Raw genomic sequence first — 57,671 nt, forward strand, 5'->3', positions numbered from 1 at the left:
CGTGAGCCGTATCCGCTCCACGCTGGGCGTGGAAGCAAGCATCCGGGCTCTCTTCGAGGCACCCACGGTCGCCGGACTGACCCACCAACTCGACGAGGGCGGCGTCGCGGACCCGTTCGATGTCGTCTTCCCGCTGCGCGGACACGGCACGGACGATCCCCTTTTCTGCGTGCACCCTGTGGCGGGCCTGAGCTGGTGCTATTCGGGTCTGATCAAGGAGTTGCCGGACGACGTGCCGATCTACGGTCTCCAGTCCCGGGGCCCGAGCGGCGGGGAACTCGTGTCCACGGTGGGGGAGATGGCGGCGGAGTACGCGGAGCTGATCCGGTCCCTCCAGCCGCAGGGGCCCTACCGCATCCTCGGCTGGTCCTTCGGGGGACTCGTCGCGCACGCCGTGACGGAAGAGCTTCAGCGCCAAGGGCACCAGGTGAGCCTTCTGGCGGTGATCGACGCCTACCCGTCCTCCAGGCTGCCGCAGACGCGGGAGCAGGACCGTCCGAGCCTCATCCGGGCCCTCGCCGAGGGCGCCGGCCTCAGCCTGCCCGAAGACAGCGCCGATGATGACGTCTCCGGTCTGATCGAGGCCTACGCCGCTGACCAGAACGGTGTGGTCGCGGAGAGTCTCCAGGTCGACGTCGACCAGGCTCAGGGTCTGATCGCCGTCGTCGAGAACAACCGCGCACTCGCTCGTTCCGTGTCCTTGGGGAGGGTGGAGGGCGACCTTCTCTTCTTCCGCGCCGGCATCAACAACCCGATGCCGATGTCCGGCCCGGAAGCGTGGAGCGCGCACGTGGCAGGCGACGTGGACGAGCGCGTGATCCAGAGCGATCACGTCAGCATGATGCGGCCCGAACCGCTCGCCGACATCGGCCGTGCCCTCCGGGAGCGACTGCTGCCCGGACGGCCCGCAAGGCCCGCAGGGCCCGTGAACCGGCCCGGAAGCCGGGCCGACAAACCGTAAGGAAACCGAATAGGGCGCCGCACGGCGCGCTGCCCCGTTCCGCTGTTCCTTGGCTCTCTCAAGTGTTGTCTCACGCAAGAGAATTGGAGTTCCCCATGACGTCCGTTACGGCAGACAGGGTCATCGACGACTTCGAGTTGGACTACGTGGAGATGTATGTCCACGATCTCGATGCCCAGACCACACACTGGCGTGATCGCTTCGGGTTCGCCGAGGTCGCTGTGGGCGGTTCGCCCGAGGAGGGGTTCCGGGCCGCCGTACTGAGCCAGGGCAGGACGCGGCTGGTGCTGACGGAGGCGACAGCCGAATCGCACCCGGCGTCCGACTACGTGCTCGCGCACGGCGACGGCATCGCGAACATCGCTCTGCGGACGGCCGATGTGCGAGCGGCGTTCAGCCAGGCGGTCGGGGGCGGGGCGCGGGCGCTCGCCGAGCCGGTGGAGCACATGGGGGACGACGTCCTCCTCAGCGCCACCGTCTCCGGCTTCGGTGACGTCGTACACACCTTTGTGCAGCGGCGGACCAGCACCGGAGCCGGCCTGCCGCCCGGATTCCGGGCTCACCCGGCTGGACCGGCGGAGCACACCGGACGAGCGGCCCACGACGGCCTCCGCCTCCTGGAGATCGACCACTTCGCGGTCTGTATGAACGTCGGTGACCTGGAACCGATGGTCGCGCTGTACGAGAAGGCGTTCGGGTTCCGTGACATCTTCGAGGAGCGGATCGTCGTCGGCACGCAGGCCATGCTGTCCAAGGTCGTTCAGAGCCGGTCCGGTGAGGTGACCTTCACGATCCTCCAGCCAGACCCCGCGGCCGACCCCGGTCAGATAGACGAGTTCCTCAAGAACCACGTCGGCTCCGGAGTTCAGCACGTCGCGTTCGCCGCTGACGACGTCGTACGGTCGGTTCGGGCGCTGTCGGAACGCGGGGTCGACTTTCTGACGACCCCGGACGCCTACTACGGTCTCCTGGAGCAGCGCATCGCCCCCACCAGGCACCCCCTGGAGAGTTTGCGAGCGCTGAACATCCTGGCGGACGAGGACCACGCAGGGCAGTTGTTCCAGATCTTCACGCGGTCGGCGCACCCCCGGCGCACACTGTTCTTCGAGGTGATCGAGCGGTGCGGTGCGAAGACCTTCGGCAGCTCGAACATCAAGGCCCTGTACGAGGCGGTGGAGCTGGAGCGCCTCGCGAAACAGGGTGAACTGTGAGCGGCGCCGGGCGCGAGATGCTGTGCCTGGACGACGTGGAGCGGATCGCCAGGGAGTCGCTTCCCGCCGACGTGTGGGACTTCGTCTCGGGTGGCAGCGGTGCGGAGGCGACACTGTCCGCGAACCGTGCAGCGCTGCGGCGGATCGAGCTGATCCCGCGTGTCCTGCGGGACGTGGAGCACTGCACGACCGAGACCACGCTGTTCGGTGATTCGCTCGCCATGCCCGTGGCGACGGCGGCCTTCGCCTATCAGAGGCTTGTGCACCCGGAGGGCGAGGTCGCGGCCGCGCGCGCGGCGAAGGCCGCGGGAGTGCCCTTCACCGTCGGCACCCTGAGTAGCTGCCCGGTCGAGGCGATCACCGAGATCGGTGGCACCGTCTGGTTCCAGCTCTACTGGCTCCGCGACCGGGAGAAGACGTTCGAACTGGTCAGGAGAGCGGAGGACGCGGGATGCCGGGCGCTGATGCTCACGGTGGACGTGCCCTGGATGGGGCGCCGCCTGAGGGACGTACGCAACCGGTTCGTCCTGCCCGCCGGTGTGGAGGCGGCCAACCTCACCTGGGGGTCGTCGTCCGAGGCACACCGGTCACCGGCTTCGGGATCCGCGGTGGCGTCACACACCCAGGCCGCACTCGCGCCGTCACTGACCTGGACGGACGTGGAGGAGCTGCGGTCGAGGACCACACTGCCGCTGATCCTCAAGGGGGTACTCGCCGCGGAGGACGCGAGGCGCGCGGCGGACATGGGTGTCGACGCCGTCGTGGTGTCGAATCACGGAGGCCGGCAGTTGGACGGCGCCGTCGCCAGCATCGACGCGCTCGCCCCGGTGGTCGCCGCCGTCGACGGTGACTGCCGGGTCCTGTTCGACAGCGGTGTCCGCCATGGGACCGATGTGCTGAAGGCCCTCGCACTGGGAGCGGACGGGGTTCTCCTGGGGCGTCCGGTGCTCTGGGGGCTCGCTGCCGCCGGGGAGCAAGGGGTGCGCCGCGTCCTGGAGTTGGTGGCTGAGGAACTCCTGGACGCCCTGGGGCTCGCGGGGTGCGGGAGCGTCGCTGAGGCCCGTGCGATCAACACCGTCACCGGCTGACCACCGCCGGGCGGGGGAGCGGTGGCCGGCGCGTCGTACGGACGCGTCGGCCGTGCCCTCCCACGGGTCATCGATGTGTATTCGTGTGGATCCTTGAGAGGGGAACGTGGGGAATGGAAGAACGGGCGACACGCCACTACACGTTGTTGTGTCCGGCCTGCGGGCACCGCAGGCCGGACGACGGGGTGACCCTGTCATGCGAGCACGACCACGAACCCGCGCTCCTGCAGACCGAGTACGCGGCGAAGACGTTCACCCCGGACCCCCGCGCCGAGGGTCTGTTCCGTTACCGGGACTGGCTTCCGGTCGCCCGGACCTGCGCGACCTCGGCACGCACGGTGGTGTTCCGGAGCGAGGAACTCTCCGCTCGTCTCGCCCTGCCGAACCTCTGGCTGGCGTTCAACGGCTACTGGCCGGAACGCGGAGCCTTCCTGGAGACCGGCACGTTCAAGGAACTCGAAGCGTACGCGGTGCTCGGGAGGCTGCCCGACGATCCTCAGGTCCTGGTCGTCGCGTCCGCCGGAAACACGGCAGCGGCTTTCGCCGCGGTCTGTTCCCGCTATCGGCAGCCGTGTCTTCTCGTGGTTCCCCGGCGCGGACTGAGCCGGATGAACTTCCGTACGCCGCTCGACCCGAGCGTGAAACTGGTGGTGCTCGACCACGCGGACTACTCCGACGCGATCGCCCTCGCCGACGCGGTGGCCGAGCTGCCGGGCTTCCAGGCGGAGGGAGGCGTGCGGAACGTCGGCCGGCGGGACGGACTCGCGACGGTTCTCTACGCGGCTGTGGAAGCCATGGGAAAGCTGCCCGAGTACTACGTCCAGGCGGTGGGAAGCGGAGCCGGGGCCATCGCCGTGCACGAGGCGGCGAGAAGACTGCGGGCCACGGGCTCCTTCGGTACGACTCCGCCACGGCTCATGCTCTGTCAGAACGCGTCCTTCGCACCGCTGGCGGCTTCCTGGAGCACCGGGACCAGACGCCTGGCCACCGGGTTCGTCGAAGACGAACGGACTGCCGTGGCACAGGTGTTCGCGGACGAGCTCACGAACCGGTTCCCGCCGTACTCCGTTCGTTCCGGGGTCTACGACGTCCTCACCGAAAGCGCGGGCGACATGCTGACCGTGGCGAGCGAAGCGGCGGAGTACGAAAGGGAGGTCTTCGCCAAAACGGAGGGCGTCGATGTCGAACCGGCGGCGGCGGTCGCGCTCGCGGGACTTCGGCTCGCTGTTCTCGACGGACGGATCCCGGGCGAGGCGTCGGTCCTGCTGAACATCACCGGCGGGGGGCGGGCCCGGCTCGCCGGCGACCATCGGCTGCACGGTGCGCAGGTCAGCCTGGTGCTCGACATGCGGGAGCGGGGCACGGACAGCCAGGCGGCACGCGTCGCCGAGCTGTTCCGGAGCGGCGCGTGCTGAACTCCGCGCCCGCGAGCCGGGCCCGGGGCGGCGAGCTTGTCCATGCCCACGGCGCCGACGTGACGGGCGACGCGGGGACGAGCGTCCGGTGGGCGTCCCCGCGGTGCGGTGCGGCTGCCCCGTGTCCCTGAAGGTCTTCAGCCCTCGCTGAACTCCGTTTCCTGAGGGGCTCCCGCGTTGCGCACCGACAACCGCCACCCGGAGGGCTCTTCGCTCAGGACGTGCCAGTGGCAGTTGGACAGGCCGGCCAGCGATATCCAGTCCTCCGGGGCCAGCCCGAGGAGCCGGCCGGCGCAGGCCCTGATGGTCCCGCCGTGGCTCGCCACGACCAGCGTCCCGCCGTCGGGAAGCTTCCCGGCATGGCGTTCCACGGTGGGCACCGCCCGCGCGGCGAGCTCGGTGTCCAGCTCGCCGCCGCCACGCCGTACGGGCTCGCCCCGCTTCCAGGCGGCGTACTCGTCCCCGTACCGGGCCACGATCTGATCCTGGGTGAGCCCCTGCCAGCGGCCCGTGAAGGCCTCGCGGAGACTCTCCTCGGCTGTGACGGGGAGCCCCGTCACCGAGGACAGTTGCTCGGCGGTCGCGGCGGCACGCTTCAGATCGGAGGTGATGATCGCGTCCGGTGCCAGGACGGCCAGCCGCCGGGCTGCCCGCCGCGCCTCCTCGACCCCCACGGCGCTCAGTTCCACGTCGGTGGTCCCCTGAAACCGCTGCTCGCGATTCCACGCGGTCTGACCGTGCCGCCACAGGACGATCATGCGGTTCCGGGAGCTTGCTGCGCGCATGTGCGGTGGACATCCCTTACGGCCGGGCCCCTGACCGGGGCGTGTGTCACGGAGGGGCGGTGGTCGGTGCTGAGCCCGCCGGGCGGATCCTCCGAGGTCGGAGGACCCACCCGTACGGAAGTCGTCAGCGGCCCCGCCACTGCGGCTCGCGCTTCTCGGCGAAGGCCCGGGGGCCCTCCACCGCGTCGGTGCTGTGCCTGCGGCGCTGTTCCCACGCGAAGGGCGTGGTGAACGCCTCCTCCAGGGGCATGTCCACGGACCGCAGTACCGCCTCCTTGATGGCGCGTACGGCCAGCGGAGCGCTACGCAGGAGGGCCCGCGTCCAACCGGCCACGGCCGCGTCGAGTCCCCGCCCGGAACGACCTCGTTGACCAGCCCCGACCGCAGCGCCTCCGCCGCGGTCATGCGCCGGCCGGTCAGCAGATAGCCCATCGCGATCTTCAGGGGAAGCTGCCGGGCCAGCCGGAAGGCCCCTCCAGCGCCGGGGACCAGCCCCAGTGTGGCCTCGGGCAGGGCGAAGACAGCCCGGTCGGAGGCGATGATCAGATCGCAGGCCAGCGCGAGCTCGAAGCCGCCCCCCAACGCGTACCCGTCGACCCGTGCGACGACCGGCTTGGAGAGGTTGAAACGCTCGGTCAGCCGGGGCCAGCCGGGCTGCCCCCGGCTGCCGAACGTCGACGGGGGCACCACCCCTTGCCGGTCGAGCTCGGCCCGCTCCCGCAGATCCTGCCCCACGGAGAAGGCACGGTCGCCGGCGCCGGTCAGGACCGCGACCCGGACGTCGTCATCGGCCTCGACGTCGTCCCAGACCGCGGCCAGTTCCTCGTGCATGCGCAGGTTCATCGCGTTGAGCACGGCCGGCCGGTCGAGGGTGACGTAGGCGATGTGGTCCCTCTTCTCGTACCGCACCCCGGGCTCGTCGGTGTCCGTCATGGGGCGTGGGACCCCCTCGCGGAGGAGGACAGGGAGAACCGGCCGACCTTGTCGAGCACGTCCGAGTCGTACATCCGCAGGGCTTGCTGCAACGCGAACTCGGCCATGTAGGCACGGAACTGGTCGAGCGGCTCCTCGGCCAGATTCAGCATGCGCCGGTTGGCGAGGACGGCCGAGCCGCGGAGGCGTTCGACGCTGCGTTCGACAGCCGCGTCCAACTCCGGCGGTTCGTGGACCTCGTCGACGAACAGGCGGGCCGCCGGCTCACTCGCGTGGACGCGCCGCCCCTCCAGGATGACCTGCCGGGCCAGCCTCGGTCCGGCGAACCGGGTCAGCCGGAAATTGGCGACACCCGGGATGATGCCCTCCTGCGCGGCGGGAAGGCTGACATAGGCGTCCGACGCGGCGATGACATGGTCGAAGAGCAGCAGCAACTGGGCGCCGCCGCCGATGGCGAAGCCGTCCACGACCGCGACCCAGGGCTTGTCGAAGGTGGTGCGGCGCCAGTCGGCCCCGCCCTCCACCAGGATTCCCCGGATCAGCTTGTGCAGGTATCCCAGCTCGCGCCGGAGCAGGAAGTCGACCAGCGAGATGTCCCCGCCGTGCAGCGCCTTGAGGTTGATGCCCGCGCTGAAGACCCGTCGGCCGCGGTGGCGGGGATGCGTCATGACGCCTCCCCGCAGGAGCCCGACCTCCGTGGCCGGATCGAGCAGGACCAGGTCGACAGCCGTCTCCATGTCGTCGACCTGCTGATCGTCCTCGGCGTTCAGCGAGTCCTCGCGGCACATCGTCAGATGGGTCACGGCCCCGACGCGCTCCAGGCGTACGGAGCGGAGCTCCAGCTTGCCGCCGGCCGCGAATTCCGGGAGCAGTTCCAGGGCCCGGGACGTCGGCAGGAGCATGCTGTCGAGCAGGTGGGCGCCGGCCGACGGGGAGCGCAGCACGCGGCTGAAGAAGATGCCCTGGTCGATCTCGTGGCCCTCTTTGTGCGCCTGGGTACGCGCACGGTCGCTCGCCACCTGCTCCGCGGTCGGGACGAGTCCGGGGAAGGCGGGAGCGGCGGACCGGGCCAGCTCCGCGAGCCGGAGACGCAGCGTCCCGCCCTCGGTGAGTTCGCCGTAGACCGCTTCGGCGTGCGTGTCCAGGAAGGCGGCGCGCAGCGCCCGGGTGGCATCGACGGCGGCCGCCCCCGCGGTGCGCTGCTCCGGTGAGCGCCGCGCGGGTTCGCCCAGCCCCGTCAGCACGGCTTCGGTGTCCTTCGCCGCCCGCGCCAGCGCCGCGCGGGCCGCGGTGAGATCGGGCGACCGTACGGCGTCCCGGCCGGCGCTCACGCGGCGGCCTCCGGTGACGCCGCCTGGCGCAGGGCGCGGTCACAGGCCGCCAGATGGGCGCCGACCGCCTCCTCGAAACTGGTGGTGGGGGCGTCGAACAGCAATTGACGCCGGATGGCCAGCTCGCTACCCCGTACGGATCCGGTGCGCTCGACGGCCGTGGCGAGGGCGCCCGGCAGGTCGTCGGTGAGTGCGTCGACCAGTTGCAGCGCCAGCGCGTCCGGCGCGCTGACGGGAACCCCGAACAGTACGGCCCGGCGGACCGCGGCGGCGCCGGCGTGCGACCGGGCGAGCCGGTACAGCGCCATGCCCGGCCAGGCCACCCCGTTGTCGACCGTCACCACCAGGCTCGTGGAGCCGGTCGCGATGCGGTAGTCGGTGCTCAGCAGCGCGTCCAGGGCGAGACCGCCGCAGGCGCCCTCGGCCACCGCGATGGTCGGCACGGGCAAGCGCTCCAGGCGGCGCAGCGCGCGCTCCCACTTGCTCACCGTGGAGACCGTCAGATCCTTCGCGAGCGCCCCCTCGGGGAAACCCGACACCTGGACGATCACCCGGGCCCGCGTGCCGTCCTCGACGCTGTCGCAGACGGCGTTGACCCTGTCGATCGAGGAGACGGACAGGGGGTGGCGCCCGTCGATACGGAGGACCGGAGCCTCGGTCCCGAACTGTGCGGCGGCCGTGGCGATCGCGCCCGGGATGTCCTTCACCTGCTCCTCCTTCACCATTGGACCAGCGCGGTTTCGATGGTTGAGCCGGGTCCCATGGTCATCAGGACGCCGTACTCGCCTGCCGTGGCGATGTCCTCCCGGAGCAGCCGTTCGTAGGAGAACAGGAACGAACCGCTGGAGAGATTTCCGTAGTCACGCAGGACGCCGGTGGTGTGCCGTACGTCGTGACGGGTGAGACCCAGGTTGATCCGGACCGAGTCGATGACCTTCTTGCCACCGGAATGGACGAGCCAGTGGCTGATGTCGGTCCGGCGCAGTCCCTCGCGCGCCAGCAGCCGGTCGACGACCTGTTCCGCGTGGGCGCCTACCACGTACGGCACGTGCGGGTCGAGGTAGAAGCTGAACTTCCCCTGCGCGTCGTCCCAGTCGTAGCGCATCGCGTCGATGGCGTCGGTGATGAGGTGGCTGGCGAATCCCAGGATCCGCGGACCGCCGAACCCGGTGGGCGGGGCGGCCGGGGCGGACGGCGAAGGTGTGTCCGGCGGGCCGGCGATCAGGGCGACGGCTGCGGCTCCGTCCCCGAAGAGGCTGTTGACGACGGCGGTCCGCATGGAGGAGTCGATGACATAGGCGGCGGAGCAGACCTCCACGCACAGCATGACCACCACCTGACCGGGATGCGCCACGGCCCAGCCGGCCGTCGCCTGGAGGGCGTTGAGCCCGGCGTTGCAGCCCATACCGACGATGTCGACCCGGCTCGTCTGCGGGCGCAGTCCCATGGAGCGGATCAACAGGGCGCTGAGCCCTGGAGTCAGGAAGCCCGTGGTGGTCGTCACGCACAGGTAGTCGACGTCGCCCGGGTCGATCCCGGCGTTCGCGAGGCACCGCTCGATGGCGCGCGCCCCCATGTCGAGGGCGAGATCCTTGTGTTTGTCGAGCAGTTCGCTCTGCTTCTCGGGGAGGCAGATGCCGTCAGCGTCACGCCGGGGCAGGGAGAGGAAGCGCTTCTCGATCGCGCTGTTGAGAAAGACGGACCTGACCTTGGGGTCGGTGATCCTGAATATGTCGAGTAATTCACTCTGCGTGTAGGCCGTGTCGGTAACGGCCGTGGCGACACCGGTGATGCGTGCCGCGCTCAGTGACCCGGGTCGGTGGGCCGTCGACGGTTCGAGCGGATCGGTACGCGGGGGGTTCATCACGATGGTCATCGGAAGACCCACCCCCACATGCGGGGTTTGCTGCGAATCAGGATATGTGCGGTCAACAATGGATCGGCTTTCTCCAGAGTGGTCACTCGGACCGGGCGGCTGTTTCTTCCTTGATGAAACGGGCCAGTCGTTTGATGCCGTCCGAGATCTCGGACTGTGTCAGATAACTGATCGACAGGCGGAGCGTGTTGTCTCCGCCGCCCTGCGGATAGAAGTAGGACATGGGTGTCCAGATGACGCCGAATTCCTCCGCCGAGCGCTCCAGTGCGGAATTGTCCGCACGGAACGGAACGTCCACGGTGAGGAAGAAACCTCCGGTGGGCTGGTTCCAGCGCACTCCGAGCGCGGTGCGCTCCGGTTCGGGGAAGACACCGGCCAGTTCCCGCAGGACGGCCCGCATCGCGTCGCCGTAGTAGCGGGAGGTCTCCACGTTGAGGTCCGCGGTGCGGCCGTCGGCGGCCAGCAGCATTCCGCCGACCACGGCCTGGCCGAGGGTGGAGGTGTTCACCGTCACCATGCTTTTGATCTTGGTCATCTCGTCCACCAGCAGCCCGGTGCGGCCGTCCCGGTCGACGACGATCTGGTCGGCGACGGCGAACCCGATGCGTGCGCCGGGGAACAGGGTCTTGGAGTACGAGCCGAGGTGGACGACCCGGCGCTCGCGGTCCAGCGACTTCAGGGCGGGCACCTGCGGTCCGGGGCTGACCATGCGGTACGGGCTGTCCTCCAGCAGGAGGATGTCCTCCCGGGCGGCGAGTTCGAGGAGTTCGTGACGGGCCGCCAACGACAGGGTGACACCTGACGGATTGGAGTGGTCAGGAACCAGATACAAGGCGCGCGGGCGTTTGCCTCTGGCTCGCTCCGCCTTGATCGCCGCTTCGACGTCCGCGTACCGCAGGCCGTCGGCTTGTTCCTCCACGGCGGTGACCTCGATGTCGAGCAGCCGGGCCGCGCCCGTGATCCCCACATAGCAGGGACTGGCCACCAGCAGCACGTCGTCGCGGGTCGCGATGAGGGCGCGCAGAGCGAGGAGCATGGCCTCCTGGCAGCCCACGGTGACGACGATGGCCTCGGGCGGTACGTCGATGCCCTCGTCCTTGCGGAGCGAGTCGGCTATCAGCTCGCGGATCTGGCCGTTCGTCGGGCCGTACTGGAAGAGCGCGTCGCGTATCTCGCCGGCGGACAGGCCGCTCTCGGCCAGGTGGTCCAGATAGCGGCGGATATGCTCGAATATCTGCTGGACGTCGAAGAAGCCGTCGTACGGGCGGCCTGGTGCGAAAGAGATCGCTTCCGGATAACGGTGAGTGATCCCGTTGAGGAAATTCATCGTGTCGAGCACCGGGTCGGAGACGCTGGCGTGCAGCTCCTCCTTCAAGAGACGGCTGGCTGCCACGAGGGCACCTCCCGCAAGGCGGCAGCCGGTTCGGCCGTCCGCTCCTGAGATCGTAGGAATGAAGATCTTTTGGAGGCTATCACCGAGGAACCCGCCAACACAGTGATTTCTGATCATACTTCAGTGCTGGAACTGCTGAGAGTCGGCCTTCCTATACGTGCGTGCCGTTTTGTGCGCGGGCGGATAGAACTGGACGCCGATAATCCGGTTTTCGCGACCCCAGCCTGTTCGCGTTTGCCCTTCCCGGTCGGTCATGTCCACTTCGTGCGCCTGCGGGTCGGCTACGCCCTGATCGACACCGCCGTGCCAGGGTCCGCCCCCGCGATCCCGGAGTGGCGGACGCTCCGGTCGTACGCGGCGCGGCCCCCGGACCCCGGCCGGTGTTCACCGTCGCGGAACGCGCGCTCCACGAGCAGATCATGGCGGGCCTCTCCGAAGGCGGCGTTCCGTCCCCGCGGCATGTGCCGGTGGATGTGGAACTGCGTGACGGGGCCCGCGTCGTGTCGCTCCACCTCGCTCCGGTCTCGTGTGAAATGCACTTTTTCGCAAGGGGCTGGGCCGCGGGTGGGATTTGTGGCAGGCGTCGGCAAATGTCGATGACAAAATCACTCAAACATGAAGATCGCGCTCTACGGCTGGATTACTGAAGGCAAATGTGGCGGAATATTCGCCTCCGCCGAACGGCGGCCACCAGGGAATGAACTGCTTTATCCGATTGGGTGGACGTCGACTGGTGCAAACGTGACGATGGCCACACTCTGCGTCTTCGAACCCGGTTGCCGAACATTGCGGTTACATGAAGACTGAGAACTCGCCCGGGGGATTCGTTAAGACAGAGGACCTTTCCGTGTCCAAACCCGGGAAATGACGGACTCGGTTCTTGGTCGATGGACTGGTGGCGAATGGTTTATGAACACGTCTCCGACGCTTTGGCGCAGGCGGATCTTATCCACCTCGACGGGCGGATTCATGTCCTCCGATTCGAGGCCATGAAGGTTGCTTCTGCGCTCGGTGCGGTTCGCCAGCTCATGTCCGAGGGGAGTATCACTCCGGGCGATACGCTGGTCGACAGCTCAAGCGGAATCTACGCCTACTCGCTCGCCCTCGCCTGCCACAAGTACGGCTTCAAGTGTCACATCGTCGCCTCTCCGAGCGTCGATCTGACCTTGAAGACCCAGCTCCACCTGCTGGGCGCCACCGTCGATCAACCGCGTTCGACGAAGGACGCCAGTCTCGATCAGGCGGCCCGGGTCAAAAGGGTGGTCCGTTACGTCAAGGACCATGAGCGGGCGCACTGGATGAGCCAGTACCACGACCGGGTCCACTACGCCGGCTACGGTCCGATAGCCGAGCAGGTGGCTGCGGCTCTCGACTCGCCTCGGGTCGCCCTGGTCTCGGCCGTCGGCACCGGAGCCTCTTCGGGCAGCCTGACCAGCACCCTGGAGAAGCTGGGCGTACAGACCGACCTGATCGGCGTGCAGCCCTTCGGGAGCGCCTCCTTCGGCAGCCATCACATCGAGGACCCGCGTTTCCTGATCTCCGGAACCGGCAGCGGTATCTACTTCGACAACATCGACTACTCGCTCTTCCGGGCGATTCACTGGATCAACTTCGACTACGCACGCTCCGGAAGCATCGAGCTGATGCGTCGGCACGGAGTGTTCGCCGGACTGTCCAGCGGCGCGGCCTACTTGGTGGCGCAATGGGTTCTCGATTACTGGCGTCAGGACATCGATCATCCCGTCGTCTTCGTTGCTCCGGACACCGGGCACCGGTACGTCGAAGATGTATTCGCCTCATCTGATCCTGTCGTCGAGCGAGACCCCTCCCATCCGCTTCCCATCGCACGGCAGTCGGAACTCGGACTTCCCTGGTGCTGGACCGACTGGGCCGAGAACGCCGGAGATTTCTCCACGCCGGAACGGATTCTGTGACGTGGCTACCATTGTTATGCTCGAAGCGCTGGGATTCGGCGTGGACGAGCTCTCGCGCTCGGCCGAGCGGCGCGATGCGGAACTGGTCCTCTTCACATTCGACCGCCCTTACTACGAATACGGCCTCGCTCGGCACGATCACGTCCGGGTCGTGGACGTGGACACCTTCGACATCGACGCCGTGCGAGCAGCCCTGGATTCCCTCGGCCCGGTGGACGGCCTCATCTCGAATACGGACACCTGGTCCGGTCACGCCGAAACCCTGGCCATCGAACGTGGCTTCCCCCACGTGGCCCGTAACATCGCGCTGCTCCGTGACAAGGTCCGGGTGCGAAACACCCTGTTCGAGGCCGGCCTGAGCGGCCATCGGGCCGTCAGGGCCTCCGAATGGGCCGACCCGCCCGCCGGCGAGGACCGGTCCTTCATCGTCAAGGACGCCTCCGGGACCGGCAGTCGGCACGTCCTGTTCGCCGAGTCCGCGCAGGACGTCGGCAAGCGGATGACGGAGCTGATCGGCAACGGCCTGGAGCCCGAGGGCATCACCGTCGAGCCGTACTTCAAGGGCCCGCTCTACAGCGCGGAGACCTACACCACCGCGACCGGTACCACGCTGTTCGGCGTCACCAGCCGGACGGTCTCGGAACTCCCGGACTTCCGCGAACTCGACCTGAGCTACCCCGTCGGGCGCGGGACGCCCTGGGAGTCGAGCGTCCGGCACTGGGTGTCGGACGTGCTCTCGGCGATCGGACGCGGAATCGGCCCGTCCCACGTTGAGTTCGTCGACACCGGCTCGGGCTTCGAGGTCGTCGAGGTGAACTGCCGGCTCGGCGGCTTTCTGGTCGGGCACGGAATCGAGCTGGTGAACGGCCTGAGCCCGTACGACCTCCTCATCGGCCAGGCGCTCGCCGAGGATCTCGACGGCGTCATGGGCCGGGCGACCACGCCCCCGGTGGCGCGGGCCTACGCGCAGGTGGCGAAGTACGCCGGCCGCACAGGCCGGTTGGGAACGGTGCTCGGGACCGAGGGGCTGCGCTCCTTCCCCGGAGAGGTGGCCTGGCATCCCATTCTGCGACCGGAGGCGACCGTCCTCGCCACGGACGACCAGCGATCGGCCTACGGCCTGGTGACGGCGACGGGCCCGGCTCCTGACGAGGCGCTGCGCCGGGCCCACGCCGCGGCGCGCCATGTCCGAATCGCCGGACGGTAGGTGAGGGAATTGAAACCGAAACTCATTCTGCTCGGTGTCACACGCCACACGGTCGAAGAGGCCCTGCGTCTCGGTGCCGACGTGATCGTCTTCGACACCCCTTCGTTCATCTCCATCCTCGACCTGCCGACGGGAAGTTGCGCGCTCACCGACGCGGAGTATCTGCGGCGGTCGCCCGAGTCCATCGTCGCCATCGCCCGGGCGGCGATCGGCGGGGCGGACGCCTGCCTGACACTCACCGAGGTCGCGATGGCTCTTTCCGCCGAGGTGAACGCGTTCCTCGGCGCTCCGGACAACTCGCCCGAGGCGGTGCGGAACACGATCGACAAGTCACGGATGCGGGCGAGGCTCGACGGCGTGCCGCACCTGCGTGTCGACTGGGCACGGGTCGAGGACCCGCCGGCGTTCCAGCGGTACCTCGACGGCGCGGACGGATCCTGTGTCGCCAAGCCGGTGGCGGGCTCCGCGTCGAACGGGGTGGCGAGGTACGACCGCGGCACCCCGCCACCGGAGGACGGCTATCCCTACCTCGTCGAGTCCGAACTGGTGGGCGTGGAGTTCTCGGTCGAGGCGTTCAGCCAGGACGGACGGCACACCGTTATCGGCTGCACCAGCAGCGTCCTCGGACCGAAGGGGGAGGCGACGGAGTTCTACGCGTACGGCCACACCTTTCCCCTGGCGCTCGCCGAGGACGACGACCTGTCGGTGTGCCGGGCCGTCACCGGGATGCTGGACGCCCTCGGTGTGCGTCACGGTGTGACGCACACCGAGGTGATGCTCACCGCGTCCGGGCCGAGGATCATCGAGACGCATGTCCGGCACGGGGGCGGCAAGATCCTCGACCTGGTGCACGCCGCGCTCGGCGTCGACATGGTCCGGCTCGCCGTCGCCCACCAACTCGGACTCGACCCCGCCCCCCACCTGAAGGCGACCCGTCAGCGCGTCGCCGCGGTGCGGTTCCTCCGGATCCCGCCCGGAAGGCTGGTCCACCACGCCGGTCTGGCGAGGGCGTCCCGGATTCCGGACGTCATCCGCTTCGAGTTCCCCTGGCACCTCGGTGACCGTGTCTCGTACGAGGACGCGCACCTCAACCGCCCGGCCTTCGTGATGGTGGCGGCGGACAGCCATGCCGCGGCAGAACGCGCCCTCGACGCCGTCGAGGCGGAGATCGAGTGGGAGGTGGCGCCATGAGCGTCTCAGTGGTGGGGATCGGATACGGCGCGGACGTGACGGGCGAGGTCAGAGACGTCCTGGCCCGGGCGGACGTGGTCATCGGCCACGAGTCCTTCATCGCGGCCGTCCGCCATCTCGTCCGGGCCGGAGCCGAGTGCTTCGACGTACAGGCGATGGCGACAGCGACGGAGGACATCTTCGCCGTCCGCGCCAGAGCCGCGGTCGAACGGGACCTCAAGGGCGCCCATGTGGTGATCGTCTCCGGAGGCGACCCGGGACTGCTGGGCATGGCGGGCCCGTTCCTGCGCGGCCTGTACGCGCGGGCGCGCGAGGACCGGCCGGTCGAGGACGTGCGGATCCTTCCGGGACTGTCCGCGTGGCAGTACGCCTCGGCGCGGTTGGGCGCCCCCTTCAACGGCGGCGTGTGCGTGCTCTCGCTGTGCCTCTACAGCCACACGGAGACGAAGATCCTGCGGCAGATCAAGGGCGTCGCGGCGTCGGGGCTGGGCCTCGTCGCCTACATGCTCCGGCACAACGGCGAGATGAAGCCGGAACGGTATCCGACGCCCGAGCCCGCGGTGGATCTGGCCCGGCGCCGATTCGTGACACTGCGCGACGAACTGCTGAGGCACCGGGATCCGCGGACGCCCGCCTTCCTGGTCCGCGGGCTCGGCGAGGAGCGGGACGGGAAACCTGAGCGTGCCCCGCTCGCCGAGTGCCTGGGGCTTTGGGAGCGGTCCGACGCGGTCTCCGTGTTCTGCGTCCCCGGGGACGACTACGAAGAGGGTGGCGACTTCATCTGGAACGTGACGTGAGGAGTGAACCGGCGGTACCGGCGGCGGAGTTGTCGGTCGAGAGCCTGGAGTGCATCAGGTGCGCCCGGCGCGTGCCGGTGGCGGAGCATCCGTTCGGCTGCCCGAGCTGCGCGGCCCAGGGGCAGAACTCCAACCTCTTCTGCCGTTATGCCCCGGGGACGGATCAGGAGCCGCGCCGGCGGCTGCCGTACGCGTCCGTTCCCGACCTCGGGCAGGGAGCCACGCGCATGCTGCGACTGCCGTGGCTCGAGGACGTCCTGGTCAAGAACGAGGCGGCGAACCCCACCGGGTCGCACAAGGACCGCTTCGCCGCGATGACAGCGGCGCACGCGCGAGCCGCAGGCTACGCGTCCGTCGTGGTGGCCTCCTCGGGGAACGCCGGCATCGCGATGGCGGCCTTCGCCGCGTCGGCCGGCCTGGGGGCTCTGGTGGCCGGGTTCTCCTGGCTGCCCGGGACCGTACGCGACCAGCTCCGGCAACTGGGCGCGGAGGTGCGGACGTTCGACACGGACGCCGAGCGGACCGCCTGGGTCCGGCGGATGGCGGAGCGGGAGGACGTGCTGGCGGTGTCCAACATCGCCGATGTCGTCGTCGGGAGCAACTGCCTCGGCATCGAGGGGTACAAGGAGATCGCCTGGGAGATGGCGGAGCAGGCGGGGGGCGCGATCGACCATGTGGTGCTGCCTTCGAGCCGGGGGGACCTGGCCTGGGGCGTCCACCTGGGATTCAGCGAGCTGAATCAGATGCACGGCGTCCCCGTTCCCCGGCTCCACCTCGTCGAGCCGTTCCCCAGACTGGCCGCGGTCCTGTCCGGCACCGCGATCACCTCGCGTTTCACCGCGGACCACGGGGAGCTTCACTCGATCGCCGGGGACAGCACCACCGTGCAGGCCCACGCCGCGGTGACACGCAGCGCGGGCAGCGCCGTCGTGGTGCCGTCCGCCACGGCGAGAGCGTGGTTCGAGCGGGCGGGCCGCCACGGGCACACCTGGGAGATCAGCAGTTGCGCCGCTCTGGCCGCGTACGCCGATCTCCGCGGGAGGAAAGTGATCACGGTCGACGAACGCACCGTACTGGTCGCGACCTCGCATCTGTTCAAGAACCTGTGACTTCCACGGATCGACCAACTCGGCAGAGAAGGAGAGCTCGATGAAGACCGCCAGCCTCTGGGGGGCTCCGCCCACCCGCTTCTACACGTTCCTGCAGCGTCTGGAGCAGAGGACCACCGGCACACCCACACTGGCCGTGCTGGGGTGCGCCGACGGGAAGTTCGTTCTGCCCGCGGCCCGGCGGGGCATCAAGGTCTGGGCCATCGACATCGACGAGGTGACACTCTTCGGCGGCTACAAGGACAACGACGGGGAGCAGACCCGTGTCCCGGGCCTCGTGTCCCGCCTCAAGACCGAGGGACTTGAGGACCTCGTCGAGGTCAGGCACGGATCCTTCGTCGACATCCACCCCGAGCGGCGGTTCGACGGTGTCTTCACCAGCGGCGCGCTCCAGTACTCGAACAACACGGGGAACGACCTCGGCGACATGGTCACCCGCCTCGGCGGCCTCGTACGCGAGGGCGGGTTGTTGTACATCGACTACATGCTCCCCCACGAGGAGAAGTACAAGGGACGCCCCAACTGCCCCGAGGCCGGTTGGTGGAAGGACTACTTCCGGGCCCGGTCCGAATGGAACGTCGTCTACAACAGGGCCATGCGGCCGACCCTCGACAAGGCGCACCTGGACTACCCGGTCGACCACTACCACCAGTGGGGCCACCTGCTTGCCGAGCGCCACACCTCCTGAGCATCCCGTACGACCCCTTCGACGGAGCGAGCAGGTCAACCGGAGCACCAAGCCAACGGAGCGAGCAAGATGACAACGGGGAGCGGTCTGCCAACATGGTCATCAAGTCAGTTACGTCCACACCGGGCCCATGTACCACCGAGACGGCTGACGCCGCCGCGCTGCACGCCGTTCGCGAGGTGGTCCTGCGGAGCAACTGCCCGTTCGCGATCAGCGCCCACACGGTCGCGGCCCGTCCCAGACGGGAGGGGGAACCGCTGCGCGACTACTTCGCGCGCTCGATGGATGATGTGATCGCCTTCTCCGAACGAGCCGGTAAGGACAGCCTCGACGTTCTTGTCTACCGGATGCCGGCGGCGGAGTTCGGCCAAGACCTGACGGCCCTCGGCCGGCTCGCTCGCACCATGGTCCACACGCTCATGAGCGCGGATCCACGCGCCCCGCGCCCCCTGGACCGACCGGCGGTACTGCGACCGGACTGGCGGCTCTCCTTCGCCGGGGTCGACTACTTCATGCCGGTGTTCGCGCCCCTGTACCCCGCTGAGCACAGCCGGCACACCTTCGGAGTGCGGGACCAGGTCTTCCTGTTCCTCCAACCGAACGAGTCGTTCCACCGCAGACTCGGTCGCCGACCCCGCCAGGTGCGGCAGGCCATCCGGCACCGATTCGAGGCCGCCGGCCAGCCGTACGACAGCGGCGTGCTGGAGGCGCACAAGTTCGTCCTCCCGATGAATTCCGGGGAGCCTCCCATTCCGTGGTACGACATGGCTGAACAGTCCACGCCCGCAAGGAAATAGCCACTCATGGTCAAGGTGTATGTCGCCAGTCGAAACCCCATCAAACTTGAGGAGTGCCTCCAAGTCTTTCCGGACGCCGTGCCGTTCGACATCGAGTTGACCGAGATCCAGTCGCCGGACCCGGAAGTGGTGGTGCGGCACAAGCTGGATCAGGTGGTCGGCGCGGGGCTTGACGCCCCTGTCCTCGTGGAGGACACCGGGCTGGCCGTGCTCCATTGGGAGCGCCTGCCCGGAGCGCTGATCAAGTGGTTCGTGGAGGAGTTCAGCCTCGACCGTCTCTCGGAGGTACTGCGCGCCGAGGGGCCCGACTCGGCGGTCGCCACCAGCGCGGTCGGCGTCGCCTTCCGCGGCGAGACGCGGGTCTGGTGCGGCCGGACCGAAGGACGTATCGTCCCCGCGCGCGGGGACCTCGGTGGCTGGACACCCATCTTCGAAGTCGCGGGCACCGGCAGGACGCTCGGCGAGATGAGCTTCGAGGAGCGTATGCGGCACACCATGCGGGCCGAGCCGCTCCGTCTCGCCCAGGCGTGGCTCGACACGGTGGGCCACTGACCGAGAACCCGCCCCTGTCCCGAGCACCGCACCGTTCGCACCGCACCGTTCGCACCGCACAGTTCGCCATGAGTATCGAAAGGTAGCCCTCAGCGATGAAGATCTGCGTCTTCCTTTCCGCGACCAACACGGAAGAGTTCTACGCGGCACCCGTCCGGGAACTGGCCAGACTCATCGTCGAGGGCGGACACAGCCTCGTGTGGGGAGGGTCCGAAGCGGGGCTCATGAAGGTGCTCGCGGACACGGTCCAGGACGCCGGCGGCAGCCTGATCGGCGTCTCCGTCGAGTCACTGCGCTGGATCCTCAGGGACAAGCTCCGCGAGGGTGACGAAATGAACGTCACGGAAGACCTGGCGGCACGCAAGGCACTGCTGCTCGAACGGTCGGATGCCTTCATCATCATGCCGGGCGGCACCGGGACCCTCGACGAGTGGACCGATGTCCTGGAACTCCGGCGCCATCGGACGCACGACAAACCGATAGTCGTGGTCAACTTCGACGGGTTCTACGACGGCCTCCATCTTCTGCTGGGCAGGATGGAGCGATCCGGGTTCCTCGACCATCCCTCCTCCACGGTCGTCGAGTTCGCCCCTGACCCGGCGACGGCCATGGGGATCGTCGAGGCCGCCCGGGGGACGGCGCCGGACGGCCAGGGGGACAAGCAGGGGGCTCTGGGGTGAGACTCCTCAGACGGCGGCCGGACAGCGGCTCGGCGGCCGTCCGCATCCTCATCCTGAACGCCCTCGTCGGCAACTTCGGGACCGGGCTGTTCCTGGCCGGGTACGTCATCTACTTCACCCGGGTCGTCGGACTGACGGCCTGGGAGGTGACCGGCGGGATGTCCGCCGCCGGTGTGGCCGGGCTGGTCGCTTCCGTACCGATCGCCGCACTCGCCGACCGGTACGGGCACCGCCGGTCCCTCATCGCGCTGCACCTGCTGCGCGCCGGCGCCTACATCGCCTACGCGTGGGTCGGGAACTTTCCGGAGTTCGTGGCCGTCGCGTGCCTCATCACCCTTTGCGACAAGGCCAGTCAGTCCCTGAGCCAGGCCCTCACGGGGACCCTCACAGGCGAGAAGGAACGCACAAGGGCGCTGGCCAAGGTGCGCGTGACGCAGAACATCGGCATGTCACTCGGATCCTTCACGGCGGCGGCCGTCCTCGAAATCGACCTCACCGCGGGCTTCCGCGTCCTGACCGTCCTCAACGGGCTCTCGTTCGTCTTCACCGCCACTCAGCTGTGGAGGCTCCGGCGGCTCACCGGACCGGCGCCCGAGCCCGTACGGCACACCGCCCCGCCCGAGTCGTCCTTCCATGTCGGCAAGTGGCGCCAGCTCGGACTCAGCGGTGTGAACGGTGTGCTCTCGATGCACAGCACCCTTCTCTTCACGGCCATACCCCTGTGGATCTCCGCACAGAAGGACGTGTCACCGTCCCTGGTCAGCCTCGTCATCGCGATCAACACCATCCTCACCGCCGCGGGCCAGGTGTGGTGGACCCGGTTCTCCCGCACTCCCAGAGCCGCCGCCACGGCGGCGATGGCGGCCGGGCTCGCCCTGGCGGCCTGCAGTGTGGCCATGTCGCTCACCGGCGCCCTCGGCCCGCTCGGTTTCGCCTCGCTGACGTGCGCGGCAGCCGTACTGCTGACCGTGGCCGAGAACCTGCACGTCGCGGCCGCCTGGGAGATATCGTTCGCGCTGTCCCCGGAGAACGCCCGAGGCGCCTATCTGGCGGTCTTCGGGCTCGGTCAGTCGGCGCGTGACATAGGGGGCCCGCCTCTTGCCGCCGCCGCCCTCACCGGGCTCGGCGCCCCAGGCTGGGTGCTCCTGGGCGCGGTCTTCACGCTGGGTGGCGGCGGGTTCCGGCACCTCGCGCTGCGGCTGCTGAACCTCACCGCCGGCCCTGAGCAGGCCCGGAGCCCGGGCCCCACCGTAACCCCGAGATCCACGGAGTAGAACCGTGCACATGCTCATCCTCGGCGGCGGGGGAGAACTCCACCCGCGCGCCCGCGCGATCCGGCCGGATCTGCGGACGAGTGTCGTCTGCCAGCAGCAGACGGTTCCTTACCTCCAGCAGCCCGACAGGATTCAGCGCCTCGTCGTCCTCCCGGCGGGCGCCTCCACCGCCGAATGGCTCGCAGCCGCGCGGTACATCGATCAGATCGACCCGGTGGACCGGATGGTGAACTACACGGAGTACGACACCGACAAGACCGCCGCCATCTCCGAGGACCTCGGTCTGCCGGCGCCTTCCCGGGACACCTACCGGTATGTGTCGGACAAGTGCGCGATGCGGGCCCGTCTCGCCGCGGCCGGAATCGACGACACCCCGGCGGCACTGGTCTCCACGGAGTCCGAGGTCCGCCGTTTCGCGGAATCCGCCGGCTACCCGCTGATCTGCAAGCCCGTCAGCGGTGTCGGCAGTCGAGGCGTCTCCCTCATCCGCTCGTGCGATGACATACCCACCGCCCTGCGAGGCGGAGCGGAAGCCGCCCACACGCTCGACGTCACGGCACTGATGGTCGAACGCTTCCACGAAGGACAGGAGTTCAGCGTGGAGGCGTTCAGCGACCGCGGTCGGCACCTTGTCGCCTGTGTCACGGAAAAACACATCGAACCGACCCGCTTCGTCGAACTCGGCCACGTTCTGCCCGCCCCCTTGCCCACGGGCTCTCAGGACCTCGTCGAAAAGACCGTCACCGACATGCTGTCCGCGCTCGGCGTCGAGAACGGTGTCACCCACACCGAAGTCATCCTGACCGACGGCGTGGTCAGGATCGTCGAAACCCATCTGCGGCCGGCCGGGGACAAAATACCGAAGATGCTGGCCCACGTGTCGCGGATCGACCTCGTGGACGCCCTCGCCCGGCAGAGTCTCGGCCTTGAGGCGTTCGAGGACGTACTCGCGGCGCGACGCCGATTCGGGAGCGGACCCGCCACGTACGCGGCGATCTGGTACGCGTCGTCCGACGCCGGCGGACGCGTGGACGCGGTGGACGGTGTCGAAGAGGCGCGCGGCATGGACGGTGTGGTCGAGGTCTCCGTGGACGTACGGGCCGGCGACCGGCTGTCGCCGCTGACGATGTCGAGGGACCGGCCCGCCCATGCCTGGGCTGTCGGTGACGCCCCCGAAGAGGCGCTCCAGCGGGCTCGAGCGGCCGTCGGCGTCCTGCGCTTCCACGTGTCCGCGTGAGCGGCGCGGTCGGCCACGCGAGCGGCACTTGACCTGGAGCGCGCTCCAGGAGCGATGCTGGAACCCACGAACGAGCTGATCGTCCCGGAGGCCCCGGGGCGAGGTACCGGACGAGGGGCTGGACATCGGAGAGGCCGCTGCGGCCTGCGGGCTGAGCATCGACACGCTGCGCTACTACGAGCGAGAAGGGCTGACGCTGTCCCGGACGCCGCGCAACGCGTCCGGACAGCGCCGCTACGGCATGAGTGACATCCGCTGGCTGGCCGCTCTGGTCATGCTGCGCGGCACGGGCATACAGATCGGCCAGATCAAGCGCTACACCGAGCTGGCCCGTCATCCCGGCACCGAGGGCGAGCGCATGCGGATGCTGGAGCAGCACCGCGAGCGCGTGATCGCGCGTATGGAGCAGACCCGTGTCCACCTGACGGCTATCGATCGCAAGATCGCCGCCTACCGGGAGAAACGAGAAGCTCATCGCCAGCGCGCTCGGGCACAGCCGTGACGAGGTCGTCCTCGCCACCAAGTTCGCCACCGAGTTCGACGACGACGGCACTCCGCACGGGGTGAACGGCGGCTCCGCCTACGTGCGAAGGGCCGCCACCCCAAGGCGTTGCGATCCTCGGTCGTCCCGGAGGACGACCGCCCGTGGTCATCTCGGAGTCCTGGGCCAGAGTGGCGGTCGTCCATCGAGTGGTATGCGAACAAGCACGGAACCGCGAAGGGCTACCTTCTCAGGCATCCGGCGGATCCCGCGAAGACGTTCCCCTACTACTACCTCTCGAACCAGTGGCAGAGGATCAAGAGGGCCGGGGAGGTAGACGTACCTGACGGGATGGTCATGTACGGGTTCCGCCATTTCCTCGCCTCGAACTGCCTGGCCAACCGCATCCCGATCACCGACGTGGCTGAGTGGATGGGGCACAGGAGTATCGACGCGTGACGTTCAAGATCTACTGTCACCTCATGCCCGGCTCGACAGGCGCGGCGGCAAACTCCTGGACGGCGGTTTGACGGCCTGAGACATGGAGGAGCGCTGCCGGGCTCAGCCTCCGGAACCATCCTGTCAGGATGCTGACCTTTTGCTGACCTTTTGCTGACCCCTTGCGGACTCAGACGCCTTTGACCTGCGGAAACGCCGAAACTGTGTGAGATGTGGTGGAACTTCGTGGGCCGCTCGCACGAGGAGATCGAGGCGGCGCGAAGGGACTGGATGGAGAGCACTCGCTTCGGCGAGGTGCAGGGTTACGACGGTGACCGGCTGGCCGCTCCCGAACTGCCGCCTGTCGCGTTGAAACCACGGGGCCGAGTGCGCTGACCTGGGGTGATGTGTCTGCCGAGTGTCGTCTCCGAGAGTCCTCGCTGTGTCCCCTCGCCTACGGGGTCAGGGTGCGCGGCGACGCTCGGTGGGGGCCTGTTCCTCGGATGCCAGGTACCTGCAAGTGTCGGCACCTGTGACCAGGCCTGATCAGACACTTGCTGACCCTGCTGACTCGTAATCAGATCCCCGTAGCCACTGGCTGTGACGCCCGCCCCACCGATCTGCTGGACCTCTGCGGCTGGCGGTGCGCTGTTGAAGAAAAGCGGGGTTGCGCGCGTAGGTGAACCTTTAGGCCGTGTGAGGCCGCAGGCGGGAGTGCGCGTATGTGACTTCTCGGGCCGCCCTGCGCATGCCCCGAAGGTCCTCGTGGAAAAAGTCTGACCGGTACCGGCGTTCCGCACCTCGACGGGGTGGCCCATTTTGCTGACCGGCGTTGAAGCAGCAACGTATCCGGCATGTCGGACGGTGAGGGCTGGAGGCTCCGCGCAGACGTTTTTGACCTGTTCCCGATGACGCACCACGTGGAGTGCGTCGCGATCCTTGAGCCTGCCGCAAAGGGCCGTTGACCTGCGACTTTAGCAGGTGCGCATGATGTGCACTATGTGCGTTACGGGCGATATCTTGACGCTGAAATGACGCTCTCAGGGGTATCTTGACGCTCATTTGACGCTCGTTCTGATGAGGTGTCAGGCGCGTCCGGGTGCTGGTCAGGATGCCTGGCGATGCATCCAATCGAGCAAGATCGCTTGGGATTTTGCAGGACCAAGCAGTCCTGTCGAGCCCGCACCGGGATCCTCAGAGGGGCAGTGGGCACTTCGTCTGCGACGCTTGGACCGCTGGAAGACGGTCGTAGTTCCTCACCTCAAGCTGTCGGAGCCCAAGGACGCTATCCGTGTAGCACGGCGTTGGCTCTGGCGACGAAAGCGTCGCAGGCTTCTTGAGCTGTGCGGCCACGCTGGAGCATGTCTGTTCTATCGTCAGTCCGGATGATCGCGCTGGTGAGCTCCAACACCGTGGTGCCCTGATCGGCAAGCTGTTGCACGTCAGCCTGGCTGCTTATGAGCTTGAGGCGGGAGGCACTGCTGCGTGTCTCCACGTAGAGCCGGTAGGACTCGGCTCGTGCGGTCGCAGCCTCTTCACCCGTGGGGTCGGTGTCCCAGCGTGACCATCGGTCGTACTGCGCGCGGCGGTAGTCCTCGACGAGGGCAATGAAGCCCGCGCAGTTATCAAACAGGCGCTGTTGTTGTAGGTGAGTATGCGCGCGGGCCTCGGCTCGGCTGGCGGACCTCTCCTGGTAGTGGTGCGCTATGACGGAGCCCAGCAAGGTGCCTATCACGGCTAATGCGCCGGCAACGATCCCCTCCACGGTGGTAGCGAATCACGCCGGAGGCTGGCCGCGCGAGCCGCCTTTCGGTCGCTTTTGCCGGTGGCTACTGAGATTGAAATCGTGTTGTCGTCATGCGGGGCGGATGGCAGGCCGGCCTCGGTGGGGCAGCACCGGGGTGCGGCCACGGGGCGACCGTGTCCCGGCGCGGGGTCGTCAGGCAGTTCCGGGGTGTACCGGCGAAAACCTCTGTGCGACGACTTCCTCAGGGCGCCAGGGCCGGGTAGGAAGGTCAGGCCCGCCGCTCATGCTGCTCAGCTTGCTCAACCAGCCAGCCGTGCGTTCGTCCGACTGTACGTGAGACAGCTCCAGCCACAGGCGCAGGAAGAACATGACGGTGAACGTGATGGTGTCAATGATCGAGCGGTCGTCGTCGGCGATGGCGCGTTCCACCCACCCGTCGTCGGCCTCACGGAACAGGTCAGCTATCAAGGCACCAGGCGCGGCATGAGACTGCTCCGACCACACCCGGTACAAGAGGTTGTACTGATAGGGCCGCATCGGGTCTGCAGAAGCATCGGCCAGCGCGGACGTCGTCCTCCTGCACCAGGTCGTCACCCACCCCGTCGAGCCGTTCCTCGTGTTGGAGCGGAAGTCCATAAAGTCGTTGTCCAGGTGCTCCATCATGGCAGCCAGATGGGCATCGACCGGACGCCCCTTCTCCCGCTCGTAAGCTGCCTTGCGCTGCTGAGCGCGCAGCATCTGGAGCATCCCGAACCGCGCAAACTGCAGAGTCCCCTCTCGCCGGTCCTCCATCGCGCCCAGGTGCTCCATGTTCATCAACAGCGCGAACAGTTGGCGGGTCACACCGACCGCGTGCTCCCAATGACTCTGTTCCAGGAGGACCCGGACCGCCTTCACGCTGTTCGCGCCTCGCATCAAGATCTCTATGTCGAAGCGGACAAGACGATCGTCGGGATCCGGCGTCGACAGGACGGCGTGCTCTGCTGCTGCCGCGATCTCCCCCCATCAGCTTGAAGAACGAGTTCAGTCGGGACTTCGGGCCTGCGGTGCGCTGTATCTGAGGGTTCCCCGCCTCTTGGGCGCCGGGACGCTTTCGCTGGTCCTTCTTCTGCTTCCTGCTCGTCGCCATCCGCGAACCCTAGCCGCGATGTTCTGGAGATCCCCTCCCATCGCTGGGGTCCATCTTCGGCGCGTCACTTGACATGGTGCCTAACGCGCGAGTCGAGCAGCTTCTCGACGTCGGCTGCCTCCCCATACTCGAAGTACCTTACGACCTGATGCACGACTGAGGATGGGGTCTGCTGGCCTGGCGGGTGGGGATACCATCCCCGCCGTGGCCGCGCTTGAACTCTGCGCCTGCCACGGTCGAATGCCGGGGTACGGGCCCAAGGCGGGACGTGCCTCTCTGCTCACAGACTGAGGTGCCTACGGTGCTTGAGATGCAGTAGGTGCTTAGAAGGCACCTGCTCTGTTCTGTCAGATTTAGGCATCTAGGTCGTGCTCTTGGTGGTGGAGGGAAGTGAGCGTTCGCTCCACTGGCCGGGCTTGTTGATGGTTCGCCGACAGCAGACACAACGAGTCCGGTACGGACTGGAATGCAGGGGCGAACCAAGTGATCCTAGAACGGACTTGGGGGGCCGTGCGCTGCTGGCTCATGCTCTTCACGATTTGGGCGTGATGTTGTGAGCGAGGTGTCGGGCGCAATGTAGCCGACGATCGCCGGTTAGCGAAACCGGTGTTTCTTCGGACCATTGAATCACCAGGAGCCGCTAGGGCGTCCCGGGTTCTTGTTTGAGGAGTCACAGCGTGTCACAGCCCGAAATAGCCGAAGCGTCCTTGCTCTCCGCAGAGCGTGTCCGTTCCCTCTTGGAATGGGTTGAGAAACACCCTGGGAGGTCAGAAGCTGTGTTCCCTTTGATGGCCGCCATCGCGTGCGCGGCCTTGCTGCCTGGTGAGGCTGTCCGGCTCCGAGTGGACGATGTGACCTTCTCGGAAGGGGGCGGCAGCGAGGTGCTGGTCCGCTCAGGTGAGGGGCGGAAGGTTCCTGCTCCCTCGGCACTCGTGGGAGTGCTGCGGTGGTGGATCGACAGGGCGAACTTGAAGCCGGGCGATCTGCTGTTCCCCGATGAGCATGGTGGGCCGTTGTCGCCTTCCGTCTATCGGAAGGCGTGGAAGCAGGCTCGTGAGGGGGTGTTGACCCCGGACGAACTGGAGGCGGGTCAAAGAGGGGGTGTTACGAGGCTTCGTGATTCCTGTCTGGACCTCTGGCTCAAGGCCGGTGTCCCGGCGTGGCTGGTAGCCGAGTGGGCTGGCGTGAAACCGAGTTGGCTCGCGTTGCGCTACCCGCATCGTTTCCGCCCGGGCCAGTTCGAGATCGACTGGGATCACCTGGCCGCAGTGATGGAGCTCCCGAAGTCGCCCAATCCGTGATCCGGGGCCGGCGCTCGGCAGGCCGGAGTGCGGCGTTCAGCCACTGCATCTTTTGAACGTCGCCAGGCGCACGCCTGGCCACCTGTCAGGCGATGAAGCCGCCAGTGTAGTTCCACCGCCGTAACCAGGCTAATTCGCCTTTGTCCGGGTCCGCCCGGCAGTGAGGTAGAGCCGGTACGCCGATTTCCCCTTCCAACCCGCTCTCAAGGACTCGCCCATGCCTGCTTGTTTGCTGTCCATCCCTGCTGTCGCCGCCGCGTTGGACGTCGACCGGCGCACCGTCTACCGCTTTATCGCTGCCGGGGAGCTCCCGGTCGTCGACCTGCGCACAGGATCGGGACGCTCCCGTGTCCGTGTCCCTGCTGCCGGACTGGAGGAGTTCATCACTGGCAGATCGGTCGCGTCCCCGCGGTCCCGCCGCTGACCTCGCACCGTTGCTGAGGCCCTCGCCGACCCCGAATGAAGGAGCAGTGCCGCGTACCTGCGTAAATTGAAGTCCGGCAAGTGGCAGACGACCGTCCGCAACCGTGCGGGGGACCGGTTCAGTGAGTCATTCCCCCTCAAGGCCCAGGCGCGTGCCTGGGGTATCGAGCTGGAGACCCAGTTCGCCCGCGGAGGCATGCGAGATCCGCGGGCCGGCGAAGTTACTTTCGGCGAGTGGCATGGCCGGTGGTGGAACGCCCGTATCGTCGAGCCGCACACCCTGCGAGGCGACGCCTCCAGCATCAAGAACCATGTTCTGCCTTACTGGGCTGACTGGGAGATGCGGGCGATCACCCGCATGGACGTCCAGAGCTGGATCCGTTCCCTGGCCGAGAAGGGTGTGGGCGCGTCCGCGATCAAGCGGGCGTACAACCTCACGTCGTCCATCATGCGTGCAGCCGTGGACGACGATGTGATCGCTGTGAGCCCGTGCCGCAGCATCGACCTGCCGCAGATCGCGGTCAAACCGCCACAGTGGTTCACACCGGACCAGGCTCAGAGCGTCCTGGACGAACTCCCTGGCGTCTGGCGGACAATGTGCCTGCTCGGCTTCTACACCGGCCTGCGCTGGGGCGAGCTCTCCGGCCTGCACCGTCATCGCATCGACCAGCGCCGATCACGCCTGTTCGTGGTGGAGGTCAACACCAAGAACGGCATCAAGGAGTACCCGAAGAGTTCCAGGAGCCGACGGGAGGTCCCGCTCCCACCCCACGTCCTGGAAGTCCTCGAACGTCACATCCACCGGCTCGACCGGGACACCGTGATATTCACCACCGTCACCCAGGGCCGGGCCGGACGCCTCCTCGACGACGGCAACTGGCGCCGCCAGACCTGGTGGCCGGCTCTCGCCGGCGCCCACTACTTCGACGACGACGGCGAGCAGCAGCTCGTCCCGCACTACCCGCCGCACTCCATGCGCCACACCTGCGCGTCATGGCTGGTGCAAAGGGGAGTCTCGCTCTACGAGGTCCAGCACCTCCTCGGCCACGAGAGCTTCCAGACCACCCAGCGTTACGCACACCTGCAGCCGGACGCGCACAAGGCCGTCCTCGGAGCCTGGGAGAGTATGGAAGCCCCGCTCACTATCGCCGCATGAACGTTCCTTCGCCCCTGTCCCGCATGGACAGGGGCGAAGCCGATTGCGAGCGGAACGAGGTCGCGACCACGTGTTCGAGTCGGTCGGCAGGTTCTGGGGGAGTGCCCAGCGGCCGTCAGCGTCGAACGGCCATGGATAGGCGTAGGCATCGACCTTCGCAAGCTCTTGAAGCACCTCTCGCTCGGCCGGGGGGTCCGGCGGAGCAGCCAGCGGGTGGTGCAGCGGGTCGAGGCGCGCGGCATACGCCTCTGCCCACTTCAGCCATACTGCCTCGTCAGCCGGAATCGGAGCGTCGTCGGTTCGAGCGCGGGCTGCCTGGCAGAAGGCGCGGATCTCGGCGGCCTGCGGGCAGGCCCGCGTCTGCCCGGTCAGAACTCTCGCCCGGTGCCGCGACTCCAGCGTCCACCGCGCCAATGGGTGACGGATCAAACGCTTTCGGTGATGTCACCAGGTCGGCGGGTGTTGTCCGGCTCGGGCGGACTGGGCAACGAACAACCGGTTACGCAGCCTGCCCCGGCTGCCGGAGTATCAGAGCACAGGCCGAACGGAGGGCGACCTGCTTGGACTCAGCCTTGCCGCGTCGCCGGGAGCCTTCCCTGCGAGGGTTCCCGGACCGGGCGCCGGTCCTGTGTATGGCGGACGCCGCCGACGTCCGTGGCAGCGACCCGACCGGCCACCTCCCGGGCAATGAACATCTTGCGAGTCCCCGCCATCGTGGCCATGCCCTCACGTGCAAGCGACCTCATCACCGCGAGGACGTCGCACACCGGTACCGGATGTCATGCGGGCCGGGAGTCCCAGAATCGGTTGAGTACCTCTGCGCCCCGGTCAGGGTCCTGGAGCATCCAGTAGTGGGTGAGGTGGTCCAGTTCCACTGCCTGTGCTCCGGTTCGCGCGGCCATGTCCAGGTCCATCGCGGGCTGCGCCATCGGATCGCCGGTCGGGATCAGGACGAGCCCCGGCGCGGGAGCGGGGCGGTCGAAGTCCTTGCCCCAGTCGTTGTGGAAGTTGGGCCAGGCCGAGCGGTAGAGCGTCAGGATGGCCTTGCTCATCTCCTCGTCGTGGGTGGTGTCGACTTCTGCCGCCAGTTCGGCGCTCATCCCCCGGGGGCGGAGGAAGTCGCCGAAGCTGGGGCTGCCGGGGGTCTGGGTGCGCAGCGAAGCGAGCAACTCCTCGCCCTCCGGGGTCTTCTGGAAGAGGGCGGCCGCCTCGTGCCACTGATAGTCGGGGTGCCAGCCGTGTGCGACGTCGGACACCCAGCTGCGTACCGGAACGTCGTAGGCGGAGACGATCCGCATCACCAGATGCGCGCCCCAGTCGTGGCCCACGAGATCGACGGGCTCACCGACGGCGCGCAGCTCGTTCGCGAGCCAGACGGCGTACGCCTCCTTGCCGTCCAGGTGAGCCGGGCGAGGGATGCCGAATCCGGGCAGCCGCAGGGTCGTGGCGGGGCGGTCGATCCGCCCCCGGAGGTCGTTCCAGACGGAGGGCGTCTCCGGTACTCCATGGATGAACACAACGGTCATGGCTGCTCCTGACACAGTGAAGTGGATTGGTTATCCACTTCACCGTAGCACCCACCTGATAGGTTATCCACATAGGTGTGACGAAGGAGGGATCATGAGGTCGGATGCCGCACGCAACAGGCAGAGGATCTTCGATGAGGCTCGCGGCGCCGTCATCGGCGGGGAGACTGCGCTCACCCTCAACGAGCTCGCGCGCAGGGCGGGCGTGGGGGTCGGGACGGTCTATCGGGTCTTCCCCACGCAGCGGGCCATGCGGGAGTCCGTCCTGGAAGAGGCGGTCCGAGAGCTCATCGATGCCGCGACCGTAGCCGACGGGTACCCCGATCCCGCCAAGGCACTCATTGACTTCCTCCGCACGGCACTCCTGACCGCCCTGGCGCGACCAGGCCTCACCGACGTTCTGATCACCGGGTCCGACGAGACGGACTCTCTGCACCGGGCCAAGGGAGAGCTGGTCGAAGTCACCTCCCACCTGCTCGCACGCATCCGCCCTGCCCCTGCCCTCACCGGCGAAAACCTGCTCAAGCTCCTGTGCGGCCTGATCCACGCCGTCAGCGAGCACCCGGCGGAGCGGCAGGAGGTCGCGATCGACAACTACCTCGACATCCTCCGGGCCGGCCTCGCACCCACCCTCTGACGACCGGGGCTCTGGGTGCGGGCTGGGCCCGAAGTCGGACGTTGGGCCGGAGGCTGCATCGTGCCGCTCGTCGTGCAGCCCCCCTTGATGTGGACGCGAAGGCGCTTCGGAACACGGCGGGCTTGTCGGCTGCCCGCCAGTCGCCGGTTGCCGCTCGGGCGCCGTTGGTACGCGCGCCCGAGCGTCGAAGATGGCGACTGTTCGTGAACATTGGCCAGCGCGACCGTCAGATGTGAGAACCCGCTGCCGTGTCGCGTCCGTCCGGAACCGTGCCGCGGTCAGGCGTCTTCGCCGATCACTTCGATCAGCTCGATGGCCGGCCCATGGGCCAGACCGTCCAGGTACAGGAAGCGTGTCCGCCCTGCGATCGATGCCTTGAAGGTGACAGGAGCCCCTTCTCCCGTCGCTCGCAGCGATTCGAGGTGCTGGTCGATGCTTCCCACCACGTAGGCGAGGTGGTGGACGCCTTCGCCGTGGAGGTCGAGGAACTCCGTGTACGGCGAGCGGCCACCGAGCGGCTGGATCAGTCGATCTCCGAAGATCCCGTCCTTATGCAGCCGTAGCGGGCAGAGGGGCCGACCTTCCCGGTGAAGTTTGGCCGTGGGGAATTCCAGATCCGTTATCTGCTCTGTGCTGACCCCCCACCGTTTCTCGTAGTCGGCGACGACACGGTCGAAGTCTTCCACGATGATGCCGACGTGAAAGAGAGGCGGAAGGCTGATGGGCGCGGGGGTCTTCCTTGGTTTGTTGAACTGAGCTGTTTCCGGCCTGTCGTTTGCGCTGGTCGGTGGGCTTTCGGTGGCGGGACGGCGGGGCTGGGCTGTGCCGCCTGGCACCTGTGGTGACGCTGGGCTCGCGGGGCCCCGCCCACCGGCCTGGCCGGGGCCCCGCGGCATGGTCGTCGGCCGCGCTGCGTGGGGGAACTGTGCTCCGCCCTGTGAGCCAACGCGACGAGGATGTCCAGCGGTGTGGCGTCCTCAGCGCCGCGCACGGGCCTGGGGCACCGAGAACGTGGCTGGCCGCAGGGTCCAGTCGGTCGACTTCAGACCGATGTCCGGCCGGTCCCGGTCCAGCCGGGAGACCCGCTCGTCGAATGCGACAGCGTTGCCGTCGGCGCCCACGTCGTACAGCTTGACCATCACGTTGCCCTCACCCTTGGCCGTCATGGTGACCCGGGGCGCGCCGGTGACCCGGGTGGCCGTCTCAAGAGTTCCGGACCAGACGATGAAGCTCGCAGCGTCACGACCGGCATCCTGTTCCGGGGGTGTCGGCTGCGAACCCGCTTCGCTGTCCACGTACGAGCCCTTGCCGAGACAGAGGTTCGCGGAGCGGTTCGCTGTGGGCCAGGACTTCTCCGCGCGCCAGTTGCCGAGGTTTGTCCTTCGCCTTCCTGGCCGGGCTGGGGTCCTTCCAGTACGGGTCGTCCGGATCACCGATGGAGGGGCCGAAGGAGCCGAGCACCAGGCACTCGGGGTGCTTCTTCTCGTACGCGGCGTTGGTCCACTACCGCTTGTCCTCGTCCGGCAACTGAGGCAGGCCCGTGAGCGAATCGGTAGCGGTGGCGACGGTCGTCCTCCCGGTTCGGCCGCCGCCGGTTGCCTGGTCCGGCGCGGCGACGGCTGCCCCTATGAGGCCACAGGTCAGAGCGCAGGCCGTGAGCAGGGCTGCGGCGGTGGCGGCTGGTCGTTTCCTCGTGCGGTACTCCGGAGCTTGGGTTGGGGTGGGCTCGGAAGGGGATCACTCGCTGCGCAGGTCGGCCTTGCACAGCGAGCGGCAAAGACCACCGCACGGCGGGACAATTCTGTCACTTAGTGCCATTGTCGCTTGGTGGCAGATATTGCAAGTAGATGCGCTTGAGTCTGGATCGGGGCATGCGCACTGGCTCGCGTGCAGCGTCACTTAATGCCAATATGGCACTGAGTGAGCGTGATAGTGAAAGGGTGGCGAAAAGATGGCCGACGACGTCGTACCGACCGAACGCAGCCGTGGCGGGATGAGTGAACAACGCCGCCGTCGTGTACGTCTGGAGATCTCGCGGGAGGCGGCACGCCTGTTCTGGGCGCAGGGCGTCGACGGCACGAGCGGTGACCAGATCGCCGAGGTGGTGGGCCTGTCGACCCGCACCATCTGGCGTCATTTCCGTAGCAAGGAGAGCTGCGCGGAGCCGATCGTTGCGCAGAGCGTGGAGTGGGAACTGGCCACTCTGCGCAGTTGGCCGCTGCATCGCTCTTTGGAGGAGCACTTCGCCACGGAGGCGAAGCGGTTGGTCAGCGAGATCAGCCCTTCGGAGCAGGCCGATGCCGGGCTGGGCGTCAAGATGATTCGATTGGCCGAGACCGAACCGGCCCTGCGCACGGCTTGGCTGATGGCCTGCGACCAGGTGGAACACGAACTGGCAGCGGTCATCGCGACTCGCCTCGGACTCAAGCCCGACGACCTACAGGTACGTCTGCACGCCGCGGCCGCCGCGGCCGCCCTGCGAGTCATCAACGAGTATGTCGGAGCCGGCCTTCTGGACGGCACCGATCCGCGAAAGCTCGGTGACGAGAGTTTCGCTTTCATTGCGGACGCTGTCCGCAAGGCCACCGGGGGCGCCGTGGGCGACCCGGTCCAGGTCGACGAGGCGCCTGCCGTGCCGGACCAGGGCGCCGCCGATCGACAGGAGTAAGCGGTGCCCCCTGAGCGGCACACTCCGGTGGGCTCAGTCACGGAGGCAGGAGGGGACACGGCTGCTGCTGCACGTGCTGTGTACGCCGCTCAACCGCCGATCTCCCAGGGCAAGACAACCCCGTAGCGCCCATATGAACTCTGTGGCCCAGGGCGCTATTTCGGCCAGTCCGACGAAGACCCCGGCTCACCATCCCGGATACAGCGGCCGGTGGCGCCTGACCTTGCCCCGGCGCCCTGGCCCCGGGGAGGGCTTCTCCCCGGGCGACGAACAGGACCTTCGACAAGCCCTACCGCCCCAGGTCAGAGGCGCTCCCCGGCTATCTGATCACCCGTCGGACGGCCCCCTTGGTGAAAGCCCGAGGCCAATGTCCGATGACCCGATGCCGTTCTCCGGTGGGACCGCCGGCACCCCCGGATGCTCCGGTTCCACGCCTGACACGGGCCTGGAACCGGCGTCGGCACTCCCGCTGGGGAGCGGCGTGGCGGCGAGGACGGAGTCCGGGTCGACCGCAGACTTCACGGCGAGCAAACGCTCGGTGTTCGGCCCGTAGGACTCCGCGACCTGGTCGGGAGTCTCCGGCCCCAGGAAGTTCACGTAGCCACCCGGCAACGAGAACGGCTCAAGTGCCGCGTGCAAGGTTTCCAGCCGGCGCAGGTGCGGGGACCTGGCATCGCCGGCTCCCGCGTTGCCCTTGCTTTCGCCCTCCCACAATGAGATCAGCTCGACCATCAGGTTCGGTTCGCGTCGGCCGAAAGCCGTCGAGCCGAGGGGCAGACGGGCGGCGGCACCATGGAACTGATGCCACACGATCGCGGAGAACGGTGAGCTGAACTCCTGGGCAGCCCGGTCCAGGACGGTCGCGATGGAGCCCGGAGATGCTCTGGACGGTGCGCGTGCGAATCGCGCCCATCCGCCCGGGTGGGAACATGGTGTCCGTCGCGGCCAACGCCGCGGAACGGGCGACCGGTCCAATCTCGGCCAGCACGGGTGTACCGAGTCTGGCCAGGGTACGCACCGGCCCGTTCTCGGCGTTCCCCACCTCGATGTCCCCCGACAGGTCGGCGCTACGTACACCATCGGCTTCCCGTCCGGGCCGGGAAGGAACCCCACGTCCACCGTCAGCTCATCCGGACAGTCCTGAAGGATCCCACCCAGGTCGGCGAGAACGTTGGCGCTCTGGACGATCGGGTACAAGATGGTGCCCGACACGACTGTCGGCACGGGGTGCAGACGGATCCGCGCCACCCAGCCTCGACCGGGGCCGCTGCTCCGGCCAAAGCTGACTGATCCTCCTCCTGCTTGGCCTTGCTGAAATCAAAGTCGGACACTGGCCGGAGGCAGAAGGGGTGTCCGGCTGCCGGGCCGGCGTAGGCCCGTCCGCCTTCTTGCTATGCCGGGTTGACGCCGTCAGTGGGCTGCGGCTGACGCGCGCCGTTTCGCGCGCTCTGGCCTTCCCGACCCCAACCTGGCGCCTGACCCTCCCCGTCGTCCGCGACGTACTCGCGCAGGTCCTCGGACATCGGCGTCCGACGACTCGCACCTGCGCAACCTCGACGGCCGCGACCTCTACGGAAAGCCGGCGGCGAACTGAGCGAGACGGCTGGCGCGGGACAGGTCAACAGCTTCAGGCGCCTCTTCCTCTGCCCTGCGGAGCGTGGGGACGCTTCGGTGCGCAGGCCGGTCTGCTTCTCGCTGTTGGTCCGTGGTGAAGAGGTGGGCGCGGCGCTCGCGTGGGAGGTCGGCGAGGGCGGCACCGGGGATGCCCTCCGCGACTCATGTCGAAAGCGGACTGCCCTATCGGCGCAGCGTCAACTCGCCACGCTCGTGGATCCATCCCCACTGAGGAGGGTGCGCAGCCGACGAGCTACGTCGGTGGTGCTGTGCCCGTCCCACACGGGCGCCGTCTCTACCTCGGGTACGTCACCGAACAACGACCAGCTATTGGCTCGGTAGTGATTGCTGACCTGCCCCGTGGGGAGCTGGGCCGTGACTATGAACCAGCCGCCCCCGAAGCATGGTTCACCGTCGTGGTGCTTCCATGAGCGGACGACGGGGTACCTGGCGGCCAGCCACGCCCGGACTGCGTGTGCGTGGTAGAGCAGCCTGAATTCGTACAGCTCGTCGAAGGTGTGGAACCCGTCGGAGATGCTGCCGGTGTCGGTCATTACTGGCTCCAGATCATGTAGAGCCCGCGGCGCGGGCTGCGCCGCTAACACGCGGCGGGTCTTGCCCATCTTGCCGGGCACCTCGACAGCCTGGCCGGGCTGAAATGGTCAGCCCAAAAACGTAACTCAGGCCAGACTTCGTCGCAAGCGTTGTCTGCCGAGAGCCGCTCGAGTGAGGACCCGGGATAGCGGCGGCGGACTCAGGGACCGCTCGCAGATCGGGTTCTTGTGTACTGCACTCACAGCAGGGGCGCCGACATCGTTAGCCCCGGCACCGACAAAGTGTCCGTAGTGATGACGGAGGGGCAGCCGCACATCCGAGGGCCCAACAGTCCTCTGGCTCTCCTCTGTGCCTGGGCCGAACATGTCGCGCCGCACGTAGAATCGACCTGTTCCGGGTCGAGCAGGAACGTGTCGCCGCTCTCGGCGCGACGCAGGTCCCGATCCGCCGAACCCGCGTGACGGCGGCGAGGCTCGACGAAGCCGCCAACCGCAGCCCCGTCGATCGAGGTGGTGAACTGGCGCAAGACGTAAAGGATGTGTTGGTGATGAACAGCAGCGAGCCTCGTCGGCCGGACGTCACGACGGTCGAGATCATCGGTGGTCCAGAAGCGCTCGAGGTCGGCCTTGGCAACTATGACGCCCGGTGGGCGGAGGTCTACCTGCATCACCGGCGTCGGATCCTTGACGCGTTGGCGGCAGTGGACGTCGATGTCGAGCACATTGGATCGACTGCGGTTCCAGGCCTTGCCGCCAAACCGATTGTTGACATCGTCGTCGCGGTGGCCGACATCACAGCAGAGGAGGACTACCTCGACGGGCTGTTGGCCGCAGGTTACGAACTGCGGGTTCGCGAGCCAGGACATCGGCTCGTGCGTACGCCGACTCGCGACGTTCACGTGCACGTATATGAACGGGGGGACGCAGCGGTGCACGAGTACCTTCTCTTCCGTGACCACTTGCGCACCAATGCAGACGATCGCGCCCTGTACGAGAGTGTCAAACGAGCTCTGCTCAGCCAGCAGTGGAACGACATGAACGACTACGCCGACGCCAAGAACGACGTCATCTTGGCGATCAAGACTCGAGCCAGGGCAACTCGCCAATGACGCGGGATGGTGTCACGGGTTTGTGATCTGTGAATCTGTTCGACTGGCGACGCCTACCTGTGGTTTGTCGACGGCGGGTTCGAGCGGGAGTAGGCCGTGAGTGGAGGCGTCAACTACGGTCTGGGGAGCCCGAGATGACGAAGCGGCTGCCGCGTCCGCCTGCACCGGGGCCGCTGGAAGCGTACGCCGTCCTTTTCGATGATCTCTTCGGGACGCTGGCACAGCGGCGGGGCTTGCGCGAGTTCCTGGCCGGGGTTGTTGTTGCCGCGGGACCGCAACAAGACACTGACATGCCTGGCCGGCAAGGAGTCCGTGGTGGGTGCCCAGCATGCGGCGGTGCAGCGCGGCGCCTGCAGTTGTTGCTGGCCGACCCGGCCACGGCGCCGCATGACGGCGGGGTGCTGGTAATCGACGATTCCGGAGATCGCAAGGACGGCGGCGCGACCGCCCATGTGGGCAAGCAGTACCTCGGCTCGGTCGGGAAGATCGACCGCGGCGTGGTCACGGTGTGCGTAGGCGAGGTAGTAGGCGATCTCGTCCGGTCGGGCCGGGCTGCGGCGGGCCGGCATCCACCGCTGACGGCGGGACGGTCACCGTCAAAGACATCGATCACCGGCAGACGGGCTGCTGCCCAGTCGTAGGTACGCGGGCCTTCTGGCGCCGTTGCCGCAGGAACGTCGTTCCCATGCCTCGTCGGGAGCGCCGGCGATGGCCTGGCCGATACGGCCGAAGGAAGCGTCCAGTTGCTGGGACTTCAACACGGCCAGGACGGAGCCGACACCGGCTTCCTCCAGGGTGCGGTGCATGGGCCATTCCTGTCCGTAGGCGCAGTCGCCCGTCGCCCGGGCGACGGGGAGTGGCGAAGCAAGTGCCCGCAGGATCATCGCGCGGGCCATTTCTCCCTTGGTCGCGAAGCCACGACTGTCAGGGACTTTCGCCGCCCGGTGCCGGTCCGCCTCCGCAGTGCAGGACCTGGGCAGGTAAAGCTTCCGGTCCGCCAGAGCCCTTTCTCCTGAGGAGGCATACGCGACGAAGACCCCGGTCTGGCAGGACACCGGCTCGCGGTAATGATCGTGAGCCGCGACGGGGCTGGTCTCACCCGGAGAGGGTGCGCGGGTCTGCTTCGACGCCGTCGAGGGCTCGCGTGAGCGGAGCGGCATCGGGGGTTCGAGCCATCGGACCATTCCTCCCTGATTCAGACGATGCCGACATCGCCTGGTCTGCCCACGTGTGGAAAGCACGTCGAAATCCGGCTCTCCCGCACAGAGATCACCGAGCCGATCGCCCCGCGCACCGACGCCCCGCCAGGAGGGCTTCGGACAGCGAGCGGCGGAGTGTGGCTGCACCGTGGCAGGCCCATCAGCCATGGCTCGAAGGCCACGCATCCGACCACGAGCTGGTCGGCGCGCCGCGCGGGGGCCGGTCAACCTGGGGTTTGATTCGGCGGCATCGCGCTGTTCGATCCGTTCACCACCGCGCGATGCGGGACACCTCCCGAGGGTCCGATCAGCATCAACGCCGTGATCGCCGCACCGTCGTACGGACCCTGATCGCCACGCGATGACGGGCGACTCGCCGAGCGGGGTTTAGCCGAGGCGTGACTCAGGTCACGTCACGCGAGGTGGCTTTGTTCGCCACTTGATGTCAAGATGTCACTTAGTGACGCGGAATTTGCTCCCATAGACGAACCCGGAAGAGCTGATCACCATGCAGACCACCAGTCCCCAGGAGGCGGCGATCGACATGCAGGCGGCAGACCAACGGACGAAGAAGTCGGCGCTCGAACAGGCGGGCGGCACCAAGGGGGTCATCTACTCGGCGCTGCCGGTCGTGGTGTTCGTCGTCGCCAACAACGCCAGGGGACTCAAGGTGGGCGTCCTCGCCGCCCTGCTCGGCGCCTTGGGCATCGCGGTGCGGCGGCTGATACGCAAGGAGTCGATCCAGCCCGCGCTCGGCGGCATGTTCGGCGTGGCGATCGCCGCCGGCATCTCCTGGTACACGGGATCCGCCAAGGACTTCTTCCTCATCGGCATCTGGCTGAGCTTGGTCGGCGCCGTCGCCTTCGTCCTCTCCGTGGTGCTGCGGTGGCCCCTGGCCGGCCTGATCTGGAACTCGACGACCGGCAAGGGCACCGTCTGGCGGGCGGACAAGCGTTCGCGGTTCTACTACGACATCGCCACCCTCGTGCTGGCCGCCATCTTCGGCGCCCGGTTCGCCGTCCAGCAGTACCTCTACCAGGCCGACAAGGTCGGCTCCCTGGGCTTCGCCAAGATCGCCATGGGCTACCCGCTCCTCGCCGTCGGCTTCCTGGCCGTCGCCTGGGCCGCCCGGGCTTCCGACAAGCGACTGAAGGCCGTAGGGCTGCTGCCCGCCAAGCGCAGCTAACTGACGCCCTCCCCGCTCCCCGTCCGTGCCGGACGGGCCCCACGGCCCGTCCGGCACACGCGTCCGCACCGCGGAGCGACCACGGCCGATTTGGGCGTCATCTCTTGTGGGGTTGCCGACCTCCGCACCGCCGCTGCGAGCACACGGCCCGACACTTCCAGGCCCTTCGCCGGCATGGCCGCAGCGGAACGACGTCTTTGTCCCACGGCTGAATGGCGAGGTGACCCCATGCAGGTGAGCAATCGCGTCGGACCTGGGATGAGCGAGCAGCGGCGCTGCCGGATCCGGTTGGAGATCTCTCGGGAGGCGTCGCGTCTCTTCTGGGAGCAGGGCGTTGCCGCGACCAGCGGTGACCAGATCGGCGAAGCAGTGGGCCTGTCGACGCGTACCATCTGGCGGCACTTCCGGAGCAAGGAGAGCTGCGCCGAACCGATCATCTTGCATGGCGTCGCGTGGGAGATGGCCGCCCTGCGCCGCTGGAAACCCGAACTCTCCCTCGATGACCATCTCGCCGATGAGATGAGCAGGCATAGCCGCGACGCCGACTGCGCGGAGCGCGCCGACGACGCGCTCGCGATGAAGATGATCGCGCTCAGCAGCAGGGAGCCCGTGCTCCGCACGGCCTGGCTGATGGCCTGTGACCAGGTAGAACGCGAGCTGGCCGGGAGCATCGCCGACCGACTTGACCTGCCGGCCGACGACATCAGGGTGCAGGTGCACGCGGCGGCCGCCTCGGGCGCCCTACGAGTCGTCAACGAGGAGATCGGCGATGCCCTGCTCGGCGGTGCCGAGGTGCGCCAGTTCGCACATGCGCACCAGCTCCTGGCCCAGGCGATCCGCAGTGCCACGGGAGGCGCCGTGGGGGACGCGGCTACGACCTGAGATCCGTACGCGACGACCCCCTCAGGTCGCACAAACACCGGCATTGAGTGTCCCGTTCGGCATGCGCCTGAGCGGGCTGCCCGCGCTGTTCGCCGTGTGTGACACAGGCCGGGTGGCAGGTCGATCCACCGGCGCCGGACCGGATACCGCCCGTTCCCGATCGCTCGAAGCATTCCCGTCAGGTGGCGCTCGGTACCCAGTGTGTACGTCACCTGCTGTCCTCGATCGGAAGACTCAGTGACTACCGACTATTCCCCCGCGACGAAACCGGAAGCGGCGACGATGCCGTCCCGGCAGGTGCTTCAGGCGATTTCCGGACTGGTGGCCGGTTTGTTCGTCGCCATCCTCGCCGAAACCGTGGTGGCCAACGCGCTGCCCCGGATCACCGCAGAGTTGGGGGCGAGCCAATCCTCGTACACCTGGGTGATCATCGCGGAGCTGCTGGCCATGACGGCCACCGTTCCGTTGCGGGGCAAGCTGTCCGACCTCTACAGCAAGAAGCTGCTCCTCCAGACATCGCTGGGCCTGTTCGTGGTCGGCTCATTCCTGGCTGGATTGACCCAAGGTGTCGGCACGTTGATCTTCAGCCGGCTGGCGCAGGGCTTGGGGGCAGGCGGACTCACGGCACTGACGCAGGTCGTGTTGGCGGCCGTCATCCGCCCGCGGAAGCTGGGCCGGTACTCCGGCGTTTTCGGCGCCGTCTTCTCCGGGGCCACCGTGGCCGGCCCGCTGATCGGCGGCCTCCTGGTGGACACCTCCTGGCTCGGCTGGCGGTGGTGCTTCTTCATTGGTGTGCCCTCCGCGCTCCTTGCCATCGCGCCGCTGCGGCGCACACTGCACCTTCCGCACGTCCGCCGCGACGTGAAGATCGACTGGCTCGGTGCCTTCCTGATCGTCGCCGGTGTCAGCTCGCTGCTCATCTGGGTTTCGATGGCGGGCAGCACGTTCGACTGGTTCTCCTGGCAGACGGCCGCGTCGGTGGCGGAACGCTGCTGCTGGCGGCGGCCGTCCGGGTCGAGTCCCGGGCCGCCGAGCCGATCATCCCGCTGAGCATCTTCCGTAACCGCGCCGTGGCACTGACCAGCCTGGCCTCCCTACTGGTCGGAGTCGGCCTCTTCGGCGGTACCGTCTTCCTCTCGCAGTTCTTCCAGGTGGCCATGGGCAAGTCGCCCAAAATTGCTGGTCTGATGAGCCTGCCGTTGGTCCTGGGATCGCTCGCCGCCTCCATGCTCGCCGGCCACCGGATCAGCGCGACCGGCAGGTGGAAGCCGTACCTCGTGGCAGGCACCGTCCTTATGACCGTCGGCCTTGCCCTGCTGGCCACCATCGGATCCCACACGCCCTTCGTTCTGCTGAGCGTTTACATGGCCGTCCTGGGGACCGGCGTCGGAATGCTGACGCAGAACCTGGTCCTCGCCGCGTAGAACGACGTGCCCGCCGACACTCTGGGCAGCGCGACCTCCGTCCTGTCCTTCTCGCGCAGCATGGGCGGGACCGTGGGCACCAGCGTCCTGGGAGCGGTCCTCGCCCACCGCGTCGCCACCGAACTTGCCGACGGCCGCGCTGCGGCAGGTGACACGCCGGGAGGCGGAGCCGGGCATGGTGTCCCCGACGCCACGACCCTGCCCGCCCCGGTGCGTGCGCTCGTGGAGAACGCCTACGGCATCGCCATCGCCATCGCCATCGCCGAACTCTTCCTCTGGGCCACCCCGTTCGCCCTGCTGGCGCTGATCGCTGTCCTGTTCATCGAAGAGAAGCCAGGCCCTCGCCCTTGCGCTTCTTCTCCCGCTTGAAAGAGGGCCGCAGCAGTTCGGCCCCACGCATGACCAGTCGTTCTCTAACTCCTTGGAGGCGAAGCCCTCGTCCGCGATGATCAGCAGTCCGGGCCGGTCGGCGATCAGGTCTTCATCGACGTCGAGCATGGCCTGGCACTTCGCGTTCGTCGAGTTTCGGGTTCGCCAGCGCCCACAGGATCGGCATCCCGGTCGGCGTGTGTCCGGCGCGTCAGACCGAGGAGCCGCGAGGAGACGGCGGTTAAAGGAGTGGACAGGGGCTCGGCGACCATGGCCGTCGAGCCCCTGTCGGTCTCATTGGAAGACCCGCTCCACGAACGCGTCGAGGTTGCCGCGCAGGCGATCGATCTGCTGCTCGACAGTGAGGGACTCCTCCATGCGCCCGCCCGGTGCCGCCTTCTTCCTGCCCCGTACGTACAACGAGCAGTCCAGGTCGGCGCAGATGTAGAGGCCCACCGAGTTGCCTCTGCGGCCGGCCGGGCCTGCCTTGGGGGCGGCCATGAGGGAGACGCCGCTGCCGGGATGCGTGGTCAGGCACAGCGAGCACATGCTGCGGCGCAGGAAGCCGCGGTTGCCGGAAGCGGAGCGCAGGGACAGGCCGACGAGTTCATCGGCGCGTTCGACGACGAGATACCTGCGATCGGGCGCGGACAGATCGAACCAGCCCAGGAAGTCCAGGTCATCCCAGTGGTCGAGGTCCGCCAGGTTCTTGGGCAGGGGGAGGCGTTTGGCCTGGCCCTTCGAGCAGTTGACGAACGAGGTACGGATGTCGTGCTCGGTCAGGGGTTTCATGGAGGGTCCTTCGAGGGGTCAGGTGGACGGTGGCGGGACACGAACCCGGCTCGCTAGGCCGGTGTGTCATTTCCGGCGGGATTCGGCGTCTTGCGCCGTACGGTGAGGCCCGCTACCAGGGCGGCGAGCAGCAGGACGCCCGCCGAGCACCAGTAGGCGACGGAGAAGCCGTGCACCATGCCCTCGTTGAGGGTCGCGCCGCCGTGGCCCGGATCGTGCACGTGCGAGTGGACGTAACGGCTGGTGGCGCCGGTGGCGATGGTGTTGAGCAGTACGGTGCCCAGCGAAGCGCCCATCTGCTGAACGGTGTTGAGGACAGCCGAGGCCACACCGGCGTCCTGCGCGGGCACGCCGGCGGTGGCCGTCGCGTAGACCGGCATGAAGGTCAGGCCCATGCCCAGACCGAGCAGCAGCAGGGCGGGCAGCACGTGCGGGACGTACCGCGCATGCACGGTCAGGCTGCTGAGCAGCACCATGCCGGCGGCGGCCAGCACCATGCCGGACGACATCAAGGTGCGCGGCGCCGTGCGTGGCAGCAGGCGGGTCGCGATCTGGGTCGCGCCGATGACGATACCGGCCGAAATCGGCATGAAGGCCAGGCCCGTCCGCACCGGCGGGTAGCCGAGGACGACCTGCAGGTAGTACGTCAGGAACAGGAAGACGCCGAACATGCCGATGGTGGCCAAGCCCATCGTCGCGAGCGATCCGGCCCGGACACGGTCCTTGACGATGCGCAGCGGCAGCAGCGGGCTCGCCGCGCGGCTCTGCCACCACACGAAGGCGGCGAGCAAGATCACGCCGGCCGCGAGCAGCGTGAGCACCGACGGGCTGGTCCAGCCGCGAGGTTCGGCCTCGCTGAAGCCGTACACGAGGGCGACGAGCCCGCCGCAGCCCAGCAGCGCGCCCGGCACGTCCAGGTGCCCGCGCCGGCGGCCGGAGCGGTCGCGCAGGAAGGCCGGTGCGCCGAGCAGGGCGGCCAGCGCGATGGGCACGTTGACGTACAGGGACCAGCGCCAGTTCAAGTACTCGGTCAGCAGACCGCCCACGATCAGCCCGACCGCGCTGCCGCCGCCGGCCAGCGCACCGTAGACCCCGAACGCCCTGGCCCGCGCCTTGGGGTCGGTGAACGTCGTCGTCAGCAGCGACAGGGCCGAGGGCGCCAGGACCGCCGCGAACGCACCTTGCAGGGCCCGCGCCGCGAACAGCATCCCAGGACCGGCCGCCGCGCCGCCCAGCGCGGAGGCCGCGGCGAACCCGGCCAGGCCGATGACGAAGGTGCGCTTGCGGCCCACCAGATCGGCGACCCGGCCGCCGAGCAGCAGCAGCCCGCCGAAGGCCAGCGTGTAGGCGGTGATCACCCACTGCCGGTCGGCGTCCGACATGCTGAGAGCGCGCTGGGCGGAGGGCAGCGCGATGTTCACGATGGTGCCGTCAAGGATCACCATAAGCTGGGCGAGGGCGATGACGGCCAGCGCCCACCAGCGCTTCGGATCCGGTGCCGGTGCCGGAGTCGCGGAGGGAACCTCGCCGTCCGGGGAACGGTCGGCGGCCGTGGAAGGGGCGGACAGGAGGGATTCCCCTCCGGGACGTTTCTTGCTCATGGCGATCACGCACGTTTCGTGTCGAAGTGCTGTCGAGACAGCCGGCCAGGGAAGGTCGCAGTGGTGACGACGGGCCGGTGTACGCAGCACGGGGACACGGCATGGCGGTGGGGCAGCGGGAACCGCAAAGAGCACCCGGGGCCTGCCTCACCAGATGCGTGTCACTCACGCCGGCGCTCTTGCTGGTCGTGAGGCGGAGAGTGCCGAGATCACGGTGAACAGCAAGATAAGGGCCCGTCTTCGGGCACGCGCCCCCGCAGGCCGCGCGGCGACGAACCGCGCAGGCCAGGACATCTCGTGACGCGGCATCTCAGGAAGATGCCAAAGATAAGAAACAAGAAGGGGGAAGAGTTACCGCGCGCCGCAGAGGAGGGAGGGCACACGGCCGGAGGCAACTATGGCCGCAACGCATTCGGCATGGTCCATGTCTCTCGCCTCCTTCCGGGTAGGGCACGCGGTGCGTGTCGACGCCGAGCGCGCCGAGCGGGGCGGCAGAGAGCCTGCCGCGCTAAATCTCGGACAGGGTATCCCATCGACGCCACAGCGCGACCGGAATTGCCGACCGCCCGCGCGCACGGAAGGGGTTTGCTTGGGGGTGGAAGTCCCTGGGGGAGGAGGTGGTGCCAACCCCGAGCCGGGAGTTCGGGCGGGAGGCCGTTGACGATGTCTGACGGCTGCTGGTGCAGCCCCGACACGTATGCGGCCTGGCAGCCGCAGGGCTTGATGTCCAGCACGACCCAGGTGCCGAGTAGTCCTGCTGCTTTCGCTCGACCAGAGCGCGGCGTTCCTCTGGGGCGACGTCGTCAGACAGGACGTCGACGACCTCGACGTCAGCTTCCGTGGGCTCGGGAGCGATCCTGTGGGCGCTGGCGAACCCGAAACTCGACGAACGCGAAGACCAGGCCATGCTCGACGTCGATGAAGACCTGATCGCCGACCGGCCCGGACTGCTGATCATCGCGGACGAGGGCTTCGCCTCCAAGGAGTTCGAGAACGACTGGTCATGCGTGGGGCCGAACTGCTGCGGCCCTCTTTCAAGCGGGCGAAGAAGCGCAAGGGCGAGGGCCTGCTCAAGTCGGTGCGGCATCTGATCGAGTCCGTGAACGACACCCTCAAGGGACAGTTGGACCTGGAGCAGCACAGCGGACGGACCTTCCAAGGTGTTGCCCCGCGCAGCCTCGCCATGGCCGCGTTCCACGAGTTGAGCGCTGGGCACTCCGTCTGCCGCTTCTCCTGGTCGGCCTGGCCCTGCAGCGCTTGTCGCCATCCGGCGACTGCCGGAGGTACGAAGATGTCGGTACGCGTCGAACGACTTGCCGTTCATGTCCACTGCGCCTGTGGGACCACGACTGCTTCGCGCTCCAGTTGATCGCGGCCTTCCCATCGGCCTGCTCGCCGGGTTCGCCGAAGTCGGGACAGCCGGTGGAACGGCCGAACCCGCGCGTATAAACCATCACGAAGGCGTAGCCCTGACCTTGTCGAACAGGTCGGTGCCCCTCATGAAGTCCTGGAGGCGCTTGGACGAACCGGTGCGCTCCCAGCCTTCGGGCCCGAGCTCCCCGGAGTACCCCAGTACGAGAGTGCGAGCTCGTCGACAGGCTGACCGACGCTTTCTTGCCGTTGGGCAGCTCTACCGGAAGCAGGATGTCGGGGACCCCGTGCCCGACGCGGTTGCGACCGTGCCGGCCAGCGGGCGAACGGGCCCCACCCAGAGCCTGCGGCCCGAACGGCAGCAGACGGACCGGGCTGTTGGTGAGACAACGAGGAGCGGCCACCCTGCGCAGCGGGCCAGGGTGGCCGCCTCTTCTGCGCCTTGCGAAGCGGTCAGCGCATCCAGACGGTGTACTCGGCGCGACCACCCGGACCGTCGCACCACACCTCGTCATACCCGTTGTGCTGGGCGTTCGGCAGCTCCTCAGCCTCGCACTGCCTCTTCGAGTCATACGTCATACCGCCAGCCACGTGCCAGCCGCTGCCGGGTGGGGGGGGACGGCGACTGCGCTGGTGGCTGTCAGCGGGACTGCTACGGTGCGGCGCCGACGGCGAGGCCGACGGTGATGCGGGAACGACACGACTTCCTCCTTCTGTTGGCTGCACTGTCCCTAGATCGAGCACCCGGGATCCGTGCGTGGTGCCTCTGCGGCTTGCAGCGTGTCTTGATCGACACGCCGCCGACGGGTCACAAGAAGGCGGTAAGGGTTGGTAGGTGATCTGCCATCACCTGAGCGGATGGGGCTGGGGCCACCCCAGCCGGTCGCTCGCTCGGCTGAACACCGTGAGCAAAGACTGCTCGATGCGCGGGTCTGTCCAACGTGAAGTCCATGGTGCGGGGCCTCGCCGCCGCCTGCGAACCGCAGGGCGGTCTCCTGTGTGAAGCGACCTACGACGGGCGGCGGATCGCCGAGGCCAAGGGCAACGGCGGTGGCGATCGGCTATCCGGGCAGGACCATTGCCGACGTGCGCCGCGTACCTCGAAGGCCGGCCACGGCTACCCAGGCCCGCGAGCACGGCATCAGCCGTGGCGCCGTGCGCACCGTTGTGGTCGACCTCATGCCCGACGACAACGCCGCCGACCACCACGCCACATCTGCCACGGGCAGTCGTCACCCTCGATACGCCGGGCAAGTTCGCCGAATTCCTCCGCGTGACCGAGGTGGACGACGCAGAGTGGGCCACTCCACCGCCGCTCCCGCCGTGCACTGCCAAGCCGTTTGACGGTCCCCAGGGCGCCCCGACCGTCCCGGCTGCAGCGCAAGGCCCGCCGGGAGTACGAGATGGACGGTTGCGGTTCCGGTGACGTCGGCCAGACGGCCAGGGAAACTCGCTGCGGCGTGATGGGTTCCCGCTCACCGGTGGCGAATTCACCCGTCGCGGACGGTATTTGTGGGGTGTACGGGACACGGTCCGGGTACGGCGGTGTTCCCTTGCGGTGTTTGTCTTGCCGTGGCGCGATTTTTTCTCCGTCGCCACTCGTCACAACGACTGTGGCGCCGACGATGATCAACCGGAGCCCAAGGGATGGACGTGAGCTCGACACTTGGTTCCATCAGCCACCATGCGGCGAACGCGGCAACCAGAGTCTCCAGCACCGGCCTTGATGTCACTAGATTTTACTTCGGCTCGCATTCTGCGGACGTGCGCATTTTTAGGTTTGTCCTGCTCAGCTCCATCCGCCGCCGACAGCCCGACTGGAAAGCACCGAGCTTGACAGGGCTTTGCGCAGGCCCGGTATTTCTCGATCGAATTTCTTGGCGAGTTCCTCAATCGTACCCTTGTGTTTGCGGCGCTCGGAACGGTTCAGTACGACCCCCATGGTCGCGTCGCTCTCCAGGGCGATCACCGGCAGTGCCACTTGCGCCAGGGACAGAGTGGACGGGTCGGGAGTGGTGGTGACCCGCGTGCGCAATACTTGCTGCACAGCTCGGGCCTCCTCTTCCCGCCGCAAGACAACTTTGCTCCCTCCAAGCAGACTCAAGGGGCGGCCGGTCTTCTTTTCGATAATCCCAGCAGCCGTGAGCTGGTTTTCGACCGGTTTCTCCGCCTTGTGCGCGGTGTTGTGCACCAGTGCCATCCACTTTTTCGGCCTCGCGTGCAGCTCTTCCCACACAGAGGCAAGAAACGGATCCGTCGGTGATCGGTCTCCAAGTACGCGAACCCGGCGCCCGTCGGTCTCAGCCTGTCCCGCAAGGACTAGCTCGGTCAGGGCAGCAGCGCGCAGCCGCTGTCCGCGGAACTGCAGAAGAGTAGCCGGAAACTTGTTCTTTCTGAAGGCGTAGGCACACAGGTAGATCTGCTGCGGAAGTGTGAGATCCATGTGAACTCCTTGAATACGTGGCAACAGGACCAGTTCCTACTACATGGCGCGATCTAAAAGGGCCGTTGACGGCATATTGGGTTCGCCGACCTCGGCCGTCGACCTGTCGGCGTAGCGCTTTTCCTGACTCGACGGGACTGCGGCCGCTCGAAAGCGCCATGAATCCGCACCACGGTCACCCGACTCGCAGCAGGAAGCTCGTGATCTTCAAGGCCGTCAACTCTCCCGAGTCCATCTCGCGCGACCTCACCATCGTGTCACTAACTGCAATGATGACACTTGGTGACAGTATTGCACACTCTTGGCGCGTGTGACCTGCGCCACAAATCCACTGCCAGTCGAGCGGTCGTCCAAGGGGGGTGGGGCTGCGATCGGCGGCCCACAGCGGCTGGACGTGCGGCGCCCTTGCCATTGCTGTCACTTAGTGACATTGTCATTAAGTGACAGCCTTCGATCGCTGAACGGTGACCGGCTCCAGGCTGCGGACCCACTCAGAGCCCTTGCCGACCATTGTCAGGGCCTCATCACTCGCTGTCCGGGGACAGCCACAGGAAGGACCCACATGGCATTGCCGAAGCCGATCAGCGTCGAGGAGTTCTTTGCCCCTCCCGTCCGTTCGAGGGCCTCCCTCTCGCCGGCCGGCACCAAGATCGCGTACCTGGCTCCTTGGGGAAACCACCTGAACCTGTGGATCGAGAGTGTCGACGCGCCCGGGGACGCGCGGCGGGTCACCTCCGAGGACCGCAACCTGCTGAGCTACCACTGGACCGACGATCCGAGGTGGCTGCTCTATACCCGTGACCGAGGAGGTGACGAGAACCGGCACCTCTACCGCGTCGATCTCGAAGACCCGGACGCAGCGGCTACCGACCTCACCCCCTTCCCCGGCGCACGCATCATGGATCTGAAGCTGCCCGCCGGGCGGCCGGGGAAGGCGGTGTTCTCCTCGAACAGTCGGAATCCCGCCACGTTCGACCTCTTCGAGCTGGACATCGCCACCGGTGACCTGCGGACCCTCGCAGAGAACACCGGAGGCGCTGCCACCACCCTTTTGTATGGCGGCAGCAAAGGCCTCTTCACCAGCGACGTCACCGAACAGGGCGACCTAGGGCTCTCGCGCTGGAACGAGGCCACGCAGACGTTGTGCCACATCGCGCAGTTCGAGGGTGAGGACTATCCGCTGGGCATCTATCCGCTGGAGGTCACCGCCGACGCCGGCGGCGTTCTCTTCGGTTCGAACACGGGCTCGGACAGACTCCGCCTGGCCCGGCTGGATGCAGAAACCGGCGTGGAGACGGAGGTCGACTCCCACCCGCAGTACGACCTGGACACACGAGCCCGTGTCTTTCCCGCACTGCCCTCGCCGCTCATCTTCAGTCGACGTACCGGCGAGCTCATCGGAGTTCGCTACCTCGGGGAACGACTGGTGATCAACGCACTGGACCCGCACTTCGCCGAGGTCTTGGAGAACCTGAGGAATCTGTCCGATGGCGACCTGGCCCACATCTCGTCCGACGAGAGCGAGCAGCGGTGGGTCGTCAGCTTCACCCACGACCGCGATCCCGGGGCCACATACTTCTACGACCACTCCTCGGGCGAGAGTCGGCTACTGTTCCGGCCCCTTGGTCACATGGATCCCGAGCATCTGGCACCGATGACACAGGTGACGATCACCGCTCGGGACGGTCTCGCGCTCCCCTCCCACCTGACACTGCCAATCGGGACAGAGCCGCACCGGCTGCCGCTGGTCCTGCTTGTGCACGGCGGTCCCTGGGACCGAGACAGCTGGGGGTTCAACCCTCTCGTCCAACTGCTGGCCAACCGGGGCTACGCGGTGCTTCAAGTGAACTTCCGCAGCTCCACGGGGTACGGCAAGTCGTTCATGAAGGCCGGCATCGGGGAGCTGGCCGGCAAAATGCACGACGACCTGATCGACGGTGTGAACTGGGCCATCCAGCAGGGATACGCGGACCCGGACCGGGTGGCGATCCTGGGCGGCTCCTACGGGGGCTATGCGGCACTGGTCGGAGTCACCTTCACGCCCGATGTCTTCGCCGCTGCGGTGGACATCTTCGGGGTCTCTGACCTCGCCAACTTCCTGCGCAACCAGCCGGAATTCGTCCGGCCGGCCCTTGCCGCCAACTGGTTCCGCTGGGTCGGCGACCCCGCGGATCCGCAGCAGGAGGCCGACATGCTGGCCCGCTCACCGATCAGCCGGGTGGACCAGGTCCGTACACCGCTGCTCATCGCCCAGGGCGCCAACGACGCCCGGGTAGCGCAGGCAGAATCCGACAACATGGTCGAGGCTCTCCGGGCACGTGGAGTCCCCGTCGAGTACATACTCATGGCGGACGAAGGGCACTCCATCGAGAACCCGGAGAACTTGATCGCCGTGTACCACGCAGTGGAGCGCTTTTTGGACGAGCATCTCGGACACGGTCGGGACGCTACGTAGCCGTCGTCCGGGCTGTGGCGGCAGGCGGTCGGCGGTCGGCGTAAGGGAATCTGTGAGGACCCGCAGCCCGGAGGCCGCATTCTCCGCGGCCGCCACTAGCGGATGCTCTGTCCAGCGGCTGCGGAGGTGTTGCGGGAAGCGGCGGCGCGGAAGCGCGAGGCGCGAGCGCCTGGGGGAAACACAGCGAACCGGAACGGAGCCCGCGCAGCCAAAGCCAAGATGAGGGAAAGCTACCGAAGCCTCCCTGCGCTTCTCCGGGGGGCACCTCTGATATGGCGGGGCGAGGAGGAGCTGACCCTCGGCTCGCATCAGCAGCGTGTAGTGCTGGCGGCGCTGCCGTCGCGGCGCGGGCGCCATGTCAGCACCGCCGAGATCGTCCCCGCCGTATGGGGTAAGGACCTTCGCGCGGCCTGGGGATCCGGCGGAGTGTGCAACGGAGTCTGGCGCGGGTCGAGTTGTTCCGCATACGCCTCGGCCCACTCCAGCCAGTCCGCCTCGTCCGTCGCAACCGGTGTGTCGCCGGCTCGGGCGCGGGCGGCCTGGCAGAAGGCGCGGATCTCGGCGGCCTGCGGGCAGGCCCGCGTCTGCCCGGTCAGAACTCTCGCCCGGTGCTGTTCGACCTGCTGCTCGCGAGCCAGGGCGACGGTCGCATACCAGCGCCGCCGCTGCTCTGCCTCGCGTAATTCCTTCTCCCGCTCCCGGCGTTCGGCTTCCGCCGCGAGCTGTTCGAGATCCTGCAGGGGGTGTCCCAGCCGCGACTCCAGCGTCCAGCGCGCACCTTCGCTGTAGAAGTACGAATGCTGATACCAGTTCCCGGCAGGTGCACCGAGTGCAAGGTGTCCGATGAACTCCTCGTCGTACTTGGGTACGCGGGTCCACGGGCTGTGCTCCTGCCGGCGGAGCTCCTGCGAGGTCGGCTCGCGCGGGACCTTGGCCGTCCGCTTGGTGAGGACGAGAGGAAAGGCCCGGCCCCGGATCACGATCGCCAGCGTGTGCACGGCATCACCACGCTGCAGGTCGGTCTGAGTCTCCACCGTGTAGCCGCGGCTCTCGGCCTCGGTCAGGAGCGCGTGCATGATCCGCAAGGCCCTTCAGCGAGAGGCCGTGACAGGTACAGCGGGATAACTTCCGGTCTGTCCCGGGTGTCGATCAGGCCCTGGGGCAGACCGAGGGCCTTGCGCGTGGCACGAACGAGACGATGAGGGCGTTCCAGGGTCTCCGTGTGGGTGCGGGGCTCTGCGGGCTGGAGGGCATGACTCCATTGTGGCGATGGGGAAGGTGGCGTGGGTCATGATGCATGAGCTTGCGTCCGGAGCGAGCGGCAGTGAACTCGTGCAGGCGATTCGGCCGTGGCAGCCCGTTCCGCCCGAAGAGGCGGGAAGGCTGTTGGTCATGACGCTCGCTTGACGCTCTCGGCGCCCGCACCAGGGATCGTGAGGCGAAAAACAGGCCTTGACCTGGTCTTTTCCACGAGTTGCCGAGGCCGACATCTTCCCGATGACCCACCACGTGGAGTGCGTCGCGATCCTGGAACCTGTCGAAAAGGGCCGTTGACCTGCAGGTTTGGCGGGTGTGCGTGATGTGCGCGTGAATCAGGCTTCGCCTCAGGTCGGACAGCTGCGCGCGGGCCGCGCGCCGGATCGTGCTGCTGTCCGCCCCCCAGGTGTCGTACGTCGCGGAGATCGGGCGATACCTCACTGGCATGGTGCGTGAAACCTTGAAAGGACACTCGACACCAGCGAGGAGGCACTTGTGACTGAGACACCTGCCAGCCAGGACCCGCGATGGATACGGGCTGAGGCCGATCTGCGGGCCTTTTGCGAGACCCGCGGGTTCGATCTTGAGGCGCTCGAGGACTGGAGCACCCTGGTGATGATTGTCTACAACCCCAAACTTGGGTTGGAGGATGCGAAGAAGACCATCGTTGAGGAAAGCGAGAAGCACCTCAGTGAGGCCAGACAACGTGAACGCCAGGAACGGGTCACCAAGGACAAACTGAGCGCAGCCATCGCCCCCGTCGGGTCGTTGAATGACGACATACGCAACATCGTGGAGCAACTGGCGGATGCGTACGTCGGAGGTCACCGGGTCAATCTCGCACTCGGCCGGACACTCCTAGCGTGGGAGCACGATGAACTGCGCGAGCAGTGGAACATGGTGAGAGACGTGGCTGGCAAGATTCCGAACTGCATCTTCACCAACTTCCACAGCTATCCCGCGACAGACAAGGCCGCGGCCGGCCACGGAAACGTCGGCAACACCCTGGATACGCGCCGATACCAGGGGAATCTGCTGGTCTTCATCAACGGAGTGAAGTTCAACATACACATCAACACCACCTCGGCATCCGAGGACTGAAGTTCGCTGGCCTCTTGCACGTCGGTCCGTCGATTCATTTGGCGGGCCGTTTGTGCTGTGTGGTTGTTTTTGTGCAGGGTGATGCCCGGCTGTCGTGTCGGGTGGGCGCCGGTTCCACAGTTCCGGTTGTGGTGTGCTCGTTGGAATGGCGGGTGGCTGGTCAGCAGGGGTTCGGAAGGGCTGCGAGGCGGTGGATCGCCTGTGTGATCACGTCCGTCCAGGGCCAGCGGCGGGCGGAGTCGCATCCGTCGGGGTTCCCACCGGCGGGTTTCGCCGGTCAGGGCGAGCATCGGCATTCAGGCGAGAAGATCGAGTGCGAGCTGGACGATCTCGAGCCGGATCTGGTTCTGGGCGGTGTGGTGCAGGGGCAGGTTGCGCAGGCGGGTGGCGCGGGCATTGCGGATGCGGTCCTCGCAGCGGGCCCGCAGGCGGTGGCGTAGTTCCAGTTCGGCGATCGGGATGGTCACGGTGTTGGTGGCGAAGCAGGTGAACTGTGGTCCGTCGGCGTCGGTGATCCTCAACCGGGAGACGTGGTGCGGGCGTTCTCTGCGGATGATCAGCCGTATGCCCTCCGGCCAGCCGTCGAGGACGTTCCCGGTCAGTTCGGCGACCCGGGCTCCGTCCCGGATGTGGCCGTCGGGCTCGACGGCGGGAGTCCAGGCGGACGCGGGGACCTGCAGCACGGCCTGGTGGATGGCGGCGGTGATGGTCATGCCGACCGAGTAGGACAGCCACCTGCCGCGGCGGGCCAGCCAGGCGACGAACTCATGAGTACCGGCGGCGGAATTGGTGCGGATCAGGGTCTGGCGTCCGCGCCGGTAGCGTTTGGGTAGTTGGGTCAGGGTCAGCTTCGTGGCGGAGATGTGGTCGGCCGCGGCGTTACTGCCGCGTTGCCGGGCCGCAGCAGCGCGGCCACCGGCTCCCCGGAACCGGCCTGGCCGTGGTCGACGAACGCGACCAGCGGAAGATGGCCGAGGGTCTTCTTCCAGGTCGCGGTGGCATCCTGCTTCTCGGAGTGCGCCAGGACCAGCAGGCTGTCGATGTCCACGATCACCTGCCCGTTGGCAGCCGGACCGTTCTCGCCGGCCAACTCCCATACTCGCCGGCGTACTTCGGCTCGCGCGTTCCGGATGGCCGTCAGGGCCTTCGGCCCGGATGCGGCCAGGGTGCCGATGAGACGGGAGACCTTCGGATCTGACGCCACCGGCCCGAAGGCGCCCGGCTCGGCCCGCAGCTTGCCGATATCGGCCAGGCAGTCCCCGCCCAGAGCCGTCTTGAGCGCGGCATCCAGCAGGATCTTGCCCGGATCGTGCACCGCCCGCCGCTTGTGCCACGGCGCCAGAGCCGCTGATGTCGCGGTGTCCAGGCCGGACTTGCGGACCGTCTCGACCAGTAGCACCGCGCCGCGCCGGCATGAGCGGGGGCACCGCTTCGTGCTCTTCGTCGAGGAGAGCGCCCTCCGCTACCAACTCGGCGACGCGGACGCCATGGCCGCTCAGCTCGGGCACCTGCTCAGCGCAGGCGCCCTACCGTCCGTATCCCTCGGCGTCATTCCGATGGCAACCCGCCGGCGGAGCATGTGGCCGCAGGAGACCTTCCACGTGTACGACGACACTCTCGTCTCGGTGGAGTTGCTCTTGGCGCAGGTGAACATCACTCAGCCGTCGGAGATCGCCCTGTATCTGGCGGCGTTCGAGGAGCTGCGGAGCATGGCTGTGTACGGGGCCGAGGCGCGCGCCCTGATCGTCAGGGCCATCGGCGCCCTGACCTGAACCCGGATGCGCGAAAGCGCCCCCTGCTCGGCCCTCAACGGGTCGGGCAGGGGGCGCTGCGGTGTCCCGCTAGGTGGTTCTGCCGAGCCCGTACGGAACCCGGTCACCGTGGCGTTCGAGGTCCGCCGCGTACGCCCGGTCCTGAGCCCTCACGCGGCGCCGTACCGCCTCAAGCGCAGGCGCATCCGTGGCGAGCTCGCCGGCCGCTGTACGCAGCAGGTCGACCAGCGTCTCGCGCGCGGCGGCGTGTTCTCTGACCGCTCGCGCGCTGTGTTCCTGATCGGAGATCATCTGTGTCCCTTCCTGCCGGCCGAAGGAAGGCCGCGGCCGCACTCGCCTTCGGCGCGCTCCAGGCGGTGGAGCAGGCTCTGCCGGAGTTCCGCGGCAGCGCCCTCGGGCGGCTCGGCCGGACCGAAGAAGCCGAAGCCGAGACGAAGCGGGCGTTCGCGGCCGAGCAGAATCGCAGGTGGTTCCGAGCGAACCCGGGCAGCGCGGACGCGATCGCCGCCGCGACGAAGGCCGCCAATACCGCCCGGGAGCGCACCGCTCAGCACCTGCTCACGGTACGGCTGGAGCAACTGCGCTAGCAGAGCACCGCCCGTACCGAGACGGCCGGGCCCCTGCCGTGGCGGGACCGGCTGCCCGAGCTCGCCGCCCGCCCCCTCCACGGTGGTACGACCGGGACGGTGAACACGTGAACACGTGACCACCTGGCACAGCGGCGTCGACCTCGCCCGCCAGGCTCTGATCGCCGCCCGCGAGGCCGCCAAGAAGAGCGGTGGCACCCGCAAGGAGAAGCCCCGACGGCGGACCCAGACGGTCCGGCGGGACGGCCGCGAGCCACTCGGGCTCGGTGCCGCGATCCAGATGATGATGACCGAGCGCGGCCTCGCCGCCCCCGCCGCGGGCGGCAGCGTCCTCGCCTGCTGGGACGACATCGTCCGCGCGACCGTGCCCGAACTCGCCGAACACGGTCGCGCGGTGCGGTTCGACGCCGACACAGGCCGTTTGGACGTCGCCCCCGCCAACCCCGCTTACGGCACGAAGCTGCGCTGGAGCGCGCCGAGACTGATCACGGAGGCCAACAAAAGGGTTCCTGGGGCGAATGTCCGTACGCCGCACGTCCTGGCACCCGCACCCGGCACCGCCAGCCCTGCGGCCGCTGAATCCAGTCCCATCTCGGCCAGCGGGGAATGATCATTGAAAGGAACGCGCGCGCCTCCGATAACTGAATTTATTTCCCCGTCGGTCGTGCCGTCCGTACCATTCATTACTCACGGTCCTCGGGCATCGGTCACTCTCCATGACGCCCGGCCGATGATTCCCGAAATCCCGAAGAGGAGCCAACCGGCGATTGAGCGACTATCGAGGGAGTTGATGACCCGCGAACCCTGAGCACCGTTATTTATTTCCGTGATACAGAAAAGGAAACCGGCGGGTCCGGCCTCCTTTTCCGCGGTCCGGCGTGCTACGCCCCTTCCGGGCGCGGCACGCGTCGGCCGGTCAGGCGCGCTCCTCGGCGAAGACCTCGTTCAGCGTGGTGTGGGTCAGAACGCGCAGGAACGGCAGGATGGTCACGGCCACCGACACGGCGAAGACGGCGAACGCGAGGCGGAGGCCGACCCATTCGGCCAGCAGGCCCATCACGCCCGCGCCGATGGGCATGGCGCCCCAGCTGAACAGCCGGCTCACCGCGTTGTAGCGGCCGAGCATGCCACCGCGCACGATGTGCTGACCCATCGTCCGGGAGTTCACGGCCCACAGGGTGCCGCCCATGCCGCCGGCGAAGGCCGCGGCGGTGACCGCCCACAGGCTGGTGGTCACCGCGGGCACGGCCATCATCGCGAAGGTGCCGATCAGATCGGCGAACATCACCCAGCGGCGGCCGAAGAACCGGTTGATCCGGGTGACGACGAGAGCTCCGACCAGGCCGCCGATGCCCAGGGCGCTCAGCACGGTGCCGTACTGCCGCGAGTCGAGATGCATGACATCGGTGGCGAACAGCGGCATGAGGGCAAGCCAGGCACCCCAGCAGGCGCACAGGACCGTCAGGATCAGGGCCATGGTGCGCAGCAGCAGGTTCCGCCACAGATAGCGCAGGCCGCCGGCGATCTGCTGGTTGACGCTCTCAGGGGCGGCCGCCTCCCCGGTGCCCGTGGCGGTCTCCCGTACCGCGCGGAATCGGCCGACGAGCAGGATCAGGATGAACGAGGCCAGCAGGTACGACACCCACGTGGTGCCCAGCGCGACGGTTGTGCCGGCCGCGAGGAGCAGGCCGCCGACGAAGGGGCCGCAGAACTCGTTGCAGACCGTCTCGGCACCGGTGATCCAGGCGTTCGCGCGTTCGCGGCCCTCCGGCGGGGTCAGGGCCGGTATCAGGGCCGCGGCCGAGGTCAGCGCGATGACTTCGGCGATGCCGAGCCCGGCGCCGGCGGCGCAGAGCACCGCGATGGTGACGCCACCGGCCGCCGCCACCTCGATCAGTACGCCGAGGGCGAGCAGTCGCAGGGCGTTCGCCCCCCACAGCAGGCGGCGGCGGTCCACGCGGTCGACCAGGACCCCGACGTGCAGGGCTGT

At 67.8% G+C, this 57,671-nt stretch carries 50 protein-coding genes and 8 pseudogenes (1 of these 58 running past the window's edge); 34 read left to right on the plus strand and 24 right to left on the minus strand.

Annotated elements, in window-relative coordinates; genetic code table 11:
- From QR77_RS37950 to QR77_RS37965, 4 genes are all read left to right on the plus strand, one after another.
- Positions 1-961, plus strand: a 961-nt coding sequence (locus tag QR77_RS37950; protein ID WP_236710978.1) for a thioesterase domain-containing protein, incomplete at its 5' end; no start/stop codon positions are given.
- Positions 962-1,056: 95 nt separating this feature from the next.
- The gene (gene hppD / locus QR77_RS37955) at positions 1,057-2,172 is read left to right on the plus strand and encodes a 4-hydroxyphenylpyruvate dioxygenase (protein ID WP_052489375.1); all 1,116 of its coding nucleotides are present in this window, start codon (positions 1,057-1,059) and stop codon (positions 2,170-2,172) included.
- 17 nt (positions 2,173-2,189) lie between these two features.
- Positions 2,190-3,260: an alpha-hydroxy acid oxidase gene (locus tag QR77_RS37960; RefSeq protein WP_052489819.1), complete on the plus strand. Its 1,071-nt coding sequence runs from the start codon at positions 2,190-2,192 to the stop codon at positions 3,258-3,260.
- Between the two features lie 113 nt (positions 3,261-3,373).
- Positions 3,374-4,675: a cysteate synthase gene (locus QR77_RS37965; RefSeq protein WP_040026506.1), complete on the plus strand. Its 1,302-nt coding sequence runs from the start codon at positions 3,374-3,376 to the stop codon at positions 4,673-4,675.
- Positions 4,676-4,812: 137 nt separating this feature from the next.
- Here QR77_RS37965 and QR77_RS37970 read toward each other — a convergent pair whose 3' ends face one another.
- The 7 genes and pseudogenes from QR77_RS37970 to QR77_RS38000 all read right to left on the minus strand — a co-directional run bounded on the left by QR77_RS37970 (position 4,813) and on the right by QR77_RS38000 (position 11,505).
- On the minus strand, positions 4,813-5,460 hold the full coding sequence (locus QR77_RS37970; RefSeq protein WP_040026508.1) for a histidine phosphatase family protein: 648 nt from the start codon (positions 5,458-5,460) through the stop codon (positions 4,813-4,815).
- A gap of 411 nt (positions 5,461-5,871) precedes the next feature.
- Positions 5,872-6,393: pseudogene (locus QR77_RS49555) on the minus strand (enoyl-CoA hydratase-related protein); the annotation flags it as partial.
- Positions 6,390-7,724: a (3,5-dihydroxyphenyl)acetyl-CoA 1,2-dioxygenase DpgC gene (dpgC, locus tag QR77_RS37980; RefSeq protein WP_040026509.1), complete on the minus strand. Its 1,335-nt coding sequence runs from the start codon at positions 7,722-7,724 to the stop codon at positions 6,390-6,392. The gene dpgC and the pseudogene QR77_RS49555, both read right to left, overlap by 4 nt.
- Positions 7,721-8,431, minus strand: a complete 711-nt coding sequence (gene dpgB, locus QR77_RS37985; protein ID WP_347359815.1) for an enoyl-CoA-hydratase DpgB — start codon at positions 8,429-8,431, stop codon at positions 7,721-7,723. Before dpgB ends, dpgC begins: the two co-directional genes overlap by 4 nt.
- Before the next feature lie 11 nt (positions 8,432-8,442).
- Entirely contained in the window at positions 8,443-9,600 is a 1,158-nt protein-coding gene (gene dpgA / locus QR77_RS37990) for a 3,5-dihydroxyphenylacetyl-CoA synthase DpgA (RefSeq protein ID WP_040026511.1), read from the minus strand.
- A gap of 82 nt (positions 9,601-9,682) precedes the next feature.
- Entirely contained in the window at positions 9,683-10,993 is a 1,311-nt protein-coding gene (locus QR77_RS37995; protein WP_040026513.1) for a PLP-dependent aminotransferase family protein, read from the minus strand.
- Between the two features lie 281 nt (positions 10,994-11,274).
- Positions 11,275-11,505, minus strand: a complete 231-nt coding sequence (locus QR77_RS38000; RefSeq protein ID WP_040026514.1) for a hypothetical protein — start codon at positions 11,503-11,505, stop codon at positions 11,275-11,277.
- Between the two features lie 390 nt (positions 11,506-11,895).
- On the opposite strand from QR77_RS38000, the gene QR77_RS38005 reads away from it, so the two are divergent.
- The 14 genes and pseudogenes from QR77_RS38005 to QR77_RS49560 all read left to right on the plus strand — a co-directional run.
- Positions 11,896-12,927: a pyridoxal-phosphate dependent enzyme gene (locus QR77_RS38005; protein WP_078877648.1), complete on the plus strand. Its 1,032-nt coding sequence runs from the start codon at positions 11,896-11,898 to the stop codon at positions 12,925-12,927.
- 1 nt (position 12,928) lies between these two features.
- Positions 12,929-14,134: an argininosuccinate lyase gene (locus QR77_RS38010; protein ID WP_150130501.1), complete on the plus strand. Its 1,206-nt coding sequence runs from the start codon at positions 12,929-12,931 to the stop codon at positions 14,132-14,134.
- A gap of 9 nt (positions 14,135-14,143) precedes the next feature.
- Positions 14,144-15,325, plus strand: a complete 1,182-nt coding sequence (locus tag QR77_RS38015; protein ID WP_040026515.1) for an ATP-grasp domain-containing protein — start codon at positions 14,144-14,146, stop codon at positions 15,323-15,325.
- A complete protein-coding gene (locus QR77_RS38020) occupies positions 15,322-16,122 on the plus strand; it encodes an SAM-dependent methyltransferase (protein WP_078877649.1) in 801 nt (266 codons plus the stop codon). The genes QR77_RS38015 and QR77_RS38020 overlap by 4 nt, the downstream gene beginning before the upstream one ends.
- Positions 16,119-17,231, plus strand: a complete 1,113-nt coding sequence (locus tag QR77_RS38025; RefSeq protein ID WP_052489377.1) for a PLP-dependent lyase/thiolase — start codon at positions 16,119-16,121, stop codon at positions 17,229-17,231. Before QR77_RS38020 ends, QR77_RS38025 begins: the two co-directional genes overlap by 4 nt.
- Positions 17,232-17,271: 40 nt before the next feature.
- Entirely contained in the window at positions 17,272-17,919 is a 648-nt protein-coding gene (locus QR77_RS38030; protein ID WP_040026517.1) for a class I SAM-dependent methyltransferase, read from the plus strand.
- A gap of 95 nt (positions 17,920-18,014) precedes the next feature.
- Complete coding sequence (locus QR77_RS45610) at positions 18,015-18,716, plus strand: YqcI/YcgG family protein (RefSeq protein WP_160311003.1); 702 nt, start codon at positions 18,015-18,017, stop codon at positions 18,714-18,716.
- A 6-nt stretch (positions 18,717-18,722) separates the two neighbouring features.
- Entirely contained in the window at positions 18,723-19,268 is a 546-nt protein-coding gene (locus QR77_RS38035; protein WP_107069033.1) for a non-canonical purine NTP pyrophosphatase, read from the plus strand.
- A 95-nt stretch (positions 19,269-19,363) separates the two neighbouring features.
- Positions 19,364-19,948, plus strand: a complete 585-nt coding sequence (locus tag QR77_RS38040) for a TIGR00730 family Rossman fold protein (RefSeq protein WP_052489378.1) — start codon at positions 19,364-19,366, stop codon at positions 19,946-19,948.
- Positions 19,945-21,222, plus strand: a complete 1,278-nt coding sequence (locus QR77_RS38045; RefSeq protein WP_040026518.1) for an MFS transporter — start codon at positions 19,945-19,947, stop codon at positions 21,220-21,222. Before QR77_RS38040 ends, QR77_RS38045 begins: the two co-directional genes overlap by 4 nt.
- A 10-nt stretch (positions 21,223-21,232) precedes the next feature.
- Entirely contained in the window at positions 21,233-22,459 is a 1,227-nt protein-coding gene (locus QR77_RS38050; RefSeq protein WP_040026519.1) for an ATP-grasp domain-containing protein, read from the plus strand.
- A gap of 124 nt (positions 22,460-22,583) precedes the next feature.
- Positions 22,584-22,961: a MerR family transcriptional regulator gene (locus QR77_RS38055; protein ID WP_269084372.1), complete on the plus strand. Its 378-nt coding sequence runs from the start codon at positions 22,584-22,586 to the stop codon at positions 22,959-22,961.
- Positions 22,962-23,069: 108 nt separating this feature from the next.
- Positions 23,070-23,399 carry a hypothetical protein gene (locus tag QR77_RS44445; protein ID WP_236710982.1) on the plus strand — a complete coding sequence of 110 codons (330 nt, stop codon included), beginning with the start codon at positions 23,070-23,072 and terminating at the stop codon, positions 23,397-23,399.
- A 111-nt stretch (positions 23,400-23,510) separates the two neighbouring features.
- Positions 23,511-23,774, plus strand: a pseudogene (locus QR77_RS49560) (hypothetical protein); the annotation flags it as partial.
- Between the two features lie 889 nt (positions 23,775-24,663).
- Here QR77_RS49560 and QR77_RS38060 read toward each other — a convergent pair.
- Together QR77_RS38060 and QR77_RS38065 are read right to left on the minus strand one after the other, a co-directional pair.
- A complete protein-coding gene (locus QR77_RS38060; protein ID WP_052489380.1) occupies positions 24,664-25,143 on the minus strand; it encodes a hypothetical protein in 480 nt (159 codons plus the stop codon).
- A 174-nt stretch (positions 25,144-25,317) separates the two neighbouring features.
- Positions 25,318-26,040, minus strand: coding sequence for a DUF5677 domain-containing protein (locus QR77_RS38065; RefSeq protein ID WP_040026521.1), 723 nt, complete (start codon positions 26,038-26,040; stop codon positions 25,318-25,320).
- An 891-nt stretch (positions 26,041-26,931) separates the two neighbouring features.
- Between QR77_RS38065 and QR77_RS38070 the strand changes: the two genes are divergently transcribed.
- From QR77_RS38070 to QR77_RS38075, 3 genes are all read left to right on the plus strand, one after another.
- Positions 26,932-27,555: a tyrosine-type recombinase/integrase gene (locus tag QR77_RS38070; RefSeq protein WP_160311004.1), complete on the plus strand. Its 624-nt coding sequence runs from the start codon at positions 26,932-26,934 to the stop codon at positions 27,553-27,555.
- Positions 27,556-27,772: 217 nt separating this feature from the next.
- Positions 27,773-27,979: a helix-turn-helix domain-containing protein gene (locus tag QR77_RS44455; protein WP_078877651.1), complete on the plus strand. Its 207-nt coding sequence runs from the start codon at positions 27,773-27,775 to the stop codon at positions 27,977-27,979.
- 66 nt (positions 27,980-28,045) lie between these two features.
- Entirely contained in the window at positions 28,046-29,134 is a 1,089-nt protein-coding gene (locus QR77_RS38075; protein WP_040026523.1) for a site-specific integrase, read from the plus strand.
- A gap of 662 nt (positions 29,135-29,796) precedes the next feature.
- Here QR77_RS38075 and QR77_RS49565 read toward each other — a convergent pair.
- Together QR77_RS49565 and QR77_RS38085 are read right to left on the minus strand one after the other, a co-directional pair.
- Positions 29,797-29,901, minus strand: a pseudogene (locus QR77_RS49565) (amino acid ABC transporter ATP-binding protein); the annotation flags it as partial.
- 12 nt (positions 29,902-29,913) lie between these two features.
- Positions 29,914-30,660, minus strand: coding sequence for an alpha/beta hydrolase (locus tag QR77_RS38085; RefSeq protein ID WP_040026526.1), 747 nt, complete (start codon positions 30,658-30,660; stop codon positions 29,914-29,916).
- A 94-nt stretch (positions 30,661-30,754) separates the two neighbouring features.
- Between QR77_RS38085 and QR77_RS38090 the strand changes: the two genes are divergently transcribed.
- Positions 30,755-31,297: a TetR/AcrR family transcriptional regulator gene (locus QR77_RS38090; protein ID WP_040026527.1), complete on the plus strand. Its 543-nt coding sequence runs from the start codon at positions 30,755-30,757 to the stop codon at positions 31,295-31,297.
- A gap of 278 nt (positions 31,298-31,575) precedes the next feature.
- On the opposite strand, the gene QR77_RS42600 is transcribed toward QR77_RS38090, so the two are convergent.
- Together QR77_RS42600 and QR77_RS44465 are read right to left on the minus strand one after the other, a co-directional pair.
- Complete coding sequence (locus QR77_RS42600; RefSeq protein WP_160311005.1) at positions 31,576-32,133, minus strand: VOC family protein; 558 nt, start codon at positions 32,131-32,133, stop codon at positions 31,576-31,578.
- A gap of 141 nt (positions 32,134-32,274) precedes the next feature.
- Complete coding sequence (locus QR77_RS44465; protein WP_236710983.1) at positions 32,275-32,730, minus strand: CocE/NonD family hydrolase C-terminal non-catalytic domain-containing protein; 456 nt, start codon at positions 32,728-32,730, stop codon at positions 32,275-32,277.
- Positions 32,731-33,248: 518 nt separating this feature from the next.
- Here QR77_RS44465 and QR77_RS38105 point away from each other — a divergent pair.
- Positions 33,249-33,965, plus strand: coding sequence for a TetR/AcrR family transcriptional regulator (locus tag QR77_RS38105; RefSeq protein ID WP_040026528.1), 717 nt, complete (start codon positions 33,249-33,251; stop codon positions 33,963-33,965).
- A gap of 327 nt (positions 33,966-34,292) precedes the next feature.
- Here the strand turns inward: QR77_RS38105 and QR77_RS49570 are convergent, their stop codons facing one another.
- On the minus strand, positions 34,293-34,775 hold the full coding sequence (locus tag QR77_RS49570) for a BBE domain-containing protein (RefSeq protein ID WP_236710984.1): 483 nt from the start codon (positions 34,773-34,775) through the stop codon (positions 34,293-34,295).
- A gap of 1,001 nt (positions 34,776-35,776) precedes the next feature.
- Positions 35,777-36,133 carry a hypothetical protein gene (locus QR77_RS38115; RefSeq protein ID WP_052489383.1) on the minus strand — a complete coding sequence of 119 codons (357 nt, stop codon included), beginning with the start codon at positions 36,131-36,133 and terminating at the stop codon, positions 35,777-35,779.
- A 545-nt stretch (positions 36,134-36,678) separates the two neighbouring features.
- Here QR77_RS38115 and QR77_RS38120 point away from each other — a divergent pair.
- Together QR77_RS38120 and QR77_RS49575 are read left to right on the plus strand one after the other, a co-directional pair.
- Positions 36,679-37,242 carry a GrpB family protein gene (locus QR77_RS38120; protein WP_040029379.1) on the plus strand — a complete coding sequence of 188 codons (564 nt, stop codon included), beginning with the start codon at positions 36,679-36,681 and terminating at the stop codon, positions 37,240-37,242.
- A 401-nt stretch (positions 37,243-37,643) separates the two neighbouring features.
- A pseudogene (locus QR77_RS49575) lies at positions 37,644-37,751 on the plus strand (transposase); the annotation flags it as partial.
- Positions 37,752-37,838: 87 nt separating this feature from the next.
- On the opposite strand, the gene QR77_RS38125 reads toward QR77_RS49575, so the two are convergent.
- Positions 37,839-38,627: a transposase gene (locus tag QR77_RS38125; RefSeq protein WP_347359816.1), complete on the minus strand. Its 789-nt coding sequence runs from the start codon at positions 38,625-38,627 to the stop codon at positions 37,839-37,841.
- 322 nt (positions 38,628-38,949) lie between these two features.
- On the opposite strand from QR77_RS38125, the gene QR77_RS38130 reads away from it, so the two are divergent.
- From QR77_RS38130 to QR77_RS38140, 3 genes and pseudogenes are all read left to right on the plus strand, one after another.
- The gene (locus QR77_RS38130; protein ID WP_040026529.1) at positions 38,950-39,627 is read left to right on the plus strand and encodes a DUF3159 domain-containing protein; all 678 of its coding nucleotides are present in this window, start codon (positions 38,950-38,952) and stop codon (positions 39,625-39,627) included.
- A gap of 228 nt (positions 39,628-39,855) precedes the next feature.
- Positions 39,856-40,509: a TetR/AcrR family transcriptional regulator gene (locus QR77_RS38135; protein WP_040026530.1), complete on the plus strand. Its 654-nt coding sequence runs from the start codon at positions 39,856-39,858 to the stop codon at positions 40,507-40,509.
- A 282-nt stretch (positions 40,510-40,791) separates the two neighbouring features.
- Positions 40,792-42,269 (plus strand): annotated as a pseudogene (locus QR77_RS38140) (MFS transporter); the annotation flags it as partial.
- 327 nt (positions 42,270-42,596) lie between these two features.
- On the opposite strand, the gene QR77_RS38145 reads toward QR77_RS38140, so the two are convergent.
- Together QR77_RS38145 and QR77_RS38150 are read right to left on the minus strand one after the other, a co-directional pair.
- Positions 42,597-43,094, minus strand: coding sequence for an FBP domain-containing protein (locus QR77_RS38145; protein WP_040026531.1), 498 nt, complete (start codon positions 43,092-43,094; stop codon positions 42,597-42,599).
- A gap of 53 nt (positions 43,095-43,147) precedes the next feature.
- Entirely contained in the window at positions 43,148-44,695 is a 1,548-nt protein-coding gene (locus tag QR77_RS38150; RefSeq protein WP_040029380.1) for an MFS transporter, read from the minus strand.
- Between the two features lie 839 nt (positions 44,696-45,534).
- Between QR77_RS38150 and QR77_RS49580 the strand changes: the two genes are divergently transcribed.
- The gene (locus tag QR77_RS49580) at positions 45,535-45,786 is read left to right on the plus strand and encodes a hypothetical protein (RefSeq protein ID WP_052489384.1); all 252 of its coding nucleotides are present in this window, start codon (positions 45,535-45,537) and stop codon (positions 45,784-45,786) included.
- Positions 45,787-45,995: 209 nt separating this feature from the next.
- Here QR77_RS49580 and QR77_RS45620 read toward each other — a convergent pair.
- Positions 45,996-46,262, minus strand: a pseudogene (locus QR77_RS45620) (CocE/NonD family hydrolase); the annotation flags it as partial.
- A 1,593-nt stretch (positions 46,263-47,855) separates the two neighbouring features.
- Positions 47,856-48,509 (minus strand): GPP34 family phosphoprotein, encoded by a 654-nt coding sequence (locus tag QR77_RS42965; protein ID WP_040026532.1) that lies wholly within the window; start codon positions 48,507-48,509, stop codon positions 47,856-47,858.
- 562 nt (positions 48,510-49,071) lie between these two features.
- On the opposite strand from QR77_RS42965, the gene QR77_RS38165 reads away from it, so the two are divergent.
- Positions 49,072-50,964 (plus strand): S9 family peptidase, encoded by a 1,893-nt coding sequence (locus QR77_RS38165; RefSeq protein ID WP_040026533.1) that lies wholly within the window; start codon positions 49,072-49,074, stop codon positions 50,962-50,964.
- Positions 50,965-51,272: 308 nt separating this feature from the next.
- On the opposite strand, the gene QR77_RS38170 is transcribed toward QR77_RS38165, so the two are convergent.
- Positions 51,273-52,040, minus strand: a complete 768-nt coding sequence (locus tag QR77_RS38170; RefSeq protein ID WP_201778859.1) for a hypothetical protein — start codon at positions 52,038-52,040, stop codon at positions 51,273-51,275.
- Positions 52,041-52,716: 676 nt separating this feature from the next.
- On the opposite strand from QR77_RS38170, the gene QR77_RS38175 reads away from it, so the two are divergent.
- Positions 52,717-53,322, plus strand: coding sequence for a hypothetical protein (locus QR77_RS38175; RefSeq protein ID WP_040026534.1), 606 nt, complete (start codon positions 52,717-52,719; stop codon positions 53,320-53,322).
- Between the two features lie 160 nt (positions 53,323-53,482).
- Here the strand turns inward: QR77_RS38175 and QR77_RS38180 are convergent.
- Positions 53,483-54,733: pseudogene (locus tag QR77_RS38180) on the minus strand (IS1380 family transposase); the annotation flags it as partial.
- A 1-nt stretch (position 54,734) separates the two neighbouring features.
- On the opposite strand from QR77_RS38180, the pseudogene QR77_RS38185 reads away from it, so the two are divergent.
- Positions 54,735-55,094: pseudogene (locus QR77_RS38185) on the plus strand (Scr1 family TA system antitoxin-like transcriptional regulator); the annotation flags it as partial.
- 69 nt (positions 55,095-55,163) lie between these two features.
- On the opposite strand, the gene QR77_RS38190 reads toward QR77_RS38185, so the two are convergent.
- A complete protein-coding gene (locus QR77_RS38190; RefSeq protein WP_040026535.1) occupies positions 55,164-55,385 on the minus strand; it encodes a hypothetical protein in 222 nt (73 codons plus the stop codon).
- Positions 55,386-55,387: 2 nt separating this feature from the next.
- On the opposite strand from QR77_RS38190, the gene QR77_RS38195 reads away from it, so the two are divergent.
- Together QR77_RS38195 and QR77_RS38200 are read left to right on the plus strand one after the other, a co-directional pair.
- Positions 55,388-55,681, plus strand: coding sequence for a hypothetical protein (locus tag QR77_RS38195; protein WP_236710985.1), 294 nt, complete (start codon positions 55,388-55,390; stop codon positions 55,679-55,681).
- Between the two features lie 115 nt (positions 55,682-55,796).
- Complete coding sequence (locus tag QR77_RS38200) at positions 55,797-56,291, plus strand: DUF721 domain-containing protein (RefSeq protein WP_052489387.1); 495 nt, start codon at positions 55,797-55,799, stop codon at positions 56,289-56,291.
- A gap of 306 nt (positions 56,292-56,597) precedes the next feature.
- Here QR77_RS38200 and QR77_RS38205 read toward each other — a convergent pair whose 3' ends face one another.
- Positions 56,598-57,671: the 3' portion of an MFS transporter gene (locus QR77_RS38205; RefSeq protein WP_236710986.1), read on the minus strand. 279 nt of this gene lie beyond the right edge of the window; the window shows 1,074 of its 1,353 coding nt (coding positions 280-1,353); the start codon falls outside the window, past its right edge; the stop codon is at positions 56,598-56,600.

Source organism: Streptomyces sp. 150FB (assembly GCF_000818195.1).
Classification (GTDB): domain Bacteria; phylum Actinomycetota; class Actinomycetes; order Streptomycetales; family Streptomycetaceae; genus Streptomyces.

Bases quoted from the DNA above. Each gene is read 5' to 3' on its own strand.
- QR77_RS38170 (WP_201778859.1), bottom strand. From the start codon at position 52,040: ATGCACGCGCTCCTGACCGAGGCCGAGAGCCGCGGCTACACGGTGGAG.
- QR77_RS38130 (WP_040026529.1), top strand. From the start codon at position 38,950: ATGCAGACCACCAGTCCCCAGGAGGCGGCGATCGACATGCAGGCGGCA.
- QR77_RS42965 (WP_040026532.1), bottom strand. From the start codon at position 48,509: ATGGATCTCACACTTCCGCAGCAGATCTACCTGTGTGCCTACGCCTTC.
- QR77_RS38090 (WP_040026527.1), top strand. From the start codon at position 30,755: ATGAGGTCGGATGCCGCACGCAACAGGCAGAGGATCTTCGATGAGGCT.
- QR77_RS44455 (WP_078877651.1), top strand. From the start codon at position 27,773: ATGCCTGCTTGTTTGCTGTCCATCCCTGCTGTCGCCGCCGCGTTGGAC.
- QR77_RS38035 (WP_107069033.1), top strand. From the start codon at position 18,723: ATGGTCAAGGTGTATGTCGCCAGTCGAAACCCCATCAAACTTGAGGAG.
- QR77_RS38065 (WP_040026521.1), bottom strand. From the start codon at position 26,040: ATGCGAGGCGCGAACAGCGTGAAGGCGGTCCGGGTCCTCCTGGAACAG.
- QR77_RS38135 (WP_040026530.1), top strand. From the start codon at position 39,856: ATGCAGGTGAGCAATCGCGTCGGACCTGGGATGAGCGAGCAGCGGCGC.
- QR77_RS38190 (WP_040026535.1), bottom strand. From the start codon at position 55,385: ATGATCTCCGATCAGGAACACAGCGCGCGAGCGGTCAGAGAACACGCC.
- QR77_RS38125 (WP_347359816.1), bottom strand. From the start codon at position 38,627: ATGCGTGGCCTTCGAGCCATGGCTGATGGGCCTGCCACGGTGCAGCCA.
- QR77_RS38165 (WP_040026533.1), top strand. From the start codon at position 49,072: ATGGCATTGCCGAAGCCGATCAGCGTCGAGGAGTTCTTTGCCCCTCCC.
- dpgA (WP_040026511.1), bottom strand. From the start codon at position 9,600: ATGACCATCGTGATGAACCCCCCGCGTACCGATCCGCTCGAACCGTCG.
- QR77_RS37965 (WP_040026506.1), top strand. From the start codon at position 3,374: ATGGAAGAACGGGCGACACGCCACTACACGTTGTTGTGTCCGGCCTGC.
- QR77_RS37960 (WP_052489819.1), top strand. From the start codon at position 2,190: ATGCTGTGCCTGGACGACGTGGAGCGGATCGCCAGGGAGTCGCTTCCC.
- QR77_RS38020 (WP_078877649.1), top strand. From the start codon at position 15,322: ATGAGCGTCTCAGTGGTGGGGATCGGATACGGCGCGGACGTGACGGGC.
- QR77_RS45610 (WP_160311003.1), top strand. From the start codon at position 18,015: ATGGTCATCAAGTCAGTTACGTCCACACCGGGCCCATGTACCACCGAG.
- QR77_RS38005 (WP_078877648.1), top strand. From the start codon at position 11,896: ATGGTTTATGAACACGTCTCCGACGCTTTGGCGCAGGCGGATCTTATC.
- QR77_RS38105 (WP_040026528.1), top strand. From the start codon at position 33,249: ATGGCCGACGACGTCGTACCGACCGAACGCAGCCGTGGCGGGATGAGT.
- QR77_RS38085 (WP_040026526.1), bottom strand. From the start codon at position 30,660: ATGACCGTTGTGTTCATCCATGGAGTACCGGAGACGCCCTCCGTCTGG.
- hppD (WP_052489375.1), top strand. From the start codon at position 1,057: ATGACGTCCGTTACGGCAGACAGGGTCATCGACGACTTCGAGTTGGAC.
- QR77_RS38040 (WP_052489378.1), top strand. From the start codon at position 19,364: ATGAAGATCTGCGTCTTCCTTTCCGCGACCAACACGGAAGAGTTCTAC.
- QR77_RS38030 (WP_040026517.1), top strand. From the start codon at position 17,272: ATGAAGACCGCCAGCCTCTGGGGGGCTCCGCCCACCCGCTTCTACACG.
- QR77_RS38115 (WP_052489383.1), bottom strand. From the start codon at position 36,133: ATGACCGACACCGGCAGCATCTCCGACGGGTTCCACACCTTCGACGAG.
- QR77_RS38150 (WP_040029380.1), bottom strand. From the start codon at position 44,695: ATGAGCAAGAAACGTCCCGGAGGGGAATCCCTCCTGTCCGCCCCTTCC.
- QR77_RS37970 (WP_040026508.1), bottom strand. From the start codon at position 5,460: ATGCGCGCAGCAAGCTCCCGGAACCGCATGATCGTCCTGTGGCGGCAC.
- QR77_RS38050 (WP_040026519.1), top strand. From the start codon at position 21,233: ATGCTCATCCTCGGCGGCGGGGGAGAACTCCACCCGCGCGCCCGCGCG.
- QR77_RS38145 (WP_040026531.1), bottom strand. From the start codon at position 43,094: ATGAAACCCCTGACCGAGCACGACATCCGTACCTCGTTCGTCAACTGC.